The sequence below is a fragment of the Streptomyces sp. NPDC057424 genome, assembly GCF_042803315.1.
Lineage (GTDB): Bacteria > Actinomycetota > Actinomycetes > Streptomycetales > Streptomycetaceae > Streptomyces.
Map to the genome: position 1 here is coordinate 55,670 of NZ_JBHVCP010000024.1, position 50,540 is coordinate 106,209.

At 72.0% G+C, this 50,540-nt stretch carries 48 protein-coding genes, 1 tRNA gene and 2 pseudogenes (1 of these 51 cut by a window edge); 29 read left to right on the forward strand and 22 right to left on the reverse strand.

Translation table 11 applies throughout. The features are described from left to right. Window positions 1-1,309: the 5' portion of a homogentisate 1,2-dioxygenase gene (hmgA, locus tag ACFU3E_RS20405; RefSeq protein WP_384159832.1), read on the reverse strand. It extends 38 nt beyond the left edge of the window; the window shows 1,309 of its 1,347 coding nt (coding positions 1-1,309); the start codon lies at window positions 1,307-1,309; its stop codon lies off the left edge, out of view. A gap of 154 nt (window positions 1,310-1,463) precedes the next feature. Between hmgA and ACFU3E_RS20410 the strand changes: the two genes are divergently transcribed. The 11 genes from ACFU3E_RS20410 (at window position 1,464) to ACFU3E_RS20460 (ending at window position 16,201) form a co-directional block, all read left to right on the forward strand. Beyond that, a complete protein-coding gene (locus ACFU3E_RS20410; RefSeq protein ID WP_384159835.1) occupies window positions 1,464-2,060 on the forward strand; it encodes a hypothetical protein in 597 nt (198 codons plus the stop codon). After that, the gene (locus ACFU3E_RS20415; RefSeq protein WP_384159838.1) at window positions 2,057-2,677 is read left to right on the forward strand and encodes a TetR family transcriptional regulator; all 621 of its coding nucleotides are present in this window, start codon (window positions 2,057-2,059) and stop codon (window positions 2,675-2,677) included. The genes ACFU3E_RS20410 and ACFU3E_RS20415 overlap by 4 nt, the downstream gene beginning before the upstream one ends. A gap of 99 nt (window positions 2,678-2,776) precedes the next feature. Beyond that, entirely contained in the window at window positions 2,777-5,044 is a 2,268-nt protein-coding gene (locus ACFU3E_RS20420) for a molybdopterin oxidoreductase family protein (protein ID WP_384159842.1), read from the forward strand. A 135-nt stretch (window positions 5,045-5,179) separates the two neighbouring features. Next, entirely contained in the window at window positions 5,180-6,631 is a 1,452-nt protein-coding gene (locus ACFU3E_RS20425) for a CitMHS family transporter (protein WP_384159845.1), read from the forward strand. Window positions 6,632-6,654: 23 nt separating this feature from the next. After that, window positions 6,655-7,962: an MFS transporter gene (locus ACFU3E_RS20430; RefSeq protein WP_384159847.1), complete on the forward strand. Its 1,308-nt coding sequence runs from the start codon at window positions 6,655-6,657 to the stop codon at window positions 7,960-7,962. Between the two features lie 100 nt (window positions 7,963-8,062). Next, window positions 8,063-8,650, forward strand: coding sequence for a hypothetical protein (locus tag ACFU3E_RS20435; protein WP_384159850.1), 588 nt, complete (start codon window positions 8,063-8,065; stop codon window positions 8,648-8,650). Between the two features lie 514 nt (window positions 8,651-9,164). Continuing rightward, entirely contained in the window at window positions 9,165-10,034 is an 870-nt protein-coding gene (locus ACFU3E_RS20440) for a class F sortase (RefSeq protein WP_384159853.1), read from the forward strand. A 198-nt stretch (window positions 10,035-10,232) separates the two neighbouring features. Further along, window positions 10,233-11,570, forward strand: a complete 1,338-nt coding sequence (locus ACFU3E_RS20445; protein ID WP_384159856.1) for an ABC transporter ATP-binding protein — start codon at window positions 10,233-10,235, stop codon at window positions 11,568-11,570. Window positions 11,571-11,713: 143 nt separating this feature from the next. Further along, the gene (locus tag ACFU3E_RS20450) at window positions 11,714-13,102 is read left to right on the forward strand and encodes an aldehyde dehydrogenase family protein (protein WP_384159858.1); all 1,389 of its coding nucleotides are present in this window, start codon (window positions 11,714-11,716) and stop codon (window positions 13,100-13,102) included. A 441-nt stretch (window positions 13,103-13,543) separates the two neighbouring features. After that, window positions 13,544-14,626 (forward strand): Zn-dependent alcohol dehydrogenase, encoded by a 1,083-nt coding sequence (locus ACFU3E_RS20455; RefSeq protein WP_384159861.1) that lies wholly within the window; start codon window positions 13,544-13,546, stop codon window positions 14,624-14,626. A 213-nt stretch (window positions 14,627-14,839) separates the two neighbouring features. Then, a complete protein-coding gene (locus tag ACFU3E_RS20460; RefSeq protein WP_384159864.1) occupies window positions 14,840-16,201 on the forward strand; it encodes an MFS transporter in 1,362 nt (453 codons plus the stop codon). On the opposite strand, the gene ACFU3E_RS20465 is transcribed toward ACFU3E_RS20460, so the two are convergent. From ACFU3E_RS20465 to ACFU3E_RS20475, 3 genes are all read right to left on the reverse strand, one after another. Beyond that, entirely contained in the window at window positions 16,190-17,161 is a 972-nt protein-coding gene (locus tag ACFU3E_RS20465; RefSeq protein ID WP_384159965.1) for a DMT family transporter, read from the reverse strand. The two genes, ACFU3E_RS20460 and ACFU3E_RS20465, sit on opposite strands and share 12 nt — an antisense overlap. A gap of 212 nt (window positions 17,162-17,373) precedes the next feature. Next, a complete protein-coding gene (locus ACFU3E_RS20470) occupies window positions 17,374-18,084 on the reverse strand; it encodes an ArsR/SmtB family transcription factor (RefSeq protein WP_384159867.1) in 711 nt (236 codons plus the stop codon). 46 nt (window positions 18,085-18,130) lie between these two features. After that, the gene (locus ACFU3E_RS20475) at window positions 18,131-18,781 is read right to left on the reverse strand and encodes a TetR/AcrR family transcriptional regulator (protein ID WP_384159872.1); all 651 of its coding nucleotides are present in this window, start codon (window positions 18,779-18,781) and stop codon (window positions 18,131-18,133) included. Window positions 18,782-18,847: 66 nt separating this feature from the next. On the opposite strand from ACFU3E_RS20475, the gene ACFU3E_RS20480 reads away from it, so the two are divergent. From ACFU3E_RS20480 to ACFU3E_RS20490, 3 genes are all read left to right on the forward strand, one after another. Then, window positions 18,848-19,999 carry an acyl-CoA dehydrogenase family protein gene (locus tag ACFU3E_RS20480; RefSeq protein ID WP_384159968.1) on the forward strand — a complete coding sequence of 384 codons (1,152 nt, stop codon included), beginning with the start codon at window positions 18,848-18,850 and terminating at the stop codon, window positions 19,997-19,999. 60 nt (window positions 20,000-20,059) lie between these two features. Next, window positions 20,060-20,326 (forward strand): YiaA/YiaB family inner membrane protein, encoded by a 267-nt coding sequence (locus ACFU3E_RS20485; RefSeq protein WP_384159875.1) that lies wholly within the window; start codon window positions 20,060-20,062, stop codon window positions 20,324-20,326. A 70-nt stretch (window positions 20,327-20,396) separates the two neighbouring features. Next, window positions 20,397-21,032 carry a TetR/AcrR family transcriptional regulator gene (locus tag ACFU3E_RS20490; protein ID WP_384159878.1) on the forward strand — a complete coding sequence of 212 codons (636 nt, stop codon included), beginning with the start codon at window positions 20,397-20,399 and terminating at the stop codon, window positions 21,030-21,032. A gap of 18 nt (window positions 21,033-21,050) precedes the next feature. Here the strand turns inward: ACFU3E_RS20490 and ACFU3E_RS20495 are convergent, their stop codons facing one another. After that, window positions 21,051-21,512: a MaoC family dehydratase gene (locus tag ACFU3E_RS20495; RefSeq protein ID WP_384159881.1), complete on the reverse strand. Its 462-nt coding sequence runs from the start codon at window positions 21,510-21,512 to the stop codon at window positions 21,051-21,053. A gap of 109 nt (window positions 21,513-21,621) precedes the next feature. On the opposite strand from ACFU3E_RS20495, the gene soxR reads away from it, so the two are divergent. After that, the gene (gene soxR / locus ACFU3E_RS20500; RefSeq protein ID WP_384159884.1) at window positions 21,622-22,089 is read left to right on the forward strand and encodes a redox-sensitive transcriptional activator SoxR; all 468 of its coding nucleotides are present in this window, start codon (window positions 21,622-21,624) and stop codon (window positions 22,087-22,089) included. Here the strand turns inward: soxR and ACFU3E_RS20505 are convergent. After that, window positions 22,046-22,813, reverse strand: coding sequence for a 3-keto-5-aminohexanoate cleavage protein (locus ACFU3E_RS20505; RefSeq protein WP_384159971.1), 768 nt, complete (start codon window positions 22,811-22,813; stop codon window positions 22,046-22,048). The two genes, soxR and ACFU3E_RS20505, sit on opposite strands and share 44 nt — an antisense overlap. Window positions 22,814-22,888: 75 nt before the next feature. After that, on the reverse strand, window positions 22,889-23,491 hold the full coding sequence (locus ACFU3E_RS20510) for a hypothetical protein (protein WP_384159887.1): 603 nt from the start codon (window positions 23,489-23,491) through the stop codon (window positions 22,889-22,891). A gap of 263 nt (window positions 23,492-23,754) precedes the next feature. On the opposite strand from ACFU3E_RS20510, the gene ACFU3E_RS20515 reads away from it, so the two are divergent. Beyond that, window positions 23,755-26,553, forward strand: a complete 2,799-nt coding sequence (locus ACFU3E_RS20515; RefSeq protein WP_384159891.1) for a penicillin acylase family protein — start codon at window positions 23,755-23,757, stop codon at window positions 26,551-26,553. Window positions 26,554-26,572: 19 nt separating this feature from the next. On the opposite strand, the gene ACFU3E_RS20520 is transcribed toward ACFU3E_RS20515, so the two are convergent. Together ACFU3E_RS20520 and ACFU3E_RS20525 are read right to left on the reverse strand one after the other, a co-directional pair. Next, window positions 26,573-27,889, reverse strand: coding sequence for a serine-threonine protein kinase (locus tag ACFU3E_RS20520; protein WP_384159894.1), 1,317 nt, complete (start codon window positions 27,887-27,889; stop codon window positions 26,573-26,575). Window positions 27,890-27,982: 93 nt separating this feature from the next. Then, complete coding sequence (locus tag ACFU3E_RS20525) at window positions 27,983-29,218, reverse strand: exo-beta-N-acetylmuramidase NamZ domain-containing protein (RefSeq protein WP_384159897.1); 1,236 nt, start codon at window positions 29,216-29,218, stop codon at window positions 27,983-27,985. Window positions 29,219-29,367: 149 nt separating this feature from the next. Here ACFU3E_RS20525 and ACFU3E_RS20530 point away from each other — a divergent pair, with 149 nt between their 5' ends. Genes ACFU3E_RS20530 through ACFU3E_RS20540 form a run of 3 tightly spaced genes read left to right on the forward strand, consistent with a single transcriptional unit; the run spans window position 29,368 to window position 32,424 of the window. Continuing rightward, window positions 29,368-30,141, forward strand: a complete 774-nt coding sequence (locus ACFU3E_RS20530; RefSeq protein ID WP_384159900.1) for an SDR family oxidoreductase — start codon at window positions 29,368-29,370, stop codon at window positions 30,139-30,141. Then, on the forward strand, window positions 30,138-31,802 hold the full coding sequence (locus ACFU3E_RS20535; protein WP_384159903.1) for a class I adenylate-forming enzyme family protein: 1,665 nt from the start codon (window positions 30,138-30,140) through the stop codon (window positions 31,800-31,802). Before ACFU3E_RS20530 ends, ACFU3E_RS20535 begins: the two co-directional genes overlap by 4 nt. Window positions 31,803-31,830: 28 nt before the next feature. Further along, on the forward strand, window positions 31,831-32,424 hold the full coding sequence (locus tag ACFU3E_RS20540; protein WP_384159906.1) for a TetR/AcrR family transcriptional regulator: 594 nt from the start codon (window positions 31,831-31,833) through the stop codon (window positions 32,422-32,424). A gap of 333 nt (window positions 32,425-32,757) precedes the next feature. Here the strand turns inward: ACFU3E_RS20540 and ACFU3E_RS20545 are convergent, their stop codons facing one another. After that, a complete protein-coding gene (locus ACFU3E_RS20545; RefSeq protein ID WP_384159908.1) occupies window positions 32,758-33,981 on the reverse strand; it encodes an acyl-CoA dehydrogenase family protein in 1,224 nt (407 codons plus the stop codon). Between the two features lie 5 nt (window positions 33,982-33,986). Then, entirely contained in the window at window positions 33,987-35,021 is a 1,035-nt protein-coding gene (locus ACFU3E_RS20550; RefSeq protein WP_384159911.1) for a phosphotransferase family protein, read from the reverse strand. A gap of 199 nt (window positions 35,022-35,220) precedes the next feature. Between ACFU3E_RS20550 and ACFU3E_RS20555 the strand changes: the two genes are divergently transcribed. Then, a complete protein-coding gene (locus ACFU3E_RS20555; RefSeq protein WP_384159914.1) occupies window positions 35,221-36,165 on the forward strand; it encodes an NADP-dependent oxidoreductase in 945 nt (314 codons plus the stop codon). A gap of 33 nt (window positions 36,166-36,198) precedes the next feature. On the opposite strand, the gene ACFU3E_RS20560 is transcribed toward ACFU3E_RS20555, so the two are convergent. From ACFU3E_RS20560 to ACFU3E_RS20575, 4 genes are read right to left on the reverse strand one after another with little or no spacing between them, the layout of a single operon-like run. Then, a complete protein-coding gene (locus tag ACFU3E_RS20560) occupies window positions 36,199-36,534 on the reverse strand; it encodes a DUF202 domain-containing protein (protein WP_384159917.1) in 336 nt (111 codons plus the stop codon). Continuing rightward, window positions 36,531-36,923: a YidH family protein gene (locus ACFU3E_RS20565; RefSeq protein ID WP_384159920.1), complete on the reverse strand. Its 393-nt coding sequence runs from the start codon at window positions 36,921-36,923 to the stop codon at window positions 36,531-36,533. The genes ACFU3E_RS20560 and ACFU3E_RS20565 overlap by 4 nt, the downstream gene beginning before the upstream one ends. A gap of 38 nt (window positions 36,924-36,961) precedes the next feature. Continuing rightward, a complete protein-coding gene (locus tag ACFU3E_RS20570) occupies window positions 36,962-37,477 on the reverse strand; it encodes an NUDIX hydrolase (RefSeq protein WP_384159923.1) in 516 nt (171 codons plus the stop codon). A 46-nt stretch (window positions 37,478-37,523) separates the two neighbouring features. After that, a complete protein-coding gene (locus ACFU3E_RS20575; protein ID WP_384159926.1) occupies window positions 37,524-38,429 on the reverse strand; it encodes a DMT family transporter in 906 nt (301 codons plus the stop codon). 365 nt (window positions 38,430-38,794) lie between these two features. Between ACFU3E_RS20575 and ACFU3E_RS20580 the strand changes: the two genes are divergently transcribed. From ACFU3E_RS20580 to ACFU3E_RS20595, 4 genes are all read left to right on the forward strand, one after another. Then, window positions 38,795-39,745 (forward strand): hypothetical protein, encoded by a 951-nt coding sequence (locus ACFU3E_RS20580; RefSeq protein WP_384159929.1) that lies wholly within the window; start codon window positions 38,795-38,797, stop codon window positions 39,743-39,745. 34 nt (window positions 39,746-39,779) lie between these two features. Next, on the forward strand, window positions 39,780-41,315 hold the full coding sequence (locus tag ACFU3E_RS20585) for an APC family permease (protein ID WP_384159932.1): 1,536 nt from the start codon (window positions 39,780-39,782) through the stop codon (window positions 41,313-41,315). Between the two features lie 111 nt (window positions 41,316-41,426). Continuing rightward, window positions 41,427-42,152, forward strand: coding sequence for a molybdopterin-dependent oxidoreductase (locus tag ACFU3E_RS20590; RefSeq protein ID WP_384159974.1), 726 nt, complete (start codon window positions 41,427-41,429; stop codon window positions 42,150-42,152). After that, on the forward strand, window positions 42,136-42,759 hold the full coding sequence (locus ACFU3E_RS20595) for a cytochrome b/b6 domain-containing protein (protein ID WP_384159935.1): 624 nt from the start codon (window positions 42,136-42,138) through the stop codon (window positions 42,757-42,759). The genes ACFU3E_RS20590 and ACFU3E_RS20595 overlap by 17 nt, the downstream gene beginning before the upstream one ends. A 73-nt stretch (window positions 42,760-42,832) precedes the next feature. Here the strand turns inward: ACFU3E_RS20595 and ACFU3E_RS20600 are convergent. The 4 genes and pseudogenes from ACFU3E_RS20600 to ACFU3E_RS20615 all read right to left on the reverse strand — a co-directional run. Then, window positions 42,833-43,012, reverse strand: a pseudogene (locus ACFU3E_RS20600) (L-idonate 5-dehydrogenase); the annotation flags it as partial. 10 nt (window positions 43,013-43,022) lie between these two features. Continuing rightward, a pseudogene (locus ACFU3E_RS20605) lies at window positions 43,023-43,229 on the reverse strand (SDR family NAD(P)-dependent oxidoreductase); the annotation flags it as partial. Window positions 43,230-43,264: 35 nt separating this feature from the next. Continuing rightward, window positions 43,265-44,662, reverse strand: coding sequence for a gluconate:H+ symporter (locus ACFU3E_RS20610; RefSeq protein WP_384159938.1), 1,398 nt, complete (start codon window positions 44,660-44,662; stop codon window positions 43,265-43,267). 49 nt (window positions 44,663-44,711) lie between these two features. Next, the gene (locus tag ACFU3E_RS20615) at window positions 44,712-45,230 is read right to left on the reverse strand and encodes a gluconokinase (RefSeq protein WP_384159941.1); all 519 of its coding nucleotides are present in this window, start codon (window positions 45,228-45,230) and stop codon (window positions 44,712-44,714) included. 138 nt (window positions 45,231-45,368) lie between these two features. On the opposite strand from ACFU3E_RS20615, the gene ACFU3E_RS20620 reads away from it, so the two are divergent. After that, a complete protein-coding gene (locus ACFU3E_RS20620; protein WP_384159944.1) occupies window positions 45,369-46,070 on the forward strand; it encodes a FadR/GntR family transcriptional regulator in 702 nt (233 codons plus the stop codon). Between the two features lie 6 nt (window positions 46,071-46,076). Here the strand turns inward: ACFU3E_RS20620 and ACFU3E_RS20625 are convergent, their stop codons facing one another. Together ACFU3E_RS20625 and ACFU3E_RS20630 are read right to left on the reverse strand one after the other, a co-directional pair. Beyond that, on the reverse strand, window positions 46,077-46,451 hold the full coding sequence (locus ACFU3E_RS20625) for a YchJ family protein (RefSeq protein ID WP_384159947.1): 375 nt from the start codon (window positions 46,449-46,451) through the stop codon (window positions 46,077-46,079). Between the two features lie 63 nt (window positions 46,452-46,514). Then, window positions 46,515-46,599 (reverse strand) — tRNA-Leu (locus ACFU3E_RS20630). 195 nt (window positions 46,600-46,794) lie between these two features. Here ACFU3E_RS20630 and ACFU3E_RS20635 point away from each other — a divergent pair. The 3 genes from ACFU3E_RS20635 (at window position 46,795) to ACFU3E_RS20645 (ending at window position 49,490) form a co-directional block, all read left to right on the forward strand. Beyond that, window positions 46,795-48,120, forward strand: a complete 1,326-nt coding sequence (locus ACFU3E_RS20635; RefSeq protein ID WP_384159950.1) for a M20/M25/M40 family metallo-hydrolase — start codon at window positions 46,795-46,797, stop codon at window positions 48,118-48,120. A gap of 150 nt (window positions 48,121-48,270) precedes the next feature. Continuing rightward, window positions 48,271-48,504, forward strand: coding sequence for a chaplin ChpH (chpH, locus tag ACFU3E_RS20640; protein WP_003989153.1), 234 nt, complete (start codon window positions 48,271-48,273; stop codon window positions 48,502-48,504). 131 nt (window positions 48,505-48,635) lie between these two features. Beyond that, complete coding sequence (locus tag ACFU3E_RS20645) at window positions 48,636-49,490, forward strand: chaplin (protein WP_384159953.1); 855 nt, start codon at window positions 48,636-48,638, stop codon at window positions 49,488-49,490. Between the two features lie 81 nt (window positions 49,491-49,571). On the opposite strand, the gene ACFU3E_RS20650 is transcribed toward ACFU3E_RS20645, so the two are convergent. Further along, window positions 49,572-49,760 carry a DUF5703 family protein gene (locus ACFU3E_RS20650; RefSeq protein ID WP_384159956.1) on the reverse strand — a complete coding sequence of 63 codons (189 nt, stop codon included), beginning with the start codon at window positions 49,758-49,760 and terminating at the stop codon, window positions 49,572-49,574. A 47-nt stretch (window positions 49,761-49,807) separates the two neighbouring features. Between ACFU3E_RS20650 and ACFU3E_RS20655 the strand changes: the two genes are divergently transcribed. Then, on the forward strand, window positions 49,808-50,500 hold the full coding sequence (locus tag ACFU3E_RS20655) for a hypothetical protein (protein WP_384159959.1): 693 nt from the start codon (window positions 49,808-49,810) through the stop codon (window positions 50,498-50,500). Window positions 50,501-50,540: the final 40 nt, after the last annotated feature.

Below are 50,540 nucleotides of genomic sequence, written 5' to 3' on the forward strand. Positions count from 1 at the left end.
CGTCGTAGCGCTGCTGGAGGTGTTCCGCGCGGGCCGCGTGCGGGGTGAGGGTGAGAGGCCAGCGCGTCTCGAACATGAAGGCCAGGCCGTCGTCGATCTTCTGCGGCTTCAGCTCGGCGGCGCTCGCGCGGTCGAACGTCTCCCGGTCCGGGCCGTGCGCCGACATCATGTTGTGCAGCGAGCCGCCGCCCGGCACGAAGCCTTCCGCCTTCGCGTCGTACGCCCCCTCGATCAGGCCCATGTACTCGCTCATCACGTTCCGGTGGAAGTACGGCGGCCGGAAGGTGTCCTCGCCCACCAGCCAGCGCGGCGCGAACACCACGAAGTCGACACCGGCCAGCCCCGGGGTGTCCGACGGGGACGTCAGCACCGTGAAGATCGACGGGTCCGGGTGGTCGTAGGTGATGGTGCCGAGCACATTGAAGCGGCGCAGGTCGTAGACGTACGGCACATGGTTGCCGTGCCAGGCGACCACGTCGAGGGGGGAGTGGTCGTAGGTGGCCGTCCACAGGTTGCCGCAGAACTTGTTCACCACCTCCACCGGGCCCTCGACGTCCTCGTACGCCGCGACCGGGGCGTGGAAGTCCCGGGGGTTGGCGAGCCCGTTGGCGCCGATCGGGCCCAGGTCGGGAAGGCGGAAGGGCGCACCGTAGTTCTCGCACACATAGCCGCGTGCCGACTCGTCCAGCAGTTCCACACGGAAGCGGACCCCACGCGGAACCAGCGCCACATGGCCCGGCTCCACATGCAGCAGACCGAACTCCGTGCGCAGCAGCAGCCCGCCGCGCTCCGGGACGATCAGCAGCTCGCCGTCGGCGTCGCTGAACACCCGGTCCATGGAGGCGTTGGCCGTGTAGAGGTGCACGGCGATGCCGGTGCGCTGGGTGGCGTCGCCGTTGCCGCCCAGGGTCCACAGGCCCGCCAGGAAGTCGGTCTCGGGCGCCGGGTCGGGCAGCGGGTTCCAGCGCAGCCGGTTGGGGTCGGGCACGGTCTGGGTGAAGGGGGCGGTGCGGACCGAGCCGTTGTGGGTCCGGGTGAACGCCGGGTGCGCGGCCGACGGGCGGATCCGGTACAGCCACGAGCGGCGGTTGTGCGCCCGCGGCTCGGTGAACGCCGAACCGCTCAGCTGCTCCGCGTACAGCCCGAGCGGGGCCCGCTGGGGCGAGTTGCGGCCCTCGGGCAGTGCGCCCGGGACGGCCTGCGAGCTGTGCTCGTTGCCGAAGCCGGAGAGATAGGTCAGTCCTTCGGCGGTCTTCCGCGCTCCCCCGCGCTCGAACCCGCTCGCGCGGGTGGTACCCCCATCGCCCATGATCGGTGCTCCCTTGCCGTCCGATTCCTATGCAGTACCATAGGATTGCGATTTCCCCGACGCAAGAGGGGCGCGCCGCCTCCTCTCGACGGATGACCTGAACCCGACTTGAGGACGATCCGCCGGGCCGGACGCGTGTTCTACGCTCCCGAACATGACGTGGACACGGAGACCTCCTGCCGCGCTCGCGCTCTGTGTCCTCCTCCTGGCCGGATCCGCGGGCTGCGGTTCCGGCGATGCCCGGGAGGGCGGCGCGTCGCCCACGCCGGTGGGCGAGGTCCTGGAGAGCCGGGACCAGGAGGGGCGGCCCTACCGTGAGGTCGGGCCGGAGGGCGCCCCCGACGTCGGGATCGAGGTGCAGCCCGGCGCCGCGGGCGGCTGGGACGTACGCCTGACCCTGCGGAACTTCCGCTTCTCACCGGCCGGTGCGGCAGCCCGCGCGGTGGCCGGGCGGGGCCTCGTGCGCCTCTTCGTCGACGGCCGTCCCGTCGCCCGGCTCCGCGCCCCCGCCCACCGGCTGGACACCCGCCTCGTGCCGCGCGGCACGCACCGTGTCACAGCCCGCCTCTACGCCGACGACGGCACCGTGTGGGCGGTGGACGGCGAGCCCGTGGAGAGCACGGCCGACATCACCGCGTCGGAGCCAGGCCCGGGGGTGACGCCGGACGCGTCCTCCCGGCGCAAGGCCCGGACGCAGGGCGCGGACACCGGGGGGCGAGGTTCACCGGGCCGCGCCCTGGGGGCATCATGAAGTCCGTGCCTCACGTGACATCGCTTCGTCGTGCGCCCGTGCAGCGGCGCAGCGCCGAACGCCTGACCAGGATCCTCGACGCCTGCGCCGACCTCCTCGACGAGGTCGGCTACGACGCCCTGAGCACCCGTGCCGTCGCCCAGCGGGCCTCGGTCCCGATCGGCTCGGTCTACCGCTTCTTCGGCAACAAACGCCAGATGGCCGACGCGCTGGCGCAGCGCAACCTCGAGCGGTACTCCGAGCGCGTCACCCAGCGCCTGCGGCAGGCTGGTGAGGCCGGGGGCTGGCGCACGGCCATGGACGCCGTGCTCGACGAGTACCTGGACATGAAGCGCACCGCGCCCGGCTTCTCCCTCGTCGACTTCGGCAACCAGATCCCGGTCGGTTCCCGTCAGGCCGAACCCAACCACCGTGTCGCCGACCGCCTCACCGAACTCCTCTCCGGCCATCTCGGCCGTGAACCCGACGAGGACCTGCGACGCGTCTTCCTCATCGCCGTCGAGACGGCCGACACCCTCGTGCACCTGGCGTTCCGGGTCGCACCGGAGGGGGACGAGCGGATCATCGACGAGGCGCGGGAGCTGCTGCGGGCCTATCTGGCCCGGGCCCTCGACTGACACCGGTCCCGCCAGGACCTTTCCGTCAGGACCTCCCCACCGTTCATACCGGTCGGTATGCTCGGGCGCGTCAGCGTAGCCGCCGCCCCGGGAGGACCCGTGTCCCGCACCGCCCTGCGTATCTGCCCCCTGTGCGAGGCCACCTGCGGCCTGACCCTCACCATCGAGGGGACGCGCGTCACCCACGCCCGCGGTGACCGCGAGGACGTGTTCAGCCAGGGGTTCATCTGCCCCAAGGGCGCCTCCTTCGGGGCCGTCGACTCCGACCCGGACCGGTTGCGCACGCCGCTCGTACGGCGGGACGGCGAGCTGCGCGAGGCCACCTGGGAGGAGGCCTTCGACGCGGTCGCCGCCGGCATCCGGCCCGTGGTGGAGCGCCACGGCCCGAACTCGGTTGGCGTCGTCCTCGGCAACCCCAACGTGCACACCATGGCCGGTGCCCTCTACCCGCCCGTCCTGCTCGCCGGGCTCGGCACCCGCAGCGTCTTCACCGCCTCCACGGTCGACCAGATGCCGAAGCACGTCTCCAGCGGCCTCCTCTTCGGCGACGCGAACGCCATCCCCGTGCCCGACCTCGACCGCACCGACCACCTGCTCCTGATCGGCGCCAACCCGCTGGAGTCCAACGGCAGTCTGTGCACCGCCCCCGACTTCCCGGGCAAGCTCAAGGCCCTCAAGGCGCGGGGCGGCACCCTCGTCGTGATCGACCCGCGGCGCACCCGCACCGCGAAGCTCGCCGACCGGCACATCGCCGTCCGGCCGGGCACCGACGCGCTGCTGCTGGCGGCGATGGCCCGGGTGCTCTTCGACGAGGGCCTCGTCGAACCGACCCCGCACGTCCAGGGCGTCGAGGAACTGGCCGCGGAACTGGAGGAGCTCACGCCCGAAGCGGTCGCCGGGGCCTGCGACGTCGAGGCCGGCGTCATCCGCGCCCTCGCCCGCGACCTGGCCGCCGCCCCGACCGCCGCCGTATACGGCCGCATCGGCAGCTGCACCGTCCCGCACGGCACCCTGGCCAGCTGGCTCGTCGACGTCCTGAACATCCTCACCGGTAATCTCGACCGGCCGGGCGGCGCGCTCTTCCCGCAGGCCGCCACCGACAAGACCCCGCGCCCCGCCGGACCCGGCCGGGGCTTCGCCCTCGGACGCTGGCACTCCCGGGTGAGCCGGCACCCCGAGGCGAAGGGCGAACTGCCCCTCTCCGCCCTCGCGGAGGAGATCGACACCGCCACCGAGGAGGGCGAGCCGGTGCGCGCGCTGATCGTCGTCGCCGCCAACCCCGTGCTGTCCGCGCCCGACGGCGACCGGCTCGACACGGCGCTCGACTCGCTCGGTTTCATGGTCAGCGTCGATCCGTACCTCAACGAGACCTCGCGCCACGCCGACGTCGTACTGCCCCCGCCCCCGCCCTCCCAGAGCCCGCACCACGACTTCGCCTTCAACACCCTCGCCGTGCGCAACCAGGTCCGCTACACCCGCCCGGCCGTCCCGCTGGAGCCGGGCCGCATGGCGGAGACGGAGATCCTGGCGCGGCTGGTCCTGGCCGTCACCGGCATGCAGGGGGCCGATCCGGCCGCCGTCGACCAGATGGTCATCGACCAGACCCTCGGCAAGGCGGTGGAGGAGCCGCACTCCCCGGTCCACGGCCGTGACCCCCGTGAGCTCGCCGCGCAGCTCACCGGCGGCACCGGCCCCGAGCGCCGGCTCGACATGATGCTGCGCCTCGGCCCCTACGGCGACGGCTTCGGCGCACGACCGGACGGCCTCGGCCTGGAGAAGCTGCTCGCGCACCCGCACGGCATCGACCTCGGCCCGCTCGAACCCCGCCTGCCGCAGCCCCTGAAGACCCGCAGCGGCCAGGTGGAGCTGCTGCCCGGCCCGATCGTGGACGACCTGCCCCGCCTGCGCGCGGCCCTGGCGCAGCGCCCCGAGGGGCTCGTCCTGGTCGGCCGCCGCCATCTGCGCTCGAACAACAGCTGGATGCACAACGTGCCCGCCCTCACCGGCGGATCCAACCGCTGCACCCTGCACATCCACCCCGAGGACGCGGAGCGGCTGGGCGTCGAGGACGGAGCCGCCGTGCGCGTGACGGGCGCCGGGGGAGAGGTGACCGCACCGGCCGAGGTCACGGACACGGTTCGCCGGGGCGTGGTGAGCCTGCCGCACGGCTGGGGCCACAACCGTCCCGGCATCCGCCTCAGCCATGCCTCGACCGACCCCGGCGTCAACGTCAACCAGCTCCTCGACGGCCGTCAGCTCGATCCGCTGTCGGGCAACGCGGTCCTCAACGGAGTGCCGGTCGAGGTGGCCCCCGAGACGGCCCCGGGAGCGGCCTCCGCGACCGAAAAGCTCACCGCTCTGACCTGAGCAAAGCTGTGACCAGCAGTTTTGCGCTTATTGCTCGCACGTCAACGTCTTGTTAACGCTGCTTGACGGCACCTAACGTCTCGGACACCGCCGGCCCTGGTGGGATGTTCAAGGGCGAACGTTAGGTATCCACTCATGCTGACCATCCTCGGCTTCGCCATGATCGCGACCTTCCTGGTCCTGATCATGATGAAGAAGATGTCGCCGATCGCGGCGCTCGTGCTGATTCCCGCGCTGTTCTGCGTGTTCGTCGGCGAGGGCGCCAAGCTCGGCGACTACGTCCTCGACGGCGTGACCGACCTCGCCCCCACCGCGGCGATGCTCATGTTCGCGATCGTCTACTTCGGTGTGATGATCGACGTCGGTCTCTTCGACCCGATCGTCCGGGGCATCCTCAAATTCTGTAAAGCCGACCCGATGCGGATCGTCGTGGGCACCGCCCTGCTCGCGGCGATCGTCTCGCTGGACGGCGACGGCTCCACCACCTTCATGATCACCGTCTCGGCGATGTACCCGCTGTACAAGCGCCTGAAGATGAGCCTGGTCGTGATGACCGGTGTCGCCGCCATGGCCAACGGTGTGATGAACACCCTCCCCTGGGGTGGCCCGACCGCCCGCGCCGCGACCGCGCTGAAGGTCGACGCCAGTGACATCTTCGTCCCGATGATCCCGGCCCTCCTGGTGGGCCTGGCCTTCGTCTTCGTCCTCTCGTACGTCCTCGGCGTGCGCGAGCGCCGGCGGCTGGGCGTGCTGACGCTGGACGACATGCTGGAGGAGGAGACGGAGACCGAGACGGTCCTCGTCGGCTCCGGCGGCTCCGGCGACGGCAAGGTCTCGATGCGCAAGGCCGGCACCGCCGGTGCGGGCGCCGCGGGGGGCACTGGCTCCGGCGCGGACGCTCCCGGGGAAGGCACGGCCTCCGCGGCCTCCGGGGACGAGGACGGCTTCCAGGGCCTCGACCCGAACCGGTCGACCCTGCGCCCCAAGCTCTACTGGTTCAACGCGCTGCTCACGGTCGGCCTGCTCACCGCCATGATCATGGAGTGGCTGCCGATCCCGGTGCTGTTCCTGATCGGCGCCGCGCTCGTCCTCTCGGTGAACTTCCCGCACATCCCCGACCAGAAGGCCCGCCTGGCCGCCCACGCCGACAACGTCCTGAACGTCTCCGGCATGGTCTTCGCCGCCGCCGTCTTCACCGGAGTCCTCCAGGGCACCGGCATGGTCGACCACATGGCCAAGTGGATGGTGGACGTCATCCCCGCCGGCATGGGGCCGCACATGGCCCTCGTCACCGGCATCCTGAGCCTGCCGCTCACCTACTTCATGTCGAACGACGGCTTCTACTTCGGTGTCCTGCCCGTCCTGGCCGAGGCGGGTGCCGCGCACGGGGTCACCCCGCTGGAGATGGCCCGCGCCTCCCTGGTCGGCCAGCCGCTGCACATGTCCAGCCCGCTCGTCCCGGCCGTCTACGTCCTGGTCGGCATGGCCAGGGTGGAGTTCGGCGACCACACCAAGTTCGTCGTGAAGTGGGCCGCCCTCACCTGTCTGGTCATCCTCGGCGCGGGCATGCTGTTCGGGATCATCTGAACCACTCCATGGAGGACGTCGTCGTGAGGCCCGGTGGGAACCGCGGCTGGCTGCTCCGCCTCGTCATCGCCTTCAGCTTCGCGCAGGGCGCGGTGTCGATGGCCCGGCCCGCCGTCTCCTACCGGGCCCTCGCGCTGGGCGCGGACGAGCGCGCGATCGGTGTGATCGCCGGTGTGTACGCGCTGCTGCCGCTGTTCGCCGCCGTGCCCCTGGGCCGCCGCACCGACCACGGCCGCTGTGCGCCCCTGCTGCCGGTCGGCGTGGTGCTCATCTCCGGCGGCTGCGCCCTCAGCGGCGTCGCCGGCTCCTTGTGGACGATGGCCCTGTGGAGCGGGGTGATGGGCCTCGGGCACCTCTGCTTCGTCATCGGTTCCCAGTCCCTCGTCGCCCGCCAGTCCGCACCGCACGAACAGGACCGCAACTTCGGCCACTTCACCATCGGCGCCGCCCTCGGCCAGCTGGTCGGCCCGGTCGCCGCGGGCGCGCTGATCGGCGGCGAGGACATGGCCGGCAGCAGCGCGCTCGCCCTGATCGTGGCGGGCGCGACCGCGGCCGTCGCGTTCACCTCGCTGTGGCGCATCGAGCATCGCCGTACGGCGGCCACGTCCCGCCCGGACAAGGGCGACCGGATCCCGGTCCGGGGCATCCTGCGCACCCGGGGGGTACCGGCGGGCATCTTCATCAGCCTTGCCGTGCTGTCCGCGACGGACATCCTGACCGCGTACCTGCCGGTGGTCGGCGAGCACCGGGGCATCGCGCCGGCCGTGATCGGCATCCTGCTCAGCCTGCGCGCGGCGGCGACGATCGCCTGCCGTCTGGTCCTCACGCCCCTGCTGCGGCTGCTGGGCAGGACCCTGCTGCTGACCCTCACCTGTCTGCTGGCGGCCCTGCTGTGCACGGGCATCGCGCTGCCGGTGCCGGTGTGGGCGCTCGGACTGCTGCTGGCCGCGCTGGGCTTCTGTCTCGGGGTCGGGCAGCCGCTGTCGATGACGACGGTCGTCCAGGCCGCCCCCGACGACGCCCGTTCCACCGCCCTGGCCCTGCGCCTGACCGGCAACCGGCTCGGCCAGGCCGCCGCGCCCGCCGCGGCCGGGCTGATCGCCGGAGTCGCGGGTGTGGCGGCGCCGTTCGTGATGCTGGGAGCGCTGTTGCTGCTGTCGTCCGGGGTCGCCGTCCGGTCCCGGTCCCCGCGGGAGCAGGAGCCGGAGGAGCAGCCGGAGGGGCCGGACGAGTCGGACCTGGTGGTCGGGCCGGAGGCGGGCGGCGAGGGCCGCGCAGCGGGAAGGGGGCGCGGGCGTGGGGTGCCGCTGCGCCGGAAGAGCGATATCTGACGCGTCGTAGGGCGGTGCTGCGCCCTTTTCGGCAGTGAGGTGACAGACAGTCAGGTGACGAGGTGTTTGTATGTAAATCATCTGACTTGGAGGCATGTTCATGCCCGTCGTACCCCTCGCGCGTCGTGCCGGCACCCGTACCGCCGTCGTCGCCGCCCTCACCCTCGCAGGGACCACCCTGAGCGGGGTGTCCGCCGTCGCCGCTCCCGTCCCGGGGGACAACGGAGACGTCAAGGTCCACGCCAGCACGACGGCCTCGGACAATCAGCGCAACGACCCGAAGGTCTGCGACTTCTACCTCGCCGCGTTCAACTTCGACTCGGGCGAGAAGGTCAACTGGACCATCCAGACCCAGCCCGAGGTTCCGGGCGGGGCCACGCGCACCGGCAGCTTCACGGCCGATCCGACCGGCAAGGGCCGCACCGCGGCCGTCGACCTGCCCAACGGGCAGTACAAGCTGACATGGCTCACCGACCAGGCCCACGGCGCCGGCAAGTTCAAGGTGTTCAAGGTCGACTGCCCCACGTCCAAGCCCACGACGCCGGTCGGCGGCCCGCCCGCGGGCGGTGGTGGCATCGCCCGCGGTGAGGCCTTCACGCCGGTCACCGGCGCGGCCGCGGTCGGCCTGGCCGCCGTCGCCGGGACGGTGTGGTTCCGGCTCCGTCGCCGCCCTGATGGCGCCGCGTAGGCCACGTTCCGCGGATCGCTCCGCCCGGCTGGGGCAGGCCGGGGGCGCGCTCGGGCCCGATGCCGGGCGGGTGAGGCGGCGTGGAGGCGGTGCCGGGTCCGGCGCCGCCTCGGCGGTTCGGCGTGGCGCTGGTTCCGGTTCCGCAGCCGCGCCGTCGGGGCGGCGCGGCGGCGGAACCGGGGCTGCCGCGGTTCCTCCGGGGCGGCGGGGCGCTGCCGCCGACTCCGGGACCCGGCCCGGCCCCGGATCTGCTGCCGCTCCGGTGGGACGGCGCGGGGGTGGGTCCGGCTCTTCCCGCGTGTCGTCGGGGCGGCGCGGGGCCGGCGCTGCCGAGGGCCCGGGGTTCCGGCGTGGGACCGGGTCCGCCGCGGCCCCGGTGGTCCGGCGCGGTTCCGGTTCCGGCGCCGTCCCGGCGGAGCGGTACGCAGCGGCCCCGGACGCCCCCGGCGCGTGGTCCCGGCGGCCCCGTAGACCCTGGCACCGGACGCGTGCCTACCGGCTGACGCGGACGATCGTGGTGGCCCTCTCGCTGGTCCTGGTCGTCGGCGTGTGCTGGGACCGTGGCGAAGAGCCCGGCAGCACGGTCACGGCCCTCCCGCCGGACTTCACCACGGCCGCCCACCCGGCCGGCTCCGGCACCGGCACCGCAGCCCTGCCGGCCGACTCCGCCATCCCCGGCTCCCGCACCGGCCCACCCCCCGCACCCGCATCCCCCACAGCCGCGGCCCGTACCGAAGGGCCCCGCACCCCCGGGCGCGCCACCCAGGGGCCCCGGGTCCCCGAGGCCTCCACCCCCGGGCCCCGCGAAGGCAGGCCCGCCGCGCCCCACGACCGCCCCGCAGCCGCCGCCCGGCGCCCCGCTCCCCAGCCCGCCGCTCCCGCCCCGGCCACCCGGAAGCCGCGCCCCCCGGTCGGCCCCCGCCCCCTGCCCCGTTCCCGGGCCACCCGCCTCCTCATCCCCTACCTCCGCCTGGACGCCCCGGTCATGGACCTCGGCCTCGACCGCGACCGGCGCCTCACCGCGCCGCCGGACGACGATCCCGAGCTCGTCGGCTGGTACCGGCACGGCGCCTCGCCCGGTGAGCAGGGCACCGCCGTGGCCGTGGGGCATCTGGACACGGACAGCGGACCCGCCGTCTTCGCGGGGCTGACCGAGCTGAAGCGGGGCCGGACCGTCAAAGCCCGCCGCGCCGACGGGCGGATCGCCGTCTACACGGTCGACAAGATCAAGTCGTACGAGAAGTCCCACTTCCCGAGCCAGGAGGTGTACGGCGCCCGGGGCCGCCCCGAGTTGCGTCTGATCACCTGTGGCGGCAGCTACGACCGCAGGAAGGGCTACTCCGGGAACGTGGTCGTCTTCGCCCACCTCACCGGCATCCGCTGACCCGGACCGGCCCGGCCCGCCGGCCGAGACCGGGCCGTCCGCCTTCTCACCAGATGGACCGAAGCCCCCGATCTCGCCCGATGTCTTCCCTCGGACACGCACATTCCGTTAACTTCCGTGACCCACAGCCCCGTACGACCCGCACGGGGCTTCCGACCGCGGAGCACCAGCGCCCTGATGACCCCTCGGGGGCACCCCATGACACGCGCCATCTCCCTGCACGACGTGAGCAAGGCCTACACGCGGGGCGCCCGCGTGGTGGACCGGCTGTCGCTGGACATCTCGCCGGGCGAGTTCCTCGTGCTGCTCGGCCCGTCCGGCTGCGGAAAGTCGACCGTGCTCAGAATGATCGCCGGGCTGGAGGAGATCGACGAGGGCCGACTGCTGCTCGACGGCGAGTACGCCAACGACCTGCCGCCGTCCGGCCGGGACATGGCGATGGTCTTCCAGAACTTCGCCCTCTACCCGAACATGACCAGCCGCGACAACATCGGCTTCCCGCTGCGTATCGAGGACCCGGGCACGGACCCCCGCCCCCGCGTCGACACCACGGCCCGCATGCTCGGCATCGAGGACCTCCTCGACCGCCTGCCCGGCCAGCTCTCCGGCGGCGAACGCCAGCGGGTCGCCATGGGCCGGGCCATCGCCCGGCACCCCTCCGCCTTCCTCATGGACGAGCCGCTGTCCAACCTCGACGCCAAGCTCCGTACCCATCTGCGGGCCGAGATCTCCCGGCTCACCCAGGAGCTGGGCGTCACCACGATCTACGTCACCCACGACCAGGCCGAGGCCATGTCGCTCGGCGACCGGGTCGCCGTGCTGCGCGGCGGTGTGCTCCAGCAGGTCGACAGCCCGCGTGTGGTCTACGCCCTGCCCAGCAACGTGTTCGTCGCCGCCTTCATCGGCACCCCGCGCATCAACCTGCTGCGCGGCTTGGTGCGCGCTCCGCTCGACGGGGCGATGACCATCAGTCTGGGCAAGCAGTTCCTGCGCCTGCCCGAGCCGCTCTCCCTGGACCACCAGCTGCTGCGCGTCCAGCAGGGCCGCGAGGTGATCGTCGGGCTGCGCTCCGAGGCCGTCCGCATCGCCAAGCACAGCGCGGCCCGCCCCGGCGAGGTGCCGATCACCGGCCTGGTCGAGCACGTGGAGTTCCAGGGGCACGAGATCCTCGTCCACTTCGACACCGGCTCCAGCCCTGCCGTCGTCCCTGAACTGGAAGCTCCGCGTCCCCGCCCCGGCCGCCCGGCCCGGCGCCGTCGCCGTGACGGCTCGGTCCTCACCCGGCTGCGGGAGCGGTCCGCAGCCGGGCGCGCGGGATCCGTGATCGCCCTGGACCACCCCGAGGACACGCAGAGCACCGCGACCGCCGAACCCCGCCTGCCGGGAGACCTCATCGTCCGCACGACCCCGGACCTGGCCCTGCGTCACGGCATGCAGGTGCCGCTGCTGGTCGACCTCGCCCACCTCTTCGTGTTCGACCAGCAGGGCGACCGCATCTGCCCGCATCCGGCGCGCCTGCCCGACCTGGGGGAGTGAGGAGACGCACACCCGGGCGGGACCCGAGCCGTGCTGTGATGGCCCGGGATCCGGGGCCCGGCACCCCGGGACGTCTGGCGTCAGAAAACTATCGTCGCTAGTTTATGTGTCGGACGACGACGCCCCGCCCCGGAGGAAGCGCGATGAAGGTACACGACGGCATGTACATCGGGGGCGCCTGGCGCCCCGCCGCCGGCCAGGACGTGATCGAGGTCGTGAACCCGGTCGACGAGCAGGTCATCGGCACGGTCCCGGCGGGCACGGCCGAGGACGTCGACACCGCCGTACGGGCCGCCCGCGCCGCCCTCGCGGACTGGGCCGCGACCCCGCCCGCCGAGCGCGCGGCGCGTCTGGCCGCCCTGCGGGACGTGCTCGTGGCCCGCGCGGACGAGGTCGCCGAGACCGTCACGGCCGAGCTCGGCTCGCCGCTGAAGTTCTCGCAGGCCGTCCACGCGGGTGTGCCGATCGCGGTCGCGGGCTCCTACGCCGAGCTGGCGGCGACGTACGCCTTCGAGGAGAAGACCGGCAACTCGGTGGTCCACCACGAGCCGGTCGGTGTCGTGGCCGCGATCACGCCCTGGAACTACCCCCTGCACCAGATCGTCGCCAAGGTCGCCCCGGCCCTCGCGGCAGGCTGCACGGTCGTGGTGAAGCCCGCCGAGGACACCCCGCTGGTCGCCCGCCTCTTCGCCGGCGCCGTGCACGAGGCCGGGCTCCCGGCGGGCGTCTTCAACCTGGTCACCGGTCTCGGCCCGGTCGCCGGCCAGGCCCTCGCCGAGCACCCCGGCGTCGACCTGGTCTCCTTCACCGGCTCCACCGCCGTCGGCCGGCGGATCGCCGCGATCGCCGCCGGGCAGGTCAAGAAGGTCGCCCTCGAACTGGGCGGCAAGTCCGCCAACGTCATCCTTCCGAGCGCCGACCTGGCCAAGGCGGTCAACGTCGGAGTCGCCAACGTCATGTCCAACTCCGGGCAGACGTGCAGCGCCTGGACGCGGATGCTGGTCCACCGCGACCAGTACGACGAGGCGGTCGGGCTCGCCGCTGCTGCCGCCGCCAAGTACGGCGACCGCATCGGCCCGGTCGTCAACGCCAAGCAGCAGGACCGGGTGCGCGGCTACATCGAGAAGGGCGTCGCGGAAGGTGCCCGCCTGGTCGCCGGCGGACCCGAAGCCCCGCGCGAGCAGGGCTACTTCGTCAGCCCGACCGTCTTCGCGGACGTCACCCCGGACATGACCATCGCGCAGGAGGAGATCTTCGGCCCGGTCCTGTCGATCCTCCGCTACGAGGACGAGGAGGACGCCCTGCGCATCGCCAACGGCACGGTGTACGGCCTGGCCGGCGCCGTGTGGGCCGGTGACGAGGCCGAGGCGGTGGCCTTCGCCCGCCGGATGGAGACCGGCCAGGTCGACATCAACGGCGGCCGCTTCAACCCCCTCGCCCCCTTCGGCGGCTGCAAGCAGTCCGGCGTGGGCCGCGAACTCGGCGTGCACGGCCTGGCCGAGTACCTCCAGACCAAGTCCCTCCAGTTCTAGTGCCGCGACAGGCAACGTTCGCCCCGTCGCGACGCCCGGCACGCTCCCCCAAGCTCTTCGAGCAGGGGGGACCCCCACTCGCCGCACCGGCCGAAAGCCCGAGTACAACCAGTACGAGGACTTCCGGCCGGCACGCCGAGAGCACGCACCGGACGCCGCTCCTTGACGGGCAGACGTTGCCTGCCGCGGCACTAGGCCCTGTCGTTTGGATCACGCCGCAGACGCGGGGTATGGCACGCACGCCTGCCGCGTTGTCGTCGGTCGCCGACTCCCCCCAGCTCTCGACTTCGCTCGAGCAGGGGGGACCCCACCGCGTCGACGCCCTCCTCCGCCTTGCAGCTGCACGCACCAGACCCCGCTCACCGGCACCGACCAGCACCGTCAGTTTCCTGCGGCCTGATCCGAACGACAGGCCCCAACCCCAGGGGAGTCCCTTCCGTCATGGCTGTCCGCGCCGCCGTCCTGCCCGCCATCGGCTCCCCGCTGGAGATCACCGGCATCGACCTGCCCGACCCCGGACCCGGACAGGTTCGCGTCCGGCTCGCCGCCGCAGGGGTCTGCCACTCCGACCTGTCCCTGTCCGACGGCACCATGCGCGTGCCCGTGCCCGCCGTCCTCGGCCACGAGGGTGCCGGCACGGTCGTGGCCGCTGGTGAGGACGTCACCCATGTCGCCCCCGGCGACGGCGTCGTGCTCAACTGGGCCCCGTCCTGCGGCTCCTGCCACGCCTGCTCGCTCGGCGAGGTCTGGCTGTGCGCCAACGCCCTCAGCGGCGCCGCCGACGTCTACGCCCGCACCGCCGAGGGCACCGGCCTCCACCCCGGTCTGAACGTCGCCGCGTTCGCGGAGGAGACGGTCGTCTCCGCATCCTGCGTCCTGCCCGTCCCGGACGGCGTTCCGCTCACCGACGCGGCCCTGCTCGGCTGCGCCGTCCTCACCGGCTACGGCGCCGTCCACCACTCGGCCCGGGTCCGGCAGGGCGAGACGGTCGCGGTGTTCGGCGTCGGGGGAGTGGGCCTTTCCGCACTCCAGGCCGCCCGGATCGCGGGCGCCTCGAAGATCGTCGCGGTGGACGTGTCCGCCGAGAAGGAGGAACTGGCCAGGGCGGCCGGCGCCACCGACTACGTCGTCGCCTCCGACACCACCGCCCGTGAGATCCGCGGCCTCACCGGCAAGCAGGGCGTCGACGTCGCCGTGGAGTGCGCCGGCCGCGCGGTCAGCATCCGCACGGCCTGGGACTCCACCCGCCGCGGCGGCCGCACCACGGTCGTCGGCATCGGCGGCAAGGACCAGCAGGTCACCTTCAACGCCCTGGAGATCTTTCACTGGGGCCGCACTCTCTCCGGCTGCGTGTACGGCAACTCCAACCCGGCGGAAGACCTCCCCGTCCTGGCCGAACACATCCGGGCCGGCCGCCTCGACCTGAGCGCACTGGTGACGGAACGCATCTCCCTGGACGGCATTCCGGCGGCCTTCGGGAACATGCTGGCGGGCAAGGGCGGCCGGGCCCTGGTCGTCTTCTAGTACCCCTGTCGGGGCACTAGCCCGAACGCTCCGGTACCCCCGGCCTCCCCGCGAGGCCGGGGCCTTCGGCGTGCCTGGGCCCGCGGTCGATGCCGAGTACAGGCAAAAGTCCTGGTGCACGACCCGTTGACGCACATACCGTCCGGTCAGTACGTTCCCCGGAACTCGAGCCACCCCCCCGTTCCGTCCCCGCACCCCCGGAGCGTGCACCGCATGGACACGGCACCTTCCGCTCAGCCCGACACGACCACGCCCGCCGTCGGCAACCGCCGACGCGTGGCCACCGCGGCGGCGCTCGCCTCGGCCGTCGAGTGGTACGACTACTTCGTCTTCGGCATCGCCGCCGCCCTCGTGCTCGGCGACCTCTACTTCCCCGCCGGCAGCGCCACGGCAGGCGTCCTCGCCTCGTTCGCGACCTTCGCCGTCGGCTTCCTCGCCCGGCCCGTCGGCGGCATCGTCGCGGGCCACCTCGGCGACAAGCGCGGCCGCAAGCCGATGCTCGTCCTCGCACTCACCCTGATGGGTGTGGCCACCACAGGCATCGGCCTGCTGCCCACGTACGACACGATCGGCGTGGCCGCCCCGATCCTGCTCGTCCTGCTCCGCGTCGCCCAGGGCGTCGCCGTCGGCGCCCAGTGGGGCGGCGCGATGCTCCTGGCCACCGAGTACGCCCCGGAGGGCAAGCGCGGTGTCTACGGCAGCGTCGTCCAGCTCGGCGTCCCCATCGGCGTGGTCACCGCCAACACGGTCTTCCTGCTGGCCGGCGCCCTCACCACCGACTCGGCGTTCGCGGCCTGGGGCTGGCGCGTGCCGTTCCTGGTCGGCCTGCTGGTCCTCGCCCTCGCCTGGTACATCCACACGCGCGTCGAGGAGACCCCGGCGTTCCGGGAGGCCGAACGGGCGCTCGCCGAGAAGGAGAAGTCCGAGCAGAACTCGCCGCTGCGCACGATCCTGCGCGGCCACCTGGGCACGGTGTTCCTGGCCGGCGGCTCCTTCGCCGTGAACACCGCCACCTTCTACATCCTCATCACCGGCGTCCTCGACTACACGACCCGCGAGCTGGACATGAAGAAGGGCGCGGTGCTCACCGTCTCGCTCTGCGTCAGCCTCACCCAGCTCGTGCTGATCCCAGCCGCCGCCGCACTGTCCGACCGCGTCGGCCGCATCCGGATCTACGCCTTCGGCGCGGCCGGCATCGCCCTGTGGGCCGTACCGCTCTTCCTGCTGATCGACACCGGCTCGCTGCTGTGGCTCGCGGTCGGCACGTTCGTCGCCAGCTGCTTCCTGAGCATCATGTACGGACCCCAGGCCGCCCTGTTCGCCGAGCTGTTCACGCCCGAGATGCGCTACACCGGCGCCTCCCTCGGCTACCAGATCGCGGCCGTCGCGGGCGGCGGGCTCGCGCCCTTCATGATGGTGCTGCTGCTGGAGGCGACGGGCACGTCGATGGCCGTGTCCGGGTACATCATCGCGCTCTCGGTGATCGCCCTGGTGTCGATCAAGATCCTCGCGGACCGGGCACGTGCGGCGGAAGCGCAGGCCGAGCCGGAGACGCAGGCCGAGTCAGCGGGCTGAGTCCGTGGCCTCCTCGGGCCGCTGCCCCGGAACCGCTCCCGGAGCCGCGGCCCGAGCGGCCACCGTCCCCGACCTCGACCGGGACACCGCCACACCCGCCAGGCACAGCACACCTCCCATCAGCGTGAGCAGCCCCGGGACCTCGCCGAGGAAGAGCCAGGACATCAGGACGACCAGGGCGGGCGCCGCGTACGTCGTCGCGCCCATCCTGCTCGCGGTCGTCCGGGACAGCGCGTACGCCCACGTCGTGAAGGCGAGGGCGGTCGGGAAGACGCCCAGATAGACCATGTTGAGCGTCGCCGAGGCGGGCGCCCCGGCGGCCTCCTGGACGAGCTGCCCCGCGAACGGCAGGCACACCACCGCGCCGACCAGGCAGCCGAACGTCGTCACCTGCAGCGGGGTCGCGGTGCCCAGCGCCGGCTTCTGCGCCACGACACCACCGGCGTACGCGATCGCCGCCAGCAGGCACAGTGCCACCCCGAGCACCGAGGAGCCGCCCTCGCCCGACATCGAAAGCCCGACCGTCACGGCACCCGCGAACGACACGGCCATCCCCGCCAGCAGCCGCGGCGGCATCGGGTCGCCGAGCAGCCGGGCCCCGAGCAGCGCGATCAGGATCGGCCCGGTGTTCACGACCAGGGCGGCCGTACCCGCGTCGACCTGCTGCTCGCCCCAGTTGAGGGCGACCATGTAGAAGCCGAACCACAGCAGCCCCGATATCGCGATCCCGCGCCAGGCCGAGCGCGGCGGCAGCCCCTCTCGCCGCAGGATGCAGATCACGCCCAATGTCAGCGCCCCGGCCAGCAGCCGCCCGAGCGCCAGCGCGCCCGGCGAGTACGCGTCACCCGCGCTGCGGATCGAGACGAAGGCGGACGCCCACAGCACGACGGTGACCGCGGCCGCGCCCGTGGCCAGCAGCTCAGCCCGGCGGGCGGGACGGGACGGGGCGGTGTTCGACATCATGCTCCAGAGGCTAGGAGAGGGAGGGGGCCGGAAGCTCGCGGATTTCGGACGGGGCGCCGGACATGGCCACCGCAGGGCCGCCGCTTCCGCCCCAGTGGGCTGGAGGGGGCGGGTTCGTGGAGGGGGTAGGGGCGGCTGCCGCAGCGCCGCCGCTTTCGCCCCCAGTGGGCTGGAGGAGGCGGGTTCGTGGAGGGTGGGACTGGACGTGGCTACCGCAGCGCCGCCGCCTCCACGCCCAGCAGGTCGAGGAGGGCGCGTTCGCCGGCCGCGGTCACCTTCACGGCCCGCTCCGAGCCGATGCGCACGCACCACCCGGTGTCCAGCGCGTGCCGGCACAGGGCGGCGCCGGCGACGCCCGCGAGATGAGGGCGGCGTTCGGTCCAGTCGAGACAGGCCCTGGCGAGGGGGCGCCGGCCCCGCCGTTCGAGGCCGATACCGGTCGACGCGAACCATGCCAGTCCCGCGTCGGTGAGCGCGAACCCCGTCTCCTGCTGCAGCAGCCCGCGCGCCGTCAGCGCGTCGGTGACCGCGATGCCGAGCCGCCCGGCGAGATGGTCGTAACACGTGCGGCCCCGGGACATGGCCGAGCCGGCGCTCGACTCCCGCAGGTTCCGCGGCCGTACAGCCGTGCCCGGCGAGACCTGGGCGGTCAGGTCCTCCACGAGGTGGGCGACCCGGGCGTCTGCCAGCCGGACGTACCGGTGCCGGACCTGCCGCTCCTCGGTGAGCAGCCCGCCCGCGACGAGCCGGCCCAGGTGCTCGCTCAGCGTCGACGCGGCCACACCCGCGTGCCGCGCCAGTTCGCCCGCGGTCCAGGCCCGCCCGTCGAGCAGCGCCAGCAGACAGGCGGCCCGGGTCTCGTCCGCGAAGAGCGCGGCGAGCCGGGCGAGGGCTGTCGCCTGCGGGTCCCTCGTCGTCATGCCCCCAGCATGGAACACGGACGCTTCGGCGGTCGCCGAAGCGTCGCTACCCCGTGCGCCGCACCTGTTCGTACTGCCGCTCCAGCCCGTCCAGCAGTGCCGTCAGCCCGGTCTCGAAGGCGCGCTCGTCGATCTTCTCCTGCTGCTCGGCGAGGAGGTGAGCCTGCTGGAGATGGGGGTAGTCGGCGGGGTCGTAGGCGCTCGCGTCGTCCACGAAGCCCCCGGCGAAGGAACCGAGCGCGGATCCCGTCACGAAGTACCGCATGAGCGCGCCGATGGACGTGGCCTGCGCCGGGGGCCAGCCCGCGGCGACCATCGCGCCGTAGACGGCGTCCGCGAGGCGCAGCCCGGCCGGGCGGCGGCCGGGGCCGCGGGCCAGCACCGGGACGATGTTCGGGTGGTCGCGCAGCGCGGCCCGGTAGGAGACGGCCCAGTCGTGCAGCGCGGTCCGCCAGTCCAGGCCGTCCTGGAACATCGACAGGTCCACCTGGCCGCTCACGGAGTCGGCGACCGCCTCCAGGATCTCGTCCTTGGTGCGGAAGTGGTTGTACAGCGAGGGCCCGCTGACCCCCAGTTCGGCCGCGAGCCGCCGCGTGGAGACGGCGGCCAGCCCTTCCGCGTCCACGAGCGCACGGGCCGTCTCGACGATCCGGTCGGTGCTGAGCAGGGGCTTGCGCGGTCGGGCCATGGCGCACATAGTAGGGCTGGGCGCAAAACTAGCAGTGCTAATTTAAATGTACACTTTCAAATGGGGTGACTCGTGGTGAATCTGGAGCTCAGCGAGGAGCAGAGCGCGGTCCGACAGCTCGCGCGGGACTTCGTGGAGCGCGAGATCACCCCGCACGTCGTCGCCTGGGACCGCGCCGAGGAGGTCGACCGGGCGATCGTCGAGAAGCTCGGCGAGGTCGGCTTCCTCGGCCTGACGATCGGCGAGGAGTACGGCGGCTCCGGCGGCGACCACCTCGCGTACTGCCTGGTCACGGAGGAACTGGGCCGGGGCGACTCGTCCGTGCGCGGCATCGTCTCGGTCTCCCTCGGACTGGTCGCCAAGACCGTCGCCGCCTGGGGGAGCGAGGAGCAGAAGCGGCGCTGGCTGCCCGGGCTGACCTCCGGCGCGTCGATCGGCTGCTTCGGCCTGACCGAACCGGGCACGGGCTCGGACGCGGGCAGTCTCGCGACCCGGGCGGTCCGGGACGGAGGCGACTACGTCCTGAACGGCACCAAGATGTTCATCACCAACGGCACCTGGGCCGACGTCGTCCTGCTCTTCGCCCGCTCCACGGACGCCCCCGGCCACAAGGGCGTCTCCGCCTTCCTCGTCCCCACCGGCACGCCCGGTCTGACCCGCCGCACCATCCACGGCAAGCTCGGGCTGCGCGGCCAGGCCACCGCCGAACTCGTCCTGGAGGACGTGCGCGTACCGGCCTCCGCCCTGCTCGGGGAGGAGGGCAAGGGTTTCTCCGTCGCCATGTCCGCTCTGGCCAAGGGCCGGATGTCGGTCGCCGCGGGCTGCGTCGGCATCGCCCAGGCCGCCCTCGACGCGGCCGTGCGCTACGCGGGGGAGCGCGAGCAGTTCGGCAGGACCATCGCCCACCACCAGCTGGTCCAGGAGCTGATCAGCGACATCGCCCTGGACGTCGACGCCGCCCGGCTGCTGACCTGGCGGGTCGCCGACCTGATCGACCGGGGGCAGCCGTTCGCCGTCGAGTCGTCCAAGGCCAAGCTGTTCGCCTCGGAGGCCGCCGTCCGCGCCGCCAGCAACGCGCTCCAGGTGTTCGGCGGCTACGGCTACATCGACGAGTACCCGGCGGGCAAGCTGCTGCGGGACGCCCGCGTGATGACCCTCTACGAGGGCACGAGCCAGATCCAGAAGCTGGTCATCGGGCGAGCGCTGACGGGGGTCTCGGCGTTCTGAGTACGCACCTGAGTACTTCGGCGGATGTGGCGCGGGCCACCTCCGCCGATGCTGTTCCCCATGAGTGACACACCGGGCAAGCAGCAGAACACGGCCGCCTTCTACGGCCAGGCCGTCGCCTCCTTCGCCGTCGCCATGGCGGCCACCGCCATCGGCATCTACCAGCTGAGCGCCGACGCCTGGGTGCGGGCCTTCCTCGCCATCGCCGTCCTGTACCTGGTCACCTCCTCCTTCACCCTGGCCAAGGTGATCCGGGACCGGCAGGACGGGGCGGCCTCCTCGTACGCCCCCGCGGCCCCCTCGTACACCCCCTTCGAGAAGCACTGAGGGGCCACGCTAAGCGCCCGCTCACCTTCGGCGGTATGGTGTTGCTCCTGCCAGTGGAGAGGGGCGCGTGATGAGTACGGCGGAGGAGACAGCCGGCGGCGAGGCGCAGGCGTGGGGCGAGGTCACCCCCGACGCGGCGCGGCGGCTGCTGGTCGCCGCGGTGGAGGCCTTCGCCGAGCGCGGCTACCACGCCACGACGACCCGTGACATCGCGGGCCGCGCCGGGATGAGCCCGGCCGCGCTCTACATCCACTACAAGACCAAGGAAGAACTGCTGCACCGCATCAGCAGGATCGGGCACGAGAAGGCCCTGGAGATCCTGCGGACGGCGTCCCGCCGCGAGGGCAGCCCCACCGAGCGGCTCGCCGACGCGGTGAGTTCCTTCGTGCGCTGGCACGCGGGCGGGCGTACCACCGCGCGGGTCGTGCAGTACGAACTCGAATCGCTCGGGCCCGACGCCCGCGCCGAGATCCTCGCGCTGCGGCGCCAGGTCGACGGGGAAGTGCGCGGGATCATCGAGGAGGGCGCGCGGTCGGGCGAGTTCGAGGTCATCGACGTGCACGGCACGACGCTGGCCGTGCTGTCGCTCTGCATCGACGTGGCGCGGTGGTTCAACGTCGACGGGCCCCGGACGCCGGAGCAGGTCGGCGAGTTGTACGCCGACCTGGTGCTGCGGATGGTCGGGGCCCAGGGCCCGGCGGTCTGAGGTTCGGGTGCCGGTGCCTCAGAAGTAGTAGCGCGCCACGGACTCCGCGACGCAGACCGGCTTGTCGCCGCCCTCGCGTTCGACGCTGAAGGCGACGGTCACCTGGACGCCGCCCGGCACCTCGTCGACGGCGCTGATCGTCGCGGTGGCGCGCAGGCGGGAGCCGACGGGGACCGGGGCGGGGAAACGCACCTTGTTCGTGCCGTAGTTGACGCCCATCTTCACACCCTCGACGGCGATCAGCTGCGGTCCGAACAGGGGCAGCAGCGACAGGGTCAGGTAACCGTGCGCGATGGTGGTGCCGAAGGGGCCCGCGGCGGCCTTCTCCGGGTCGACGTGGATCCACTGGTGGTCGCCTGTGGCCTCCGCGAAGAGGTCGATCCGCTTCTGGTCGATGTCGAGCCAGTCGGTGTACCCCAGTTGTTCGCCCACCGCCGACTTCAGGTCGTCGACGGACGTGAAGATCCTCGGCTCTGCCATGTCTTCCAGGCCTCTCGTGTGCAGGGGGGCTGCGCGCTCAATCTCTAAGCGACTGCTTAGCATGGTCGGCCGCAGGGTCTGTGTCAACGGACTCGGTAGGGTTCGAGGGGTGCCCCAGATCCCAGAGAAGATCCATGAGCTCACGGTCGGCCAGCTCGCGGCGCGGAGCGGCGCCGCCGTCTCCGCCCTGCACTTCTACGAGTCCAAAGGCCTGATCAGCAGTCGCCGGACCTCGGGCAACCAGCGCCGCTACTCCCGTGACACGCTCCGCCGGGTCGCCTTCATCCGGGCCGCTCAACGGGTCGGCATCCCCCTGGCGACGATCCGCGACGCGCTCGCGGAACTCCCCGAGGAGCGCACCCCCACCCGTGAGGACTGGGCGCACCTCTCCGAGGTCTGGCGCACCGAACTGGAAGAACGCATCAAGCAGCTGAACCGCCTCAGGGATCACCTCACCGACTGCATCGGCTGCGGCTGCCTCTCCCTCGACACCTGCGTGCTGTCCAATCCGGACGACGTCTTCGGTGAACGCCTCACGGGTTCCCGCCTGATGGTCGACCGGGGCGGTCGCGGGTAGCGCCTGCCCGGCTCGCCCCGTACTCCGTCAGCCCGGCCGCGACCAGTTCCCCGTTCGACCTCGCCCGCTCCCCGCCCGGCAGGAGCAGGACGTCCTCCAGCCCGACCCGCGTGGCAAGGCCCAGCCGCCCCGCGAGCCGCAGCACCGGCCAGGCGCCCCCGTCCTCGCCGTGCAGCAGGACCGGGCGTCCGTGGGCGGCCCCGAGGCCGGACAGCAGCGCCCGCGCGGAGGAGACGGCGCTGAGCGGGTCCGTGTCCGTCACCTCCGCCAGGACCCTCAGCACCTTCGGCCCGAGCGGCGAGGCGGCGAACCGCTCCGCGCCGTCCGTCCCGGACCAGATGCCGGCCTCCACGCCCACCCCGAGCTCCATGAGCAGGGCGGCCGTCTCCTCCGCCCCCGGCTCGTGCCAGTTGACCGAGGCGTGGTCGGGCAGCACCGTCCACTCGCGTATCCGCTCCAGCCGGGCGGCAGGGTCGGGCTCCGCCCACGCGCCGGTGGTCACACCGACCGGCACCGGCACCCGCGCCCGGATCGCCGACAGCGTCATCGCGAGCACCCGCGGCGACAACGTGTCCCGTCCGCAGGGCGTCTTGGGGTGGACATGGATGTCCCCCGCACCGGCGGCCACGGCCCCGGCGGCCGAGTCGGCCGTCGACTCGGGTGTCAGTGGCACGGCCACACCGTCAGCGGCCGTCCGCGATCCGTTCAGGCACACCTGCATCATGCCGACGATGGTGCCGGTCACCACCGACAGTGGGGGTGCGGCATCCCCGGCGCACCCCCCGCGCACCTGCATCCGTCAAGCCGACACCAACAGCCTCGCCCGCCTGGCGTACGCCAGGGACTCGGGCGTGAGCACGGGACGCGGCACCAGGATTCCGCAGTCCGTGCAGACCGGACCGGACGAGGGTTCGTGGTCCAGGTCGTACCTCCAGACGAGCTGCTCCCCGCCGCACACCGGGCACTCCGAGCCCGGCTCGCGCTCCAGCGCGGCGATCAGTCGGCGCAGCACCTCGGCCAGCGGTTCACGGGGATGGACCGCCGGATCGTCGCACCACGCCACGCCGAAACCGCCCCAGGTCAGCCGGTGCCAGTCGTCCACGCTGCCCGGCCTGCGCAGTCCGTCGTGCTTCTCCTTCTTGCGGCGCTCGGCGAACTCGACCTCGTAGGCCAGCCAGACCGCCCGCGCCTCCTCCAGTTCGTCCAGTGCGGCCACGAGCCGCACTGGATCCGGGGAGCGGTCCTCGGGACCGAACCCGGCCCGGGAGCACAGATGGTCCCAGGTCGCCCTGTGTCCGTAAGGCGCGAACCTCTCAAGGCACTTGCGCAGCGAATACCGCCGCAAGGCCAGATCGCACCGCGGATCGCGGACCTGTCTCGCCAGACTCCGGAAACCGGCCATCGTCCTGCACCTCCGTCACACCTGCACCTGTAATCCGGTCACTTCGGCGTCGTCGTACGGACGTCGTCGAATAGACGTATCGACAAGCGAATCGGCTCCATCCGATTCCAAATGGCCTCCATAAGCGGCCCGAAGAGGCTCGCGAGTCGACTGCCGTGGTCCGTGTGCCTGTTGTGCTCACTCGAAAAGTGATGCTTGTTCATCTTCAGGACGGGGGATACCGGCGGTAACATCCGGCCCACCCCCGTCGGGAGGAGCCCCCCATGCCACGGCGTGCCCCACGCACCGTTCTCGACAGACTGAGAACTCCCAGCGGAATCCCCGGGTTCCTGAAGACAGCATCGGTATGCGCCCTGATCGCAGGTCTCTTGTCGCCGCTTGCCCCGGCCGCCGCCTCGGAAACAGCGGCCGCGCAGGTCACGGCCGCCGCGAACGACCACTGCGGCAACCAGTGTTCGGACATCCTCCCGCCCGGCCAGAACGGCAACGCCACCCTCGCCCAGATCCTCCTCAACCAGGCCTTCGGCACCCAGCCCGAGCACGCAGAGGACCAGCTCGGGCCCTATGCCGGCCTCGCCAAGGGCTACCCCGGCCTCACCAACGACAAGATCAACACCTTCTTCAACGACGCGTCCTTCGGGGTCCCGGCCGACCAGGTCGCCTCCAGCGTCAGACCCGCCGGACGCAGTGACGTGACGATCGTCCGGGACAAGAAGACCGGCGTGCCGCACATCACCGGTACCACCAGATACGGCACGGAGTTCGGCGCCGGCTACGCGGCAGCCCAGGACCGGCTGTGGCTGATGGACGTCTTCCGGCACGTCGGGCGCGGTCAGCTGACCTCCTTCGCGGGCGGTGCGCCCTCCAACCAGGGCCTCGAGCAGCAGTTCTGGCGGCACGCCCCGTACACCGAGGCCGATCTGCAGGCACAGATCGACAACGCCGTCGCCACCAACGGCGAACGCGGACGGCAGGCCCTCGCCGACGTCAGGGCCTACCTCGACGGCATCAACTCCTACATCGACGCCTCCGACCGCGGGCGCTTCTTCCCCGGTGAGTACGTACTCACCGGCCACAAGGACTCAGTCACCAACGCAGGCACGATCGAGCACTTCAAGATCACCGACCTGGTCGCGCTGGCCTCCGTCATCGGCGCCCTGTTCGGCTCCGGCGGGGGAGGAGAGGTCAACAACGCCCTCTCGCTGCTGGCCGCCCAGGAGAAGTACGGCGTCACCGAGGGGACCAGGGTCTGGGAGTCCTTCCGGATGCGCAACGACCCCGACGCCGTCCTCACCCAGCACGACGGCAGCTTCCCGTACGGCACCAAGCCCGACGACCCCCAGGGCACGGCCCTGCCCGACGCCGGCTCGGTGGAGCCCGAGCCGCTGGTGTACGACCGCACCGGCAGCGCCACCACGGCCGGTGCGACCGGCGCCTCCGGCGAAGCCGCGAAGACCGCCACGTCGTCCGCCAAGCGCGGCATGTCCAACGCCCTCGTCGTCAGCGGCAAGCACACCGCGAGCGGCCACCCCGTCGCCGTGTTCGGCCCGCAGACCGGCTACTTCGCTCCCCAGCTGCTCCTGCTCCAGGAGATCCAGGGCCCGGGCATCAGCGCCCGCGGTGCCTCCTTCGCCGGCTTGAGCATGTACGTCGAGCTCGGCCGCGGCCAGGACTACGCGTGGAGCGCCACGACCTCCGGCCAGGACATCATCGACTCCTACGCCGTCGAACTGTGCCAGGACGACTACCACTACCTGTACCGCGGCACCTGCACGCCTATGGAGAAGGTCGAGCGGAAGAACGCCTGGAAACCCACGGTCGCCGACGGCACCGCCGCCGGCTCGTACACCATGCGCGTCTGGCGCACGAAGTACGGCCCCGTCGAGTACCGCGCGACGGTCGGCGGCAAGCGGGTCGCCTACACCACCCTGCGCTCGTCCTTCCTGCACGAGGCCGACTCCATCATCGGCTTCCAGATGCTGAACGACCCGGACTTCGTCAAGGGCCCGGAGTCCTTCCAGAAGGCCGTGCAGCACATCAACTACACCTTCAACTGGTTCTACGCCGACTCCGAGCACACCGCGTACTACAACAGCGGCGACAATCCGGTGCGCGCGAGCGGCGTCGACGCCGAGTTCCCGGCGTGGGCGCGGCCGGCCTACGAGTGGCGCGGCTGGGACCCGGGGACCAACACGGCCGACTACACCCCGCCCTCCGCCCACCCGAACTCCATCGACCAGGACTACTACGTCTCCTGGAACAACAAGCAGGCCAGGGACTACACGACCGCGCCCTGGGGCAACGGCTCCGTGCACCGCGGCAACCTCCTCGAGGACCGGGTGAAGGAGCTGGTCCGGCAGGGCGGGGTGACCCGCGCCGCCCTGGTGAAGGCCATGGCCGACGCCGGACTCGCCGACCTCCGGGCGGAGGACGTGCTGCCCAGGCTCCTGAAGGCCGTCACCAGCGCGCCGGTCACCGACCCCGCCGCCGCGGCCGCCGTGAGCAAGCTCCAGGTCTGGGTCGCCGTGGGTGGCAAGCGCACCGAGACGGCCGCCGGCTCGAAGAAGTACGCCGACGCCGACGCGATCCGCATCCTGGACGCCTGGTGGCCGCTGCTGGTGAAGGCCGAGTTCGAACCGGGCCTCGGCAGCGAGCTGTACGCGGCCGTCACGGCCAACCTCCCCGTCGACGAGTCTCCGTCGGCCTCGCACGGCCCGACCGGCTCGCACGCGGGCAGCTCCTTCCAGTACGGCTGGTGGAGCTACGTCGACAAGGACATCCGGTCCGTCCTCGGTGAACAGGTGAGGGGGCCGCTGGCCCGGAAGTACTGCGGTGACGGAAGCCTCGGCGCCTGCCGGGACATCCTCGTCAGCACCCTGAAGGAGGCGGCCGGCAGAACCGCCGCCCAGGTCTACCCCGGCGACGAGGTGTGCGCGGCGGGCGACCAGTGGTGCGCCGACTCGATCAACCACCGCACCCTCGGCGGCATCAAGCACGGCAAGATCGGCTGGCAGAACCGGCCGACCTACCAGCAGGTCGTGGAGTTCACCTCACACCGGTGACACACCGCCCGGCGGCGGGTCAGCGCACGCGGCCCGCCGCCAGGACCAGCCGGGCCAGTTCCGCGTGCAGGATGTCGCTGTGCGCGCCGGCCGGTGGCCCGCCGCGTCTGACCACCGCCGCCGCGTCGACATTCACGCATCCCGAGACGGGCAGTGTCGCCTCCAGGGCCTCGGCGAGGGTGTACGCGCGTGTGCCGGGCACCGCCCGCACCCCGCCGTGGCCCATCGCTCCCCACTTGGCGCCCAGAGCCCGCCCCAGGTCCGGTCCGCCGGCCGACCGGCTGTCGCCCGCCATCCGCGAGGCCAGCGGGTACATGGTGCCCAGGGCGGCGTCGTGCCGGGAGTGGCAGCACACCAGGGGCCCGTCGACGCGGTTCTGCTGCCCCTGGAGCACCCCTCCGGCCCGGGCGTCGTGCGGTAGCCGCGCCGCGAACGCGTAGTGGGAGAAAGCCCCTTGGAGCAGCGTCACCGACTTCACCGTGCGCACGCCCTCGGGGAGGCCCCGCAGCGCGAACGACACCAGCCGCGCGCCGAAGCTGTGCCCGACCAGGTGCACCCGCACACCCGGGGCCGCCTTCGCGAGCTGCCCGACGACCCTGCCCAGACCCCGCTCCCCGACGGTTCCCGCGCGCCGCTTCATCGCGTAGTACGTGGCCTGCCGCAGTAGTTCGTGAGCACCGTCCCACGGGCCGGGGATCCTGAACCCCTGCCGCGTCCCGGCCGCCTCGAGCTCCGCCAGCGCCCGCGTGAACTCCTCGCAGGCCGCCGCCGACGACCCCGCGAACATCTCCGGCTCGCTCTGCGGCACGCCCTCCGCCACCGTGTCCGCCGCGAACAGAGCCTGCGGCCCGGGCGCCACCACCTCCACCAGCGTCCGCACCAGCCGCCCGAACTCCTCCAGCTCGGCCTCCTCCGGCGGCTGCTGCTCCAGCAGCCGGGCGATCTGGTCGACCAGGATCGCCCGGCCCGGGAAGGTCTCCAGCAGCGCGTGCCGGGTGTCCTTGTCCAGCACCGGGCGCCTTGGCGGCTCGGTCGCCACCGCACGCGGGAAGTCCGGGACCGGCTCGTCGGAGAACCGCATCGCCGGCCACAGCACGCCGACGTACCCGACCCGGGCCGCCGGTGCCAGCCGTGGCACGGGCGCGAAGAAGCGGTCGTAGAGGCGGGTCGCGCCCGAGCGGTCGTTGTTCCAGCCGTGCGCGAAGAGGATCAGGTCGCGCACGCCGCGCTCGGTCACCCCGGCGAGCAGCCGGTCGCGCCGGCGGCCCTCCGGGTCTCCGTCCGCGTCGAAGGCCAGCTCCCAGTAGGGAGTCACACTCATCGCCGGATCCGCCATGACAGGCCCCCTGGTCCCCCGGTGACGCCACGATGTGGGCGCATCGTCCTGCCAACGGGGGAGCTTGGCCATACGCCACGGGCGCATTCGGGCTCAGCGGTAGAGGAGGTACTTCCGCCGCATCCGGCGGAACGCCGCCAGGTCCTCCCGCCACCCGGCCACCACCTCGTCGGTGTCCGCACCCGCGTCGATCATCGTCCGTACACGCGTGGAACCGGTGAGCTTGTCGATCCAGTTGTCCGGGCGCCAGGCGAAACCGCTCCAGACCTGCTTGGCGGTGACCAGCAGGGCGATCCCCGTCCGTACGGGATCGAACGCCGCCCGGTCGTGTACGTGCACCTGCACACCGCCGATCGTCCTTCCCTGGAACTTCGAGAAGGTGGGCGCGAAGTACGCCTCCCTGAACCGCACCCCGGGCAGGGCGAGTTCGTTCGCCGCTGCCGCCCAGCGCCGGTCGACGCCCTCCGCGCCGAGCAGCTCGAACGGCCGGGTCGTGCCGCGCCCCTCCGACAGGTTCGTACCCTCGAACAGACACGTTCCCGAGTACACCAGGGCTGTCTCCGGCGTCGGCATGTTCGGGCTCGGCGGCACCCAGGGCAGTCCTGAGGCGTCGAAGAACTCCGAGCGCCTCCAGCCCGACATCGGCACGGTCTCCAGCGGTACGGGCTCGGTCAGGAACTCCTCGTTGAACAGCCGCGCCAGCTCGGCGACGGTCATCCCGTGGGCCTGGGCGATGGGCTGCCGCCCGACGAACGTGGCGAACTCCTTGTGCAGCACCGGGCCGAGGGCCGTTCTGCCGGTCACCGGGTTCGGCCGGTCCAGGACCACGAACCGTTTGCCGGCGAGCTGGGCGGCCTCCATGCAGTCGTACAGCGTCCAGATGTACGTGTAGAAGCGGGCGCCGACGTCCTGGATGTCGAAGACGACCGTGTCGACGCCGGACGCGGTGAAGACGTCCGCGAGCGGCCGGCCGCTCTTGAGGTACGTGTCGTAGACGGGCAGGCCGGTCGCCGGGTCGTCGTAGCGGCCCTCGGAGCCGCCGGCCTGGGCGGTGCCGCGGAAGCCGTGCTCCGGCCCGAAGACGGCGGTGAGGCCGACGCGGTCGTCGGCGTGCATGACGTCGACGATGTGGCGGGCGTCGCGGGTGATGCCGGTGGGGTTGGTGACGATGCCGGCCTTCTGACCGTCGAGCAGGGCGTAGCCGTCGCGGGCGAGGCGTTCGAAGCCGGTGCGTAATTCTCTGTGGCGCTGGGCTGCTGCTGCGGTGGGTGCGGCTGAGAGGGCCGCCGCCGTGGTCGCTGTGAGTACGGCTCGTCTGGAAGGGCGCATGCGGTGACCTCCGTGGTCCGTTGTGTGCCGCTTCGCTGTGGCTGGTCGTGCAGTTCCCCCGCGCCCCTAGGGTGCTGCTCCACCCTCTTCCTTGAAACATACCGACCGGTTAGTCTGGTGCTGTTGCTGAGCCGCGTCCAAGGAGACCGATGGTGGGAGCCTTTCAAGGGGCTGGAGTCGTTGTCACGGGGGCCGGTGGGGGTATCGGAGCCGCGCTTGCCCGACGCTTCGCCGCCGAGGGGGCCCGGGTCGTCGTCAACGACCTGGACGCCGAGCGGGCCAAGCACGTCGCGGACGAGGTCGGGGGGATCGCCGTGCCCGGTGACGCCTCGGCGATCGTCGGGGACGCCCGGGACGCGCTCGGTGGGACCGTCGACGTGTACTGCGCCAACGCCGGTGTCGCCTTCGACGGCGTCGATTCCGGTCAGGCGTTGGACGAGAAGGCGTGGGCGACCTCCTGGGACGTCAACGTCATGGCTCATGTCCGGGCCGCCGAGGAGCTGCTGCCGAGCTGGCTGGAGCGCGGCAGCGGCCGGTTCGTCTCCACCGTGTCCGCAGCCGGGCTGCTCACCATGATCGGGGCCGCGCCCTACGCCGTCACCAAGCACGGCGCGCTCGCTTTCGCCGAATGGCTGTCGCTGACCTACCGGCACCGCGGCGTGAAGGTCCACGCCATCTGCCCGCAGGGCGTCCGCACCGACATGCTGGCCGCCACCGGCAGCGCGGGTGACCTGGTGCTCCAGCCGACCGCGATCGAGCCGGAGGCCGTGGCGGACGCGCTGCTCCAGGGCGTCGCGGAGGACCGCTTCCTGATCCTGCCGCACCCCGAGGTCGCCGCCTACTACCAGGCCCGGGCCGGTGACCCCGACCGGTGGCTGTCCGGCATGAACCGCATCCAGCAGCAGTGGGAGGAGGCCCCGTGACCGAGTCCCGCTACGCTGCCAAACCCTGGCTCGACCTGCTCAGTGACGCCCAGAAGGGCGCTATCAGCCCGGCCGGCTCCCTCGTGCACGCCCTGCGCGCTGCCGTGGCCGAGACGCCCGGCGGCGACTTCCTGGCCTACTTCGACGGCCGTCTGACCTACCGGGAGGCCGACGAGCTCAGCGACTCCGTCGCCGGGCACCTCGCGGCGCGCGGCCTCCGGCGCGGCGACCGGGTCGCGGTGCTGCTGCAGAACTCCCCGCACTTCGTGCTCGCCGTGCTGGGCGCGTGGAAGGCCGGCGCGGTCGTCGTGCCCGTCAACCCGATGTACAAGTCGGGCGAGGTGGCCCACGTCCTGCGGGACGGCGAGGTGGCCGCGCTGATCTGCTCGGACCGGGCCTGGGAGTCGTATCTGCGCGAGACGGCCGCCGACTCGCCCGTGCGGATCGTGCTCACGGGCTGCGAGCTGGACTTCCAGAGCCGTGGCGACGCGCGCGTGCTGACCTTCGAGCGCCTGCCGCAGGCCCCGGACACCGACGACCTGACCGCCGTGGCACGGGCCGGGCACAGGCCGCCCGAGGACCGGGACCCCGGCCCCGGCGACATCGCGCTGATCAGCTACACCTCGGGCACGAGCGGCACACCCAAGGGCGCCACCAACACGCACGGCAACATCATGTACAACGCCGAGCGGCAGCGGACCGGGCTCGGCCTGCCCGAGCGGCCCGTGTACTTCGCGCTGGCGCCGCTGTTCCACATCACCGGCATGGTCTGCCAGTTCGGAGCCTGCCTGAACAGCGGGGGCACGCTCGTGCTGGCCTACCGCTTCGAGTCGGGCGTGGTGCTGGACGCGTTCGCCGAGCACCGCCCGCACTACACCGTCGGGCCGTCCACGGCCTTCATGGCGCTGGCGGCCCACCCCTCCGTCACCCGTGACCACTTCTCCTCCTTCCGGGTGATCTCCTCCGGCGGTGCCCCGCTGCCGCCCGCGCTGGTGGAGAAGTTCCGGGCCGGGTTCGGGCCCTACATTCGCAACGGCTACGGGCTGACCGAGTGCACCGCGCCCTGCGCCTCGGTGCCGCCGGGTCTGGAGGCACCGGTCGACCTGGGATCCGGAACCCTCGCCGTGGGGCTGCCGGGCCCCGACACGGTCGTACGGATCGTCGACGACGCAGGCGAGGAAGTCCCCTTCGGCGAGCAGGGCGAGATCGTCGTCGCCGGCCCGCAGGTCGTGCCCGGCTACTGGCGCCTCCCCGACGCCACCGCCGCCACGTTCCCGGGCGCCGAACTGCGCACCGGCGACATCGGCTTCATGGACGAGCAGGGCTGGCTCTACGTCGTCGACCGCAAGAAGGACATGATCAACGCGTCCGGCTTCAAGGTGTGGCCGCGCGAGGTCGAGGACGTCCTCTACACGCACCCGGCCGTGCGCGAGGCCGCCGTGGTCGGCGTGCCCGACGGGTATCGCGGGGAGACGGTCAAGGCGTACATCAGCCTGCGTCCGGACGCCGACACGGACCCGGATGCACTCGCCGCCCACTGCAAGGAGAGACTGGCCGCCTACAAATACCCGCGCCAGGTGGAGATCCTGCCGGACTTGCCGAAGACGGCCAGTGGGAAGATCCTCCGTCGGGAACTTCGTTCCCGTACGCAAGGCAACTGACAGCAGAACGGAAAGGCAGGTGGCGGCAGTGCCCAGGACCACGGACTCGGACGGCACGCCCGTGCCTCAGCGGCTCCTGGCCGCCGCCACCCGGCTCTTCGCCGAGCAGGGCTACGACCGCACCTCGGTGCAGGAGATCGTCGAGGCGGCCGGCGTCACCAAGGGGGCCCTGTACCACTACTTCGGTTCCAAGGACGACCTGCTGCACGAGGTGTACGCACGCGTGCTGCGCATCCAGCAGGAGAGACTGGATGCCGTGGCGGGCGCCGACGAGCCGGTCGAGAAGCGGCTGCGGGCCGCGGCCGCGGACGTCGTGGTGACGACCATCGACAACCTCGACGACGCGATGATCTTCTGGCGCTCCATGCACCACCTCAGCCCCGAGAAGAACAAGCAGGTCCGCGCCGAACGCCGCCGCTACCACGAACGCTTCCGCGCGCTCGTGGAGGAGGGCCAGGAGTCGGGCGTCTTCTCCAGGGCGACCCCGGCGGACCTGGTGGTCGACTACCACTTCGGCTCGGTGCACCACTTGTCGACGTGGTACCGCCCCGACGGCCCCCTCACACCCCAGCAGGTCGCGGACCACCTGGCCGACCTGCTGCTGCGCGCCCTGCGCCCGTAGCAGCCGTCCCACCCCCAGCGTCTCCGGGTCAGAGGCGGGCGGTGAGCGCGGTGCGCCCGGCACCGGAGAGCCGGCGGGCGCGGGGGAAGTCGTGCAGCTGCTCCTCCACCACCGGACGCGTCCCCGGCCCGACGACGTACGGATCCGGGGCGCTACTCCCTCGGAAACCGTCTCCCTGCCCCGACGGCCGGTCACGAGACCGTGCGGACTTTCCCATCTCGCCCGCAACCCGGCGGCCGCATCCGCCCTGCCGGAACGCCAAGGGCAGATGGGAGCGCACAGGGCGGAGGGACGCGCGCGGCGGCGGGGCGGGAACCCCACCGCCGCTCCGCGTCACATGTACCGCTTCAACTCCCGCCGCGCCAGCGACCGCTGATGGACCTCGTCCGGCCCGTCCGCGATCATCAGCGTCCGCGCGCCGGCATACAGCTCCGCCAGCGGGAAGTCCTGGCTCACCCCGCCGGCACCGTGCAGCTGGATCGCCCGGTCGAGGATGTCCACCACCGCCCGGGGCGTGGCGATCTTGATGGACTGGATCTCGGTGTGCGCACCGCGGTTGCCCACCGTGTCCATCAGCCACGCGGTCTTCAGCACGAGCAGCCGCAACTGCTCCACCGTCACCCGCGCGTCCGCGATCCAGTTGTGCACCACACCCTGCTGCGCCAGCGCCTTCCCGAACGCGGTCCGCGACACGGCCCGCCGGCACATGAGCTCGATCGCCCGCTCCGCCATGCCGATCAGCCGCATGCAGTGGTGGATCCGCCCGGGCCCGAGGCGCGCCTGCGCGATGGCGAAACCGCCGCCCTCCTCGCCGACCAGGTTCGACACCGGCACCCGTGCCTGGTCGAAGATCACCTCGGCGTGCCCGCCGTGGTAGTGGTCCTCGTACCCGAACACCTGCATGGCCCGCTTGATGGTGACGCCCGGGGTGTCGCGCGGCACCAGCACCATGGACTGCTGGCGGCGGATGTCCTCCCCGTCCGGGTCGGTCTTGCCCATCACGATGAAGATCTTGCAGTCGGGGTGCATCGCCCCGGAGATGTACCACTTGCGGCCGGTGATGACGTACTCGTCTGTGCCATCGGAGGCTCGCTCGATGTGCGTGGTGATGTTCGTGGCGTCCGAGGAGGCCACCTCCGGCTCGGTCATCGCGAACGCCGAGCGGATCTCCCCGGCCAGCAGCGGCTCCAGCCACTGCTTGCGCTGCTGCTCGTCGCCGAACTGGGTGAGCACCTCCATGTTCCCGGTGTCGGGCGCCGCGCAGTTCGTCACCGTCGGCGCCAGCTGCGGGGAGCGGCCCATGATCTCGGCGAGCGGCGCGTACTGGAGGTTGGTGAGCCCGGCCCCGTACTCGGAGTCCGGCAGGAAGAGGTTCCACAGGCCCTGCCTGCGGGCCTCGGCCTTGAGCTCCTCGACCACGGGCACGGTCTCCCACGGCGAGGCGAGCCGCTCGCGCTGCTCGTCCGCGACGGCCTCGGCCGGGTAGACGTACTCGTCCATGAAGGCGAGGAGTTTGGCGCGCAGCTCTTCGGTGCGCGCGTCGAAAGCGAAGTCCATACGGATCAGCCCTCCTGGAGGCCTTCGTGAAGCGTGGTCAGTCCGTGCCGGACGAAGACGGGCACGAGGTCGCCGATGCGGTCGAAGCCGCGCCCGACCGTCTGGCCCAGCGTGTAGCGGTAGTGGATGCCCTCGAGGATCACGGCGAGCTTGAACCAGGCGAACGCCGTGTACCAGGAGACGGCGGAGACGTCGCGCCCCGAGCGCGCGGCGTACCGCTCGATGAGTTCGGACGGCGCCGGATGTCCGGGAGCCTCGGCGGTCGTCGAGACGGGCGATTCGGGCATGCCGAGCGGCATGCTGTACATCACCAGCAGGCCGAGGTCGGTGAGCGGGTCGCCCAGCGTCGACATCTCCCAGTCGAGGATCGCCCGGATCGAGTCGTCCTCGCCGATCAGTACGTTGTCGAGCCGGTAGTCGCCGTGCACGACGGCAGGGGCGGGGGAGCGGGGCAGCTCGCGCCCGAGGGCGGCGTGCAGCTCGTCGATGCCGTCCAGGTCGCGGTTGCGGGAGGCGTCCAGCTGCTTGCCCCAGCGCCGCAGCTGCCGGTCCAGGAAGCCCTCGGGCCGGCCGAAGTCCGCCAGCCCCACCTCGCCCGGGTCGACCGCGTGCAGCTCCACCAGCGTGTCGACCAGGTTCAGCACCGCGCCCCGGGTCCGCTCGGGACCGATCGGGACGAGCTGGTCTGCGGTGCGGTAGGGGGTGCCGTCGACGAACTCCATGACGTAGAACGGCGACCCGAGGACCTCCTCGTCCTCGCACAGCAGCACCGGATCCGGAACCGGCACGGCGGTCGGGTGCAGGGCACTGATCACCCGGTGCTCGCGCTTCATGTCGTGCGCGGTGGCCAGGACATGGCCGAGCGGGGGCCGGCGTACGACCCACCGGGAGGTACCGTCGGAGACCGCGTAGGTGAGGTTCGACCGTCCGCCCTCGATCAGCCGGCCGGACAGCGGGCCGTTCACCAGGCCGGGCCGCTCACGGTCGAGCAGGCCGCGCAACCGGTCGAGATCGAGTCCGGGCGGGTGGTCGGGGCTCATGCGTCGCTCCTACGGGCAGGTGGACAGTTCCCGACTCATGATGCCGACCGGTCGGTATGTCGTCCAGGGCGGGGCCGAAACGTGATCGGGGCCACCATAGGCCGACGGCTCCTCCCGCGGGGCGAACAGGGAGGTTTCGGCCGCTTCGTTCAGGCCATCCGGCTTGCGAGCCCCGCGACGAGCCCGGAAGGTCAAAGCCATGAAGGCCATCAGCTACTCACGGTACGGCGGACCCGAAGTGCTGGCGTTCGGGGAGGTCCGCGATCCCAAGGTCGGCCCGGACGCGGTGCTGGTGAAGGTGCGGGCGGCGGCCGTGAATCCCGTCGACTGGAAGGCCCGTGAGGGACACCTCGACGGGATCCTCGCCCCTGTCTTCCCCGTGGTGCCCGGCTGGGACGTCTCCGGCGTCGTCGTCCGGCCCGGGGTGGCCGTCTCGGAGTTCGACGTCGGGGACGAGGTCATCGGATACGTGCGCGAGGACTTCCTCTCCCGCGGCACCTTCGCCGAGTACGTGGCCGCGCCCCTGCGCACCCTCGCCCGCAAGCCGCGCAACCTCTCCTTCGAGGAGGCGGCCGGGCTGCCTCTGGTCGGGCTCACGGCCTGGCAGGTGCTGACCAGGGTGCTCCAGGTGAAGCGGGGCGAGACCGTCCTGGTGCATGCCGCGGCCGGGGGCGTCGGCTCGATCGCCGTGCAGCTCGGCATCCACCTGGGTGCCCGGGTGATCGGTACGGCGAGCGAGTCCAACCACGCCTTCGTGCGGGGGCTCGGCGGGGAGCCGGTGGTGTACGGCGAGGGCCTGGGCGAGCGGGTGCGCGGACTGGCCCCGGAGGGCGTGGACGCGGTGTTCGACACCGTGGGCGGGGACGCGCTGAAGGTGTCGGCGAACCTGCTGGCCCCCGAGGGCCGCCTGGTGTCGATCGCCGACAACGACGTCGTGAACTACGGCGGCCGCTACTACTTCGTCCGCCCCGACGCGCAGGACCTCCAGCGTCTGGCCGACCTGGCGGAGCAGGGCGTGGTGAGCGTGCACGTCGACGAGACGTTCCCCCTGGAGCGTGCGGCGGACGCGCACCGGCTGAACCAGGAGGGCCGCACCCGCGGCAAGATCGTCGTGACGGTGGACTGGGAGAGCGACGGCGACTGAGGGGCGGGGCTCCTGGAGGTCTCCTGGGGCCTCCTAGAGAACGAGGGCGGCCCCGCACACCGCCAGCGCCACCGTGCACAGCACCGCGGCCGCCGCGTGCCGGGGCGCGAACGCCGCAGGGCTCGCGGCCGCCGCGAGGGCACGGATACGCCGGTGGGCGACACCCAGGAAGCCCAGCCAGAGCACACAGCACAGAGCGCACACGAGGATCCCGGCCGCCGACGCCCCGCCGTGCAGCACGGTCCTCACCGCGAGCAGCGCGACGACCGTGCCGGACAGCGTCGTACGCCGCCACGCGAGCCGGGTCCGCTCGGGCTGCAGCCCGGGGTCGCGGTCGGGGTCCTGCCGCCGGGTGGGTGGGACGGTCACCCCTCCCACCCCACGAGCACCACCACGACCATGGCGACGGCCACGACCGCGACGACGAGGCTCAGCAGCGCCGGGAACCGTGACACCGGCAGATCCTCGCCCCGGCGCATGGCCCGCTCGCAGCGCACCCAGTGGTTGACGGCCCGCAGCGAGCACAGCACGCCCGCGGCCAGCAGCGCGAGTGCCAGCCCGACCCGCCAGGCCCAGCGCAGGTCCGGCAGGAACTGGTCCACGGCGAAGCCGCCGCCGATCAGTGCGAGCGCGGTGCGCAGCCAGGCCAGGAAGGTGCGTTCGTTCGCCAGCGAGAACCGGTAGTCGGGCGTCTCGCCGTCCTCCCGGGCCTCCGCGGGCGCGAACCACAACCGGACGTTCCGTACGAACTCGATCACGTGCGCGACCCTACCCGGGTGCCCGGTCCGGCTCCGCGTCAGCCGGCCGACCGGAACGCCTTGAGCCGCTCGTACGCCGCCAGCCCGTCCGGCACCCACTCCCAGGTGCCGAGGCGTCGCTCGACCTCGGCGTCGGACAGGAAGGCGTGCCAGGCCACCTCCTCGGCCTGAGGCCGCACGGGGAGCTCACAGCGGACCTCGTAGACCGCCGACCACCAGGACCGGCCGGCGCCGTTGTCGTAGAGGAACGTGAAGAGATGCCGCGGCTGCGGCAGGCCGCACACGCCCAGTTCCTCCTCGGCCTCGCGCAGGGCCGCCGTGTCGTAGGACTCGCCAGCGCCGACGACCCCGCCGACGAACATGTCGTAGAGGGAGGGGAAGACCAGCTTGGCCGGGGTGCGCCGGTGCACGAAGACGCGGCTCTCGGCGTCCCGGGCCTGGATGAACACGCAGCGGTGGCGCAGGCCCCGGGCGTAGACCTCGCCGCGGGGTGACTGCCCGATGACCTGGTCGTTCTCGTCGACGATGTCGAGGATCTCGTCAGCAGCGCTCATGCCCTCATCCAAGCAGGGCACGCGTCCCCGGACCGGGCGGGGACCGTCAGGACGAGGCCGGGCTCACCGCGGGAGCGGCCACCCGTGTCCGCTCGGCGGCCCCCTGCGGCATGGCCGGGTGCAGCCCCAGCAGCACGATCCCGGTGACGACGGCCAGCAGGCCACCGGCCTCCCAGCTCAGGGCCACCGCGTCGGTGCGCAGCCGGTCGCCCAGGAAACCGATGCCGCAGACGATCCCGGCGAGCGGCTGCGCCGCGGTCAGGGCGGGTAGTGACTTGCGCAGGGACGCGGTCTCGAACGCGCTCTGCACGAGGACCAGCCCCGTGACGCCCAGCGCGAGCACCGCGTACGGCTCCCAGCCGGTGAGCAACTCCGCGAAGCCGCCTTCGGAGACCTTCTGCCCGCTGACCCGGGTCAGCGCGTCCTGCACGCCGTAGAGCAGCCCGGCGGCCAGCGCCAGCAGCACCGGGCCCGAACTCAGCCGGGACCGTTTGCCGTGCGTCGTGAGCAGCAGGGCGAGCCCGATCATGGCGCCGATGATCAGCCACTGCCGCACCGGATCGGCCGTCGCGGCGCCGCCCTCCGGCTGACCGGCCACGATGAACGCGGTCACGCCACCCGCCAGCAGGAAGAGGCCCGCCCAGCCCTGGCGGCCCAGCGGCTGCCGGGTCTGCTTGCGGGAGAGTGCGAGCGCGAAGAGCAGGTTCGTGGCCAGCAGCGGCTCCACCAGCGACAGCTCGCCCTGGCCGAGTGCGGCGGCGCCCAGCCCCATGCCGACCACCATCAGCGCGATGCCGCCGAGCCAGCGCGGCACCTTCATGAGATCGATCAGCAGCCGGAAGGAGAGGAAGTCGCTCAGGGGGGCCCGCTGAGCTGCGTTCTGCTGGAGGACGAAGCCGAAGCCCAGACAGCAGGCGGCACCCAGAGCGAGCGCCAGAACTGGAACCGACACGCGGTGTACCTCGATCGTCAGGTCGGGTTCACGGTTGCGTAGGGGCCGACTGTACCGGCCGGCTCCGCCCGGCGCGCCCGTACGTCATGCCATCGTCGAGGGCGGCGGCAACCCACGCTATGACGTACGTCACAAAGGGCGAAACGGAAAAATCGGATGCCGGTCACACCTGTCTCTGCTGCCCCCTGAATCACAAGATCCGCGCAAGTAACGGAAGTTGACGCGTGTAACGCCCAGGCGGCCCTTGACGCCCACCCTTGGCTGGGGGTTTGCTGTGTGTGATCAGTTCATGGCGGTGCGCACATCCGCGCTCCCTCTGCCGCCGTGAGCCGAAACACCAGAAGAGCGCGTGAGGAAGTTCCGCGGTGTCCCCACCCCCGCCTCCCCTCGGCCGTGGCCGCAGACGTGCGGCGCAGGCCTTCGACGAGGCCCTCGACGACGCCGATCTCGTGGCCGCGCGCGCCGCACTGGCGCAGGGCCGCTGGCAGAACGCCCGTTCCCTGCTGGTGCGCACCGGGGACGACTGGGACCGGCGCGGCCACCGCGTCACCGTCCTCGCGCGGGAGTCCTACTGTGCTGCCTGGGCCCGGGACTGGCTGCTCGCCGAACCCGAGTCCGCCGACGCCCGCGTGCTGCTCGCCGTCGCCGAGGTCCGGCGCGCCCTGCACGGCAAGGCCGAACCGGCCCGTGCCCGCGAGGTCTGCCGGGCCGCCGCGGCCCGTGCCCCCGCCGACCCCACCCCCTTGCTCGGCCTGCTCATGCTGGAGTGCGCGGTCGGCACCGACCAGGACGCGGTCCGCAGCTTCGAGGCGGTCCGCGGTCGCTACGCCGACCACCACCACGCCCACCATCTGATGGTCGCCCGGCTCGCCGGCCGCCGCACCGAGGCCGGCCCGGACCCGCTGCACGAGGTCTACGACTTCGCCAACTGGGCCGCCGAACAGGCACCCGCCGACTCCCCGCTCGCGATCCTGCCGGTCATCGCGCACGCCGAGCGCTACCGCGTCCTGGCCGCAGCCGGTCACGAACCCGCCGATCCGGCCGCCTCCGGCCACTGGACGGGCCGCCGTGCCCGGCAGGTCATGAAGGCCGCCTTCGACTGGTGGCTGGAGTGGGACCTGGAGGGGCACCCGCGGCGGCTGATCGACCTGAACTTCCTCGCCCACGCCAAGTTCTGCGAGGGGCGGGGAGCCGAGGCCGCCGCCCTGTTCCACCGGATCGGCCGCCACGCCACCCCGGCGCCCTGGTCGTACCCGGACCGCGACCCGCACACCGCCTTCGCCGCCGCCCGCGCCGGGGCGCTCGGCACGGCCTGACACCCCCGACCCGAAGAGTGAGGACGCTCTCCCGATGACCACGGACAGTTCGAGAACGAGCACATCCGCCTCCGGCGGCATCAGTACGTTCAAGGGGCAGGAGCGCGCCCTGCGCGCCGACCGGCTCGGCACCGGGGGGCTGCTGCTGTCCGTCCTCGCCGCGACCGCCCCGCTCATGGTCGTCGCGGGTGTCATGCCCACCACATTCGCGGTGATGGGCATCGTCGGCCAGCCGCTGCTCTTCGTCCTCCTCGGCATCGTCCTGATCCTGTTCAGCGTCGGATACGCCGAGATGAGCCGCCACGTCCACAACGCGGGCGCCTTCTACGCCTACATCTCCCGGGGCCTCGGAGGAACCGCCGGCGCGGGCGCCGCCCTGGTGGCCCTCGTCGCCTACAACGCGCTCCAGGTCGGCATCTACGGCATCTTCGGCTTCGAGGTCTCCGGGCTCCTCGCCACCTACGCCGACGTGGAGATCGCCTGGTGGATACCGTCACTCGTGGCCGCGCTCGCCGTCGGGCTGCTGGGCTGGCTCAAGATCGACGTCAACGCCCGCGTGCTCGGCGTGCTGCTGGTCATCGAGGTGCTCCTGGTCGTCGTCTTCGACGTGGCCGCCCTCGCCGACCCCGGGAAGGAGGGCCTGTCGCTGCACGCCTTCAACCCCGACACCCTCACCGGCGCCGGTGTCGGCACCGCGCTGTGCTTCTGCATCGCCGCGTTCCTCGGCTTCGAGCAGGCCCCGGTGTACGCCGAGGAGACCAGCCGCCCGCACGTGCTGGTGCCGCGCGTGATGTTCCTCGCCGTCGGCGGGGTCGCCGTCTTCTTCGCGCTGAGCAGCTGGGCCCTCACCGTGGCCACCGGCCCCTCCGCCGTCGTCGGCACGGCCCAGAAGCAGAGCGCCGGGCTGCTGTTCTTCCTCACCGAGTCCCGCCTCGGCGGCACCTTCACGGACGTCCTGCACGTCCTGTTCGTCACCGGCATGTTCGCCGCGCTGCTCAGCTTCCACAACGTCGTCGCCCGCTACGCCTTCGCCATGGGCCGCGAGGGCCTGCTGCCCGCCGCCTTCGGCCGCACCAGCGGCAGCAGCGGCGCCCCGGGCACCGGCTCGCTGCTCCAGACCGTCGTGGCCGTGGTGGTCGTGGCCGCCTTCGCGATCGCCGACGACAAGCCGGCCGGCGACCCGACCGCGCCCGTCCTGCAGCTGTTCACCTGGTTCGGCAACATCGGCGCCCTCGGCGTGATCGTGCTGATGGCGGCGGCGTCCCTGTCCGTCGTCGTCTTCTTCCTCCGCCGCGGCGCCGCGGGCGCCCAGGCCTGGCGGCTGGTCACGTCCGCGCTGGCGGGCATCGCCCTGCTGGTGATCGCCGGCTACACGGTGAAGGACTTCGAGGTGCTGGTCGGCGCCGGACCCGACTCCTCGCTGAGCTGGGTGCTGCCCGGCATCATCGGCCTCGCCGCGCTCGCCGGCGTGGTCCTCGGCCTCGTACTGCGCGCCCGCGCCCCCGAGAAGCACGCCCGGATCGGCCTCGGCAACGAGGCGTTCCAACTGGACAAGGCGGCCTCCTCCTGAGGCGGCCCGCGCAAGAAGTGGTTACGGAAGTCTGACGAGCACCCGCGATCCCTGTCCTGCCGGGGCCGCGGGTGTTCGAATGAGTACGTGAACGAGGACGTATCCAAGGGTGTGAGCGACGAGCACCCCGAAGAGCGGGGCACCCCGGTCGGCCGCCGCGTCTTCCTCGGCACCCTCGCCCTGGGCGCCGTCGGCGTGGCCGCCGCGCCGACGCTGCAACGCGGCCTGGAGGGCTTCCTCGGCGGCGCGGCCGACAAGGACCCCACCGGCCTGACCGGTCTGCTCCCCAACGGCGGTGGCTTCCGCTACTACTCGGTCGCCTCGTCCGTCCCGCGCCAGAACGCCGGCAGCTACCGCCTCACCGTGGACGGCCTGGTCGACCGCCCCACGACCTACACCCTCGGTGACCTCAGGGCCCTGCCCCAGACCCGCATGGTCCGCGACGTCCAGTGCGTCACGGGCTGGCGCGTCCCCGACACCCCCTTCGAGGGGGTCCGCCTGTCCCGGCTCCTGGACGCCGCCCGGGTCCGCCCCGCGGCCAAGGCCATCCGATTCACCTGCTTCGACGGCACGTACACCGAGAGCCTCACCCTCACCCAGGCCCGCCGCGCGGACGTCCTGGTCGCCCTGCGCATGCAGGACAAGGACCTCGGCCACTCCCACGGCGGTCCGGTCCGCCTCTACGTGGCGCCCATGTACTTCTACAAGTCCGCCAAGTGGCTCTCCGGCATCACCGTCACCGACGAGGTCCGGCCGGGCTACTGGGAGGAGCGCGGCTACGACGTGGACGCCTGGGTGGGCCGCTCGAACGGACGCGACGATGAGCCTACGAGCTGACGCACCGCCGGCCACGGCCGAAGTGCGCCGCTTCACCACGCCGCAGCGCTGGATCCACCGCACCACGGCCGCGCTGATGGGCATCTGCGTCCTCACGGCGGCCTGCCTCTACATCCCCCAGCTCGCCGAACTCGTCGGCCGCCGCGCCCTGGTCGTCACCCTGCACCAGTGGTCGGGCCTCGCCCTGCCGGTCCCCGTCCTGGCCGGTCTCGCCTCCCGGGCCTTCCGCGCCGACCTCGGCCGCCTCAACCGCTTCGGCCCGCACGACCGGACCTGGCTGCGCGCCACCCTGCACCGCGACAAACGCCCGTCGTCCCGCCCCGCGGCCAAGTTCAACGCCGGCCAGAAGCTCTACGCGGCCTGGATCGCCGGCGCCACGCTGGTCATGCTCGCCACGGGCCTGATGATGTGGTTCACCCACCTCACCCCCCTGCTCTGGCGCACCAGCGCCACCTTCGTCCACGACTGGCTGGCCCTCACCATCGGCATCGTCCTGGCAGGCCACATCGGCATGGCCCTGGCGGACCCGGAATCCAGAAGGGGCATGCGCACGGGCAGGGTGAGCAGACAGTGGGCCGACCGGGAGCACCCCTTGTGGCGCGAGTAGGCCCGGCACCTCAGGGGCGGGGAACTGCGCGACAAGCCACGACGCACCCGCGGACGCGCAACGGCAGGACCCGTTACGGCGACCGGGCGAAATCCAGCAGCACCTTGCACGACCGACTCCGATCAGCGGCCAGCGCGAACTCGGACTCGGCGACCCCCACGGGGACCACCGCACTGATCAGCCCGTCCAGAGCCGGCTCCACAGCCAGCAACGCCAACGCCTCGTCGAACTCACCGTGGAAGCGAAACGCCCCCGCAGCTCGTGATCTTCCCGTGGCCGCGTTCCGTCATCCGGCGCGCCGCCTCACGGCCGACCAGGAAGGCGCTGGTCAGATTGGTGTCCAGGATCCGGTGCCAGTCGGACTCGCCGAACTCCAGCAGCGGGGCGCGCAGTTGCATGCCCGCGTTGTTGACGAGGATGTCGAGCGGGCCCACCCGCTCCTCGACCTCGGCGACCCCCGAGGCCACCGATGTCGAGGAGGGGGTGAGCCGTCATCGCCGCGGCACTAGATCACGAGGGACAACAGCAGGACGATGCCGCCGGCGACCACCGAGATGATCGTCTCCATGACCGACCAGGTCTTGATGTTCTGACCGACACTCAGACCGAAGTACTCCTTCACCATCCAGAACCCGGCGTCGTTGACGTGGCTGAAGAAGAGCGAACCGGCGCCGATGGCCAGCACGAGCAGGGCGGTGTGCGTGGTCGACATGTCGGCGGCGAGCGGGGCGACGAGACCGGCCGCCGAGACCGTGGCCACCGTCGCCGAGCCTGTCGCGAGCCGGATCACCACCGCGATCAGCCAGGCCAGCAGCAGCGCGGGAATGGCCCAGTCCTCGGAGATGTCCAGGACCATCTGGCCCACGCCCGTGTCGATCAGCGTCTGCTTGAAACCACCGCCCGCGCCGACGATCAGCAGGATGCCCGCGATCGGCATGAGGCTCTTCTCGACGAGCGGTGAGATCCGCTCCTTGGAGAACCCGGCGGGCCGCAGCAGAGTGAAGACGCCGACCAGCACCGAGGCGAGCAGGGCGATCATCGGGGCGCCGACGACGTCGAAGACGCGCTGGACAGCGTTCTCGGGGTCGTCCACGACGATGTCGACCAGCGCCTTGGCGAGCATGAGGATCACTGGGAGCAGCACCGTGAAGAGGGTGGCACCGAAGCCGGGGCGCCTGTCGAGCTCGTCGGAGGCCCGCTGCGGGATCATCTTCTCGGGGGGCGGGACGTCCACCCAGCGGGCCGCGTACTTCGAGAACACCGGACCGGCGATGATCACCGTGGGTATGGCGACGAGGACACCGAGGGCCAGCGTGATGCCGAGGTCGGCCCCGACCGCGTCGATCGCGACCAGCGGGCCGGGGTGCGGAGGCACCAGGCCGTGCATCACGGACAGACCCGCGAGGGCCGGGATGCCGATGCGCATGAGCGAGTAGTTGCCGCGCTTGGCGACCATCAGCACGACCGGGATCAGCAGCACGATGCCGACCTCGAAGAACAGCGGCAGCCCGATCACGGAGGCGATCAGCACCATCGCCCACGGCATCGACCGTCCGCCGGCCTTGGCGAGGATGGTGTCGACGATCTGGTCGGCGCCGCCGGAGTCGGCGAGCATCTTGCCGAGGATCGCCCCGAGGGCGATCAGCACACCGACGCCGGCGACCGTGGAGCCGAGTCCGGTGCTGAAGCTGAGGAGGACCTTGTCCAGGGGCGCCCCGGCGATCGCGCCGAGCGCCAGCGACCCGATGGTCAGGGACAGGAAGGCGTGCAGCTTGAACTTCGTGATGAGCAGGACGATGACGGCGATGCCCGCCAGGACGGCGATGCCCAGCTGAGCGTGTCCGGCCGAGGTGATCGGCTCGGGTGCGTCCGCTGCCAGCATCTCGACACTGAGTCTGGTCACGGTGGGTTCCCTTGCGTTGGGGAGAAGGGGGTAGGGGAAACCGCCGGGGCTACCGGACGGGCTCGGGGAGGTCCCGCAGGGCGTGCGCCGCCCGCTCGGTGATCTCCTCCGGGCCGCCCGCGACGTCCACCCCGACCCCCGCCTCGTCCGCCGCGAGGGGCTGGAGCGCGGCGAACTGGGAGTCGAGCAGCGCCGAGGGCATGAAGTGCCCCTGCCGGTGCGACATCCGGTCCTCGATCAGCGCGCGGTCACCGGTGAGGTGTACGAAGACCACGCCGGGCGCGGCGGCCCGCAGCCGGTCGCGGTACGACCGCTTCAGCGCCGAGCAGCTGACCACCCCGCCGATCCCGGCCCGCCCCTGCGCCCACGCGCCGATGGCGTCGAGCCAGGGCAGGCGGTCCTCGTCGGTGAGCGGGGTGCCGGCCGACATCTTGGCGATGTTGGCGGGCGGGTGGAAGTCGTCGCCCTCGGCGTACGGAACGCCGAGTCGGGCTGCGAGCAGGGGACCGATGGTGGTCTTGCCGGTGCCCGATACGCCCATGACCACGACGACGTGGGGGGTGTTCATCGCTGCCTCACTGTCTGCTGCCCGAGGTCGACACGTGATGTCGACGCAACTGAAACCCATTAGGTACGACGAATTCAAGAGGTCGTCCTTAATAAGTCTGACTTTTTGTCTCCGTGATCTACCCCGTACGCTGAGTGCATGAGCACACCGGGCCGGGGGCTGCACGGCCACGTACTGGACACCCTCGGCCCCGAGATCACGGCGGGTGAGTACCCGCCGGGGAGCGTCCTGCGCACGGACGAACTCGCCCAGCGTTTCGACGTGTCGCGCTCCGTGATGCGCGAGGCGGTCCGCGTCCTGGAGTCCATGTACCTGGTCGAGTCCCGCCGCCGCGTCGGCGTGACGGTCCGCCCGAAGTCCGAGTGGAACGTCTACGACCCGCAGGTCATCCGCTGGCGTCTGGCCGGCGCCGACCGCCCCCGGCAGCTGCGGTCCCTCACGGTGCTGCGCTCGGCGATCGAACCCGTCGCGGCCGGCCTCGCCGCCCGGCATGCCACGTCCGAGCAGTGCGCCGAACTCACCGAGTGCGCGCTCGGCATGGTCGCCCACTCACGCGGCCACAGACTGGAGGGGTACCTCCTGCACGACGTCGCGTTCCACCGCGTCATCCTGGACGCTTCCGGCAACGAGATGTTCGCCCGCCTCGGGGACGTCGTCGCCGAGGTCCTGACCGGCCGCACCCAGCACGACGTGATGTTCGAGGACCCCGACCCGGCCGCCGTCACCCTGCACGTCCAGGTCGCCGAGGCGGTCCGCGCGGGCGACGCCGCCCGGGCGGAGGCGTTGACCCGGGAGATCACGGTCGGCGCCCTCCAGGAACTCGACATCCTGGCGCCGTAGCACCGGCTACGCCGGAAAGTCACCGTCGACGTAGACCCAGGCCCCGTCGACCCGCTCGAACCGGCTCCGCTCGTGCAGAGACCCGCCCCGGTGCGAGGCCCGGAACTCCACGGTTCCGGTGGAGTGGAACGCGGACCCCTCGCTCGTCCCCAGGATCTCCAGGCCGATCCACCGCATCCCCGGATCCAGCTCCAGCCGGGCCGGCCGGGTCCGCGGATGCCAGGTCCGCAGCAGGTACCCGGCGTCCCCCCTCACGAAGGCGCAGTACCGCGACCGCATCAACGCCTCGGCGGTCGGTGCGGCAGCGGCTCCGGAGTGGAAACGGCCGCAGCAGGCCTCGTAGGCATGAGGGAGCCCGCAGGGGCAGGAGTGCCTGGTCATGGTCACCTTTCTGCGGCAACGCCTGAGGGCCGTGACCTCGCGGTCACGGCCCTCAGCTGCAAGTGTCCGAGGGGGGACTTGAACCCCCACGCCCGATAAAGGGCACTAGCACCTCAAGCTAGCGCGTCTGCCATTCCGCCACCCGGACAAGGTGTCTGTCGCGCGGGTTCTCCCCGCGGCGACGACGTAAACATTACCAGGCTTTCCGGGGTGGCCGATCACCCCCGTCCGCACCCCGGCGGGGCGTGAACGGCGTGTGACGGGCCGGGAGCGCTCTTGGGGTGCGGGCCGGGGAGAGGGAGGATGAGGGGGACCCACCAGCAGTGACACCGGGAGGAAGCACGTGAGCGAGACGGACACGGCCAGGAGCGTCACCGGCGAGGACGAGGTCGTGGACCTCTGCCGCGAGCTGATCCAGATCGACACCAGCAACTACGGCGACCACTCGGGTCCGGGCGAGCGCAAGGCGGCCGAGTACGTCGCCGAGAAGCTCGCGGAGGTCGGGCTCGAGCCGCAGATCTTCGAGTCCCACCCGGGCCGCGCCTCCACGGTGGCCCGGATCGAGGGCGAGGACCCCTCCCGGCCCGCGCTGCTCATCCACGGCCACACCGACGTCGTACCGGCCAACGCGGACGACTGGACCCACCACCCCTTCTCCGGGGAGGTCGCCGACGGCTGCGTGTGGGGCCGCGGGGCCGTCGACATGAAGGACATGGACGCGATGACCCTCGCGGTCGTCCGTGACCGGCTGCGCAGCGGGCGCAAGCCGCCGCGCGACATCGTCCTCGCGTTCCTCGCCGACGAGGAGGCCGGCGGCACGTACGGCGCCAAGCACCTCGTGCGCCACCACCCCGACCTGTTCGAGGGCGTCACCGAGGCGATCAGCGAGGTGGGCGGGTTCTCGTTCACCGTGAGCGAGCAGCGGCGGCTCTATCTGATCCAGACGGCCGAGAAGGGCATGCACTGGATGAAGCTCACCGTGGCCGGCACGGCCGGGCACGGGTCGATGATCCACCGGGACAACGCGATCACCGAGCTGTCGGAGGCCGTCGCGCGCCTGGGGCGGCACACGTTCCCGGTGCGGGTCACCAAGACCACCCGTGCCTTCCTCGACGAGCTCGGTGACGCGCTCGGTACCGAGCTCGACCCGGAGGACATGGAGTCGACCCTGGCGAAGCTCGGCGGCATCGCCAAACTCATCGGCGCGACCCTGAGCAACACGGCCAACCCCACGCAGCTCGGTGCCGGTTACAAGGTCAACGTCATCCCGGGCGAGGCGACCGCCCATGTCGACGGACGGTTCCTGCCCGGATACGAGGAGGAGTTCCTCGCCGACCTCGACCGGATCCTCGGCCCGAAGGTGCGGCGCGAGGACGTCCACGCCGACAAGGCCGTCGAGACCACCTTCGACGGGGCGCTCGTGGCGGCGATGCAGTCCGCGCTGCTGGCCGAGGACCCGACCGCCAAGGCGGTCCCCTACATGCTCTCCGGCGGGACGGATGCGAAGTCCTTCGACGACCTGGGCATCCGCGGCTTCGGCTTCGTGCCGCTGAAGCTGCCGCCGGAGCTGGACTTCGCCGGCATGTTCCACGGCGTGGACGAGCGGGTGCCGGTGGAGGGCCTGCAGTTCGGCGTGCGGGTGCTCGACCGCTTCATCGACGCGTCCTGAAACCAGCCCTGCGAGACGGTGGTATTCGGTCGCGCGTACGGAACCGACTGGGAAGAGTGAATGCGACCATAAGCTCGTAGCCTCATTACTCCCTCCTCGTTACAGGTAATGCGATCGCAAGATGGGTCGCTTTGCCAACTAGGAGGAATAATGATCAAGAAGGTCGTCGCTGCTGCGGCTGCCACCGGTGGGCTGGTTCTCGCGAGTGCGGGCCTGGCCGTCGCCGACTCGGGTGCCCAGGGTGCCGCCGTGCACTCCCCGGGTGTCCTGTCCGGCAACGTTGTTCAGGTGCCCGTTCACGTCCCGGTGAACGTCTGCGGCAACACGGTCTCCGTGATCGGGCTGCTGAACCCCGCCTTCGGCAACACCTGCATCAACAAGTGATGCTTCCCCCTCGCTGAGGGGAGTTCAAAGCCATCGGTCCCGGAGTGCGTGCCATGCGCTCCGGGACCGAACGCTTCTTTCGGGGAATTCGAGAAGAATTCGAGACAGGGTCGAAGGCAGGTATTCAGTAAATGCGACAGGTCACCCGCAAGGGTCTGATGACCGTGGCGGCCGCGACCGGCGTGATCGCCGCCGCGGGCGGCTCCGCTCACGCCGACTCGGGCGCCCAGGGTTCGGCAGCGGGCTCGCCCGGCGTGCTCTCCGGGAACTCGGTGCAGGCGCCGGTGCACGCGCCGGTCAACGTGTGCGGGAACACGGTCAACGTCGTCGGTCTGCTCAACCCGTCGATGGGCAACTCGTGCGCCGACAAGGGCGGTGGGTCGTCGTCGGGGGGATACGGCGAACACGGCGGTCACGGCGGCTCCCACGCGGGCGGCCACGCCACCGACTCACCCGGCGTCGGCTCGGGCAACCACGTCCAGGCGCCGGTCCACGTTCCGGTGAACGTCTGCGGCAACAGCGTCGACGTCATCGGCGTCGGCAACCCCAGCACGGGCAACGACTGCGCGAACGGGGGCGGCGGCCACGAGGAGCCGGGCCGGCCGGGCGACCCCGGCTATCCGGGGAACCCCGGTGACCCGGGCGAGCCGGGGGACCCCGGCAGTCCGGGCGGCCCGGGGAACCCTGGAAACCCGGGCGACCCTGGCCACCCCGGCAACCCGGGTGAGCCCGGTCACCCCGGCAACCCGGGTGAGCCCGGTCACCCCGGTACCACCCCGGGCACCCCGCCCTCCACCGGTGCCGAGACCCCGGGCGGCTCCGCGCACGGCAACAAGCCGGGCGGCCAGTTCGTCACCCAGCCCGACGGCGACTCCCAGCTCGCCAGCACCGGCAGCGACCTGCCGCTCGGCCTGGCCCTCCCGGCCGGCGCGGGCGCGCTGCTCGCGGGCGCGATCCTGTACCGCAAGGCGCGCGCCTCGGCCTGACATCCCCCCGGCACACGGAGCGGGCCCCGCCGAGGCGGGGCCCGCTCCGTCATGGGCCTTCTTCCGGTGCCCCGTCCCCGCTCACCACGTGGCCCGCGCCTGGCGGATGATCCGCCGACGCAACCGCACCTTGCGGCTGCCGTCGCGCAGCAGGCTCAGACGGTGCAACTCCCAGTGTCCGTACTCCGCGTGGTCCGTCAGCAGACGTGCCGTTTCCTTGCGGGAGACCCCGCGCGGTACGTACACGTCGACAAATTCGTATTCCGGCATCGCATCTATTGTGCGGGCTGGGGCCAGGTACGGATAGCGTCTGCACTATGTCTGATGCTGCGCAGCCCACCGCTGCCGAGGTACGCGCCGCCGCCGAGGCGGTCAAGACCGCGCTCGACCGCCACCTGGCCGCGGTCGAACGCAGGTCGGGAGAGGACGACCCGGCCGTCTACGAGGCGTTCAACCAGCTGGCCGCGGCCGCAGAGGTGTACGACGAACTGCTCTACGACCGCTACGACGAGGTCACGCCCTTCGAGATCCCCGGTACGGAGGACGCGCTGCCCCCGTACACGGGCCCCGAAGAACCGAACGCGCTGAGCGTACTGATCCGCCGCGACTACGCCGTCGCCGAGCCGCAGCGTCTGCTGGCGCACGCACAGCGGATCGAGACGGCTGACGGCGACGACGGCGCCCCGGCCTCCGGGACGGTGCACGGCGCGCTCGGGCTGCTCTTCGGCGAGTTCGAACCCGACGAGATCGCCTCCCGGCACAAGGAGTTCGGGCTGGAAGAGGGCGACTCCACGCTCTGGGTGACGGCGGCGGACGAACCGGCCGAGCCCGGCGAGTGGCTGGAGGCGCCGTTCGAACAGGTCGACCCGCAGCAGGTGGTCTGCCGCTTCGATGTCAGCGCCGTCTTCGACGACGAGATCGACGACATCGACGATGACGAGGACGACGAGGACGGTCTCGACGGAGATCCGGACGAGGACCTGGAGCCGCTGGACGCGGACCGCCGCTGAGCGCGCACACCGGCGACCACGGGGGTGGTGGTCATGGGCC

Bases quoted from the DNA above. Each gene is read 5' to 3' on its own strand.
- ACFU3E_RS20410 (WP_384159835.1), top strand. From the start codon at position 1,464: ATGACGTGGACACGGAGACCTCCTGCCGCGCTCGCGCTCTGTGTCCTC.
- ACFU3E_RS20415 (WP_384159838.1), top strand. From the start codon at position 2,057: ATGAAGTCCGTGCCTCACGTGACATCGCTTCGTCGTGCGCCCGTGCAG.
- ACFU3E_RS20425 (WP_384159845.1), top strand. From the start codon at position 5,180: ATGCTGACCATCCTCGGCTTCGCCATGATCGCGACCTTCCTGGTCCTG.
- ACFU3E_RS20435 (WP_384159850.1), top strand. From the start codon at position 8,063: ATGCCCGTCGTACCCCTCGCGCGTCGTGCCGGCACCCGTACCGCCGTC.
- ACFU3E_RS20445 (WP_384159856.1), top strand. From the start codon at position 10,233: ATGACACGCGCCATCTCCCTGCACGACGTGAGCAAGGCCTACACGCGG.
- ACFU3E_RS20450 (WP_384159858.1), top strand. From the start codon at position 11,714: ATGAAGGTACACGACGGCATGTACATCGGGGGCGCCTGGCGCCCCGCC.
- ACFU3E_RS20455 (WP_384159861.1), top strand. From the start codon at position 13,544: ATGGCTGTCCGCGCCGCCGTCCTGCCCGCCATCGGCTCCCCGCTGGAG.
- ACFU3E_RS20460 (WP_384159864.1), top strand. From the start codon at position 14,840: ATGGACACGGCACCTTCCGCTCAGCCCGACACGACCACGCCCGCCGTC.
- ACFU3E_RS20465 (WP_384159965.1), bottom strand. From the start codon at position 17,161: ATGTCGAACACCGCCCCGTCCCGTCCCGCCCGCCGGGCTGAGCTGCTG.
- ACFU3E_RS20470 (WP_384159867.1), bottom strand. From the start codon at position 18,084: ATGACGACGAGGGACCCGCAGGCGACAGCCCTCGCCCGGCTCGCCGCG.
- ACFU3E_RS20475 (WP_384159872.1), bottom strand. From the start codon at position 18,781: ATGTGCGCCATGGCCCGACCGCGCAAGCCCCTGCTCAGCACCGACCGG.
- ACFU3E_RS20485 (WP_384159875.1), top strand. From the start codon at position 20,060: ATGAGTGACACACCGGGCAAGCAGCAGAACACGGCCGCCTTCTACGGC.
- ACFU3E_RS20490 (WP_384159878.1), top strand. From the start codon at position 20,397: ATGAGTACGGCGGAGGAGACAGCCGGCGGCGAGGCGCAGGCGTGGGGC.
- ACFU3E_RS20495 (WP_384159881.1), bottom strand. From the start codon at position 21,512: ATGGCAGAGCCGAGGATCTTCACGTCCGTCGACGACCTGAAGTCGGCG.
- ACFU3E_RS20505 (WP_384159971.1), bottom strand. From the start codon at position 22,813: ATGATGCAGGTGTGCCTGAACGGATCGCGGACGGCCGCTGACGGTGTG.
- ACFU3E_RS20510 (WP_384159887.1), bottom strand. From the start codon at position 23,491: ATGGCCGGTTTCCGGAGTCTGGCGAGACAGGTCCGCGATCCGCGGTGC.
- ACFU3E_RS20515 (WP_384159891.1), top strand. From the start codon at position 23,755: ATGCCACGGCGTGCCCCACGCACCGTTCTCGACAGACTGAGAACTCCC.
- ACFU3E_RS20520 (WP_384159894.1), bottom strand. From the start codon at position 27,889: ATGGCGGATCCGGCGATGAGTGTGACTCCCTACTGGGAGCTGGCCTTC.
- ACFU3E_RS20525 (WP_384159897.1), bottom strand. From the start codon at position 29,218: ATGCGCCCTTCCAGACGAGCCGTACTCACAGCGACCACGGCGGCGGCC.
- ACFU3E_RS20530 (WP_384159900.1), top strand. From the start codon at position 29,368: ATGGTGGGAGCCTTTCAAGGGGCTGGAGTCGTTGTCACGGGGGCCGGT.
- ACFU3E_RS20545 (WP_384159908.1), bottom strand. From the start codon at position 33,981: ATGGACTTCGCTTTCGACGCGCGCACCGAAGAGCTGCGCGCCAAACTC.
- ACFU3E_RS20550 (WP_384159911.1), bottom strand. From the start codon at position 35,021: ATGAGCCCCGACCACCCGCCCGGACTCGATCTCGACCGGTTGCGCGGC.
- ACFU3E_RS20555 (WP_384159914.1), top strand. From the start codon at position 35,221: ATGAAGGCCATCAGCTACTCACGGTACGGCGGACCCGAAGTGCTGGCG.
- ACFU3E_RS20570 (WP_384159923.1), bottom strand. From the start codon at position 37,477: ATGAGCGCTGCTGACGAGATCCTCGACATCGTCGACGAGAACGACCAG.
- ACFU3E_RS20585 (WP_384159932.1), top strand. From the start codon at position 39,780: ATGACCACGGACAGTTCGAGAACGAGCACATCCGCCTCCGGCGGCATC.
- ACFU3E_RS20595 (WP_384159935.1), top strand. From the start codon at position 42,136: ATGAGCCTACGAGCTGACGCACCGCCGGCCACGGCCGAAGTGCGCCGC.
- ACFU3E_RS20615 (WP_384159941.1), bottom strand. From the start codon at position 45,230: ATGAACACCCCCCACGTCGTCGTGGTCATGGGCGTATCGGGCACCGGC.
- ACFU3E_RS20620 (WP_384159944.1), top strand. From the start codon at position 45,369: ATGAGCACACCGGGCCGGGGGCTGCACGGCCACGTACTGGACACCCTC.
- ACFU3E_RS20625 (WP_384159947.1), bottom strand. From the start codon at position 46,451: ATGACCAGGCACTCCTGCCCCTGCGGGCTCCCTCATGCCTACGAGGCC.
- chpH (WP_003989153.1), top strand. From the start codon at position 48,271: ATGATCAAGAAGGTCGTCGCTGCTGCGGCTGCCACCGGTGGGCTGGTT.
- ACFU3E_RS20645 (WP_384159953.1), top strand. From the start codon at position 48,636: ATGCGACAGGTCACCCGCAAGGGTCTGATGACCGTGGCGGCCGCGACC.
- ACFU3E_RS20650 (WP_384159956.1), bottom strand. From the start codon at position 49,760: ATGCCGGAATACGAATTTGTCGACGTGTACGTACCGCGCGGGGTCTCC.
- ACFU3E_RS20655 (WP_384159959.1), top strand. From the start codon at position 49,808: ATGTCTGATGCTGCGCAGCCCACCGCTGCCGAGGTACGCGCCGCCGCC.